The following is a 57,671-nucleotide window of genomic DNA, read 5'->3' as shown; positions in this document are numbered from 1 at the left end:
ATGGTAGGGATAAAGCCACTCACACTTGAAGAGTCCGTGAGTATGTTTCTCAAAAAAGGTTCCTGCATGGCGTCCAGGTGATATATCGATCCCAGCTTTCGTTTTAATCTCATATAGCCAGGGAAAGGCTACTACTAAAATAGCTATGATAGCGAAGAGGTAGAGAATCGTAGTTCTAATATTGAGAAATCTTAGGGAATTGCTATTGTGATTTGGAGGCATAGATAATCAGAAACTAATAGCTCATCCGATCCTAACCTAAAGCTGAAAATATCGCCGGAAGCGGGGATCAATGTTGTCTGTTTTCTGCTGGTTGCATTTAAGACACAGGGTTTGTAAATTGCTGATATCATTTTGACCCCCACGGGCAAGAGGAATGATATGGTCGATACTGAGGTTAGTTTCTACAGTAGTTTTACCGCAGCTTTGACATTGGTATTTGTCACGTTGAAAAATATAATTCTTTACTTCCGGCGGGATAGGAATGCGGGAAGTTTTGCTCATTTCTTCTTTAGTTTTGTAGGGTGTGTTATTTCTGAAGTTTAACGCATACAAGATTTAAGCCTTTTCTATCTTTATAACCGTGCTAAAGTCAATATCTGCTTCTAGATACCTATCTAAAGTGGTACTCGGTTATTACTGATACCCTACTGGAAAAAATAAATAAAAGCGAGCGATTGACCGTATTATCCTGTAAGTAAATACTGATGAATAATTTTATATATTACACCACACTCTTAACTCCCTTTTCTACTAGCTTTCAAGATAAGCTTCCAAGCTGGGTACGTCTACCCAACTTGCTTTTTGATGCGATTCATGAGATAAATCCATCAACAACTGAGAATAAATTCCTTCTGACAGCGATGGTATAATTTCCTGATTGTGGTCAATTCCTTGCACCCATTGGTCTACTACACGGATAAATGCCGAAATGCGTCCATCAGCATAATTTTTCGGAAAAATTAACCGATTCGGTATTTCTATTTCTGTTAGAGATTTACCTGGTTGGGAACCCCAAACACGAAAACCATGTATGTAATCTTTTTGATTTTCACTACCCACAATTAATGTACCATGATCGCCATATACTTCTACCCAATGAGTTCTTGGTGCATGAACTACCGCACTGATAGAAAGTTGGCAAGGTGTACCATTTGCTAATTCTAACGTTAATATACAGTTGTCATCTGTATTCACTGGTTTTGATTCCCCACTAACAGGGTCAACTCGTGTAGGAATAGCAGTAGTTAAATGGGCGTTTAATCTACGCACTGGCCCGAATAACCAGTGAATGTAATCGAAGGCGTGGGAACCCAAAGATCCCAATGCACCGCCTCCTTTCTCCTTGTCAGAATACCAATTCCAAGGGCGTGAAGTATCAGCGCGAGAAGAACCTAACCAATCAATTTTAATTAGGCGCAACTTACCCACATAATCTTCTGACAATAATTCAGCAAACAATTGCCATCCTGGTACAAAGCGAAATTCAAAATCTACAGTCGCAATAACACCTTTTGTTTTAGCTAACTGATAAAGTTCTTTAGCCTCAACTGCATTTAAAGTTATCGGTTTTTCTAGTAATAAATGTTTCCTAGCTTGCAATACAATTTTTGCCATTTCATAGTGCAAAAATGGCGGCGTAGAGATGCTAACTGCTTGCACTTCTGGTAATGCCACAATATCTGTAAGTGAGTCGGAAGCGTGGGGGATATTATGGGATTCTGCTATAGCTTTAGCTTTATTTATATCTCGGTGATAAACAGCAACTACCTCAGTCTGAGGATGTGCTTGGAATCCAGGAATGTGAACTTTTTGACCAAATCCAGTGCCTGCGATCGCAATCCCAATCATATTATTATATACTCCTCTAACTATCAAATTTAATTAATAATATCATTTCATTTATCATCTCTAAAATATTTAATTTTTTTTGAAAAATTTAAATATTAAATAACAGAGGTTTAATCATTGTTTTATCGTAAAACTCTCATTGTCAAAGGGTAACGGTAATGCTCACCATTGTAAGCTTTAATAGCGGCAAAACTTACGAGAAACGATTGTAATACCAATTTAACTGAAATTAATGATAAAATTACAATTAATAAGTTATCTAAAGTATTTTTTATTTCATTACTTGAGGCATTACTAGTTATTGCAAAACTCAAGCTAGTGAGGACTATAACTAAAGAGATAGCAATAACAAATAAGGTAGATAATGTTAAAGAAATTTGAAAATTTATAGATTCCTTACCTTGGAAATCAATCCAGGGATATTGTGATTTTTTACATTTCCAGATTATCAATGGAGCTAAAAGATTTAAAGGTAAATATAAGGGAATACCAATAAATACTAAAAACACCAATAATATCCACCCTAATAAAGCCGATAAATGACAAAAGGTCGCCCAGATACGCACTTTTTGTTTAGGTTTTTCTCTCATGGCTTTTTATTTATCAGTGGATTTAGCAGATAATTATCCATTGTAATTCTCTATAAAAAAGCTGAATAAGAGCTTAAAACCTGAATATTCCTCTGTCATAGTATTCAAGAAGAGGTTCTATTTTATAGACTATACCTTTTTCTGACAGTAGCGCAACCTCTAAACCTTTAAGGACTTTATCAAGAGCGATCGCAGAAAACAGCCTGACAGTTTATACTGAGTACTGGCGCAAGCAACCGGATTTTGGGATACCCAATAGCGAGGTTGATATAGAACTTACGCACAAGAGATCCGCTATACGTAGTAAACTTAATAACATTAACGGATTTTCAATATGCGAGTTCAAATAACTGTAGTTGCGATCGCAGTAATGTTAGTGAGTGGGAAAAATCCAGAGGCCCTTGCAGATTCGCAATCTTCTACTCAGGATGGATCTAGTGCTATTGTTACCCCAGAAGCTCCGATCCATATAGAAGAATATGCTAAATATGGTGATTATATAGGAGCGACTTCAGAAGATAACCAGACCCTTGAATTTTCTCAAAAAGTTGTCAAAGACATCCAAATTCGCTTTATTAATAGCAAAGGTGAGTTGCTTGATGATAAAGGTCAGCCAATCCAAGGACGGACTCAGACAGACTTTATCATTAGTTTGCTGAGACTCAAACCTGGTCAGATATTCCGTGAAGATTTACTTCAAGCAGACTTGCAACGATTAAGGAGATTAGAGTCATTTAATCAAGTCAATGTTGATCGAGAAGAAGATGCTTCTAGCATTAATATCATCTATAAAATCAAAGAGCGTCACTTCCCTTCTATAATCTTAGGAGGCGGAAATAACGATGATGTTGGGCTATACGGTCGAGTAGGTTACAAAGATGCAAATATTAGCGGTCTTAACGATAAATTAGATACAACTGTGCAGTTGAGCAGTGAAGATGTCCAGTTTAATGGTCAATTTACCAGTCCTTATCGTCCTGGAGAACCAAACCGCTTAGGCTATAGCATTAGAGGTTTTCGTAGTCGAAATACATCGGGAACGTTCAACGAAGATATCAGATTATCCAACGGCAACAAAGTGCGAGAGGGAAGGTTTGGCGCTTCTGTGGCACTTTTACGAGCTTTTGATGAGTGGGATACATCAGTTGCTCTTAACTATACCAGGATTAGCCTACGCGATCAAGAATATAACGTTGTACAGGTCGATAGATTAGGGAGTCCCCTATCTGTGAGTGGTACTGGCATTGATGATCTATTTACAGTATCATTTGCTGTATCCAGAGATCAACGCGATCGCAAAGACAATCCGACTCAAGGATCAATCCTTACCCTCAGCACAGAACAAGCTATTCCCATTGGATTGGGCAATATTTTCAGCAACCGCCTAAAGGGTAATTATATTCAGTATTTACCAGTCAGTTGGATAGGGAATGGTAAACGAACCGACAATCCAGAAATGTTGGCGATTAATTTACAAATTGGCACAACTATTGGAGACTTTCCACCTGCTGATGCTTTTAATATTGGTGGGCTAAATTCTGTCAGAGGTTACGGTTATGGTAAAGTTGCCAGTGGTCGCAGTTATGGTTTAGCTTCCGTGGAATATCGTTTTCCAATTTTACAGTCAATCGGAGGAGTTCTGTTTACTGACCTCGCCTCAGATTTCGGGTCTAGCGAAACCGTGCTAGGAGAACCAGGAGTGCTGCGAGACAAACCTGGAAGTGGCTTTGGTTACGGCTTAGGATTGCGATTCAAGTCATCCTTTGGTCTGATTCGAGGCGACTTAGGAATTAGCAACCAAGGAGAAGTTAGATTTGAAGTTACCACAGGTCAGCGCTTTTAATCTCCCCATTAGTTTATTGCCTTGCGTTCCTTTGCATTTAAATCTTCTCTTTCCAATCCTTTCTGAACATAAAAAACTCTACGCCACTTGCAGGATGGAGTTTTTGGGCATGGGGAATAAGGCATCTTAGCTGATAATGCCTAAGTTTTTTAATTGCGAACTTGTACTGAGCTTGTCCTGAGTTCAGCCCGAGCAAAGCCGAGTGGCGTAGTCGTAAAGCCTACGGCATAGCTACGCTTAGGGCGCAGCCTAAGAAGAGAAGGGCGTAGCCGAAGTATTGCCAATTGGTATAAGTCCTAGTAAGGTAAAAGCGATGTTTAAGACGATCTATGCCTACGCTACATTTTTATAAATAAATAAAAAAGGTAGGATTTCCTACCTTTTACCCAAAAAAAGCATTTTGTAACCAAATACCAAATTCAATATCACATACGTTTTTGACGTATCTATTGCAAACCTATGACGAGTGTATGACGTTTAATTTGTAATTGATTTCGCAATTACTCCCAGTTGCAATCCAGGCGGATAGCTACCTTCTTCCTTGATGCGCTTAATTTCAACATCCGTTATTCGCAAATTTAACTTTTCTGCCAACGCCCTGACAATATCACCCCGGTCAATTACACCAGCTACAGCACCAGCCGGAGAGAGTACGGTAATTCGAGGTAACTGCTCATTTTCCAGCTTGTTAATTACCTCAGCTATCGTTGTTGCCTCAGCAACGGTAGGTATTTCTGTCAAAGGATGCACAATGCTATGTAAGGTTTGGGTTTCCCATTCACTCCTTTGGGTTAAACGAAAATCCTCAATGGAAACTAGACCCCGATAACGTCCATCAGAAGCAGCAAAATAGACCGGTGAGGGAGTGGTTTCCAACAGGTATAAATCGGCAAAGGATCGCAAAGTCTGGTCAGCATCAATTACCCGAAAGTCACGAGTCATCGCATCAGCTGCTACGACTTTGAGTAGGCTTTCTTGCAATGTAGTCATGTTGTCATAGGTGTTAGCATTGCGGACAGCAAACCAACCTAACAGTGCAATCCACAAACCAACTACTAATTCTTTAGTCAAGAAATCTACAACAAATCCTAAAGCGATCGCACTGTAACCCAAAATTTGCCCAGCCTTTGCAGCCCAGTGTACGGCTTGAAAACGATTACCTGTTATTTGCCATAGTGCTGCTTTTAACACTTGTCCTCCATCTAGAGGTAAGCCTGGAATTAGGTTGAATAGAGCAACCACCAAGTTAATTCTTGCTAAATCTCCAACCATGACACTGAGTGGACTAGTATCAGGTATCACAATAGCTCCCAGCCGGAGCAGTAAAAATAGTCCAATACTCACTACAGGCCCAGCGATCGCTACTTGAAAAGCTTTGAAAGGAGTTTTAGATTCTTCTTCGATAGCAGCAATCCCGCCAAACAGAAATAAAGTAATTGAATTAACTTTGATACCTTGCGATCGGGCTACCAAGCTGTGACCCAACTCATGTAGCAACACTGAACCAAATAGTAACAGTGCCATAACTATTCCAGCACTCCAAGCTATAACAGGCCCCCATTCCTGATAAGCTACTCCAAAGTTGAGAGTTGCCAACCCTAAAATCACAAACCATAACGGGTCTAAAAACAGGGGAATTCCAAATAAAGACCCAATTTTCCAATTTGTTTGCATTACATTGTCCTAAAACTAGATATCGCCAGTAGTTCCTATACTGGAATATTTTCGTATATACTTATACATATATTTCTGAGCATCAATTCAATAGTGCCGAGTTAAGAAATGCTCTTATTTCTAGAATAGACAATTAATGCCTGTGAGCAAAGCTCTGAAGAGGGGAATGAGGCATTGGGAAGAGGCAGAAGGGCAGGGAGCAGGGAGCAGACGGAAAATAAGTAATTTTTATTCTTCCCCTACCTGCCCTGCCCCTGCTCATGAGTTATTTTACTGGAAAAGAACCAAAATCGTTTTTAGGAGTTTTGTATTGATCGCGGCGTTACAAGCAACGCCACGATCATCGCAAAACTACAAACGACCGATGTTAGTCAGTCCTAAAACGATGCCAATGCCGATAATATGACCAAAAGCCATCGCTGCAACGAATGTTGGAATACTGACGGGCAGGATAGGTAACTTGGGGCCAACTAAGGGTTGTTCAATCCTAGTACTTAGCAAAAGAACTACTAAGCTACTGATGCTGATGATGATAGCTACTGTAGGATTCCACGCAGGTGTTGCGGGAACAGTTGCAGCTGCTGCTAGTAAAATAGATGAAATCAAGCTTTTGCCTCCTAAAATGTAGACCTACAAAATTATAAAATTACCAAGGTACAAAAGTTTTTCGGATAGTTTAGACTTTCTTGATGATTATTTTAAATTTGTTAAATTTTCATGCGCGTTAAAATTTGCGGCATCACTCAACCACAGCAGTCTATAGCGATCGCCTCTCTAGGCGCAACGGCATTAGGATTTATTTGTGTGCCAACCTCACCTCGTTACGTGACCACATCCCAAATTCGAGCAGCAGTAGTAGAACTCCCGGCTAATATTGATACAATTGGTGTTTTTGCCAACGCTAGTATCCCCGAAATTAGTCAGATAGTTGTTGATTCTGGTTTGACTGGTGTCCAGTTACACGGGGATGAATTACCAGATTTTTGCTACCAATTACGTCAAGCTTTACCTAATGTCGAAATTATTAAAGCAGTAAGAGTTCGGAGTCTTGAGCATCTTGACACAGTGGCTAATTACACAAATTACGTAGATACTTTACTACTTGATGCCTACCATCCCGAACAACTTGGTGGTACAGGCAAAACCCTAGATTGGACAATGCTAGAGCAATTCAGCCCCAATTGCCCTTGGTTTTTAGCTGGGGGACTAACAGCAGATAATATTGTGGAAGCCCTAAGCCAGGTTAATCCTAGCGGCGTTGATTTATCTAGTGGTGTAGAACGCGCACCTGGAGATAAAGATTTAGATAAAGTAGCCAAGTTGTTTGGGAAATTGGGGAATAGGAAGTAGGGAGTAGGGTAAAATGAGCAAAGGCAAACCAAACAAAGAATTATTATTCTCTTCATCTCCTTGATCTCCCTCATCTTGCCAACTCCCCACTCCCTATTCCTTAAAAGAATGCTGGTTGATGGCGAATCAAATTAAAAAATTCTTCACGGGTTTTGTGCTCATCTTGGAACGCACCAACCATTGCGCTAGTGACAGTCCAAGAGCCTGGTTTTTGAACGCCCCGCATCACCATACACATGTGACTAGCTTCCATCACAACAGCTACCCCTTGAGGTTCCAGAATGGTTTGGATTGCTTCGGCAATTTGGCGGGTTAACCTCTCTTGTACTTGTAAGCGACGGGAATACATCTCAACAATGCGGGCCAGCTTACTCAGTCCCACAACTTTTTGGTTAGGGATATAAGCAACGTGTGCTCTACCCATAAATGGCAGCATATGGTGTTCACACAGACTAAAGAAATTAATATCTCTAACTAGTACCATCTCGCTATGCCCTTCATCAAAGATGGCATCGTTAACCAGTTCTTCAAGGGATTGGGTGTAGCCACTAGTAAGAAATCGCATTGCCTCGGCCACTCGCTTGGGTGTTTTGAGGAGTCCTTCGCGTTCGGGGTCTTCGCCAACTCCCAATATTAGTGTCCGCACGGCATCCTTCATTTCCTCAAGATGTTCCTCTTTTGGCGGGGACACATCCGCTTGTCGCCCGTTGTGGGTGTTGCGATCTGGTCTAGGAGTTATGGCTTCTGCTAAATCAGGAATCAGAGGCGATTGAGAGAAATTGGAACCGTTGGAACTAGCAGTAGTCATGATTCAGTTTTGGTTATGGTTTGAATTTAGTTATAAGTAGAGACGTGATTAATCGCGTCTGTACAGGAGTTATGAGTTTATGAGTTAAAAATTCTAATTCCTAACTCTTAACTTCTAACTCCTAACTTTGCAATTAGAGTGCGCCAGCACTGGGCATTAGGGTCAATTCATCAATAACTGCCTGTTGTGGTAACAGAACTGTATAAAGAATTGACTGAGCGACAATTTCTGGGGTTAACATTTTGGAACGGTCTAAATTGGCATTGACTGTTTCTGTATCCCAAAGTTCGGTATTGACTGCGCCAGGACAAATAGCTGTGACGCGAATGCCGTGGGTGCGTTCTTCTTGTGCCAGGGTTTGAGAAAGGGCTATCAAACCAGCTTTGCTAACGCTGTATGCTCCCCAACTGGCAAACGGCTGCTTGGCGGTAATTGAAGCGACGTTGATAATTGTGCCTGTACCCCGATCGCGCATCGAAGGCAAAATCCCCACAATGCACCCAAACACGCTGGTAAGATTTAAGTCAATTACATGCTGCCAGTCCTCTAGGGGGGTTTCGCTCAAAGTAGCTGTATAGGCTATGCCAGCATTATTTACCAAAATGTCTATATCACCAAAGTCAATGGCGATCGCTTGGATCTTTTCTTTTACTTCGGAGATCCGCGCTAAATCTACAGTGTAAACTTTCGCTTCCACCCCAGTACGCTCGACTGCTTCTCTTACCGCCTCCAATTTATCCGTAGAACGGCTGACTAAAGCGATATCTATTCCCGCTTTGGCAAAGGCTAAAGCCGTTGCTTTCCCAATTCCACTACTTGCCCCTGTAATCAGGGCGCGTCGCTTTTGCTCAACACTCATGGTGTCTCCCAATTTTTTGCCAGTTCCTAAAGCCTATTACCACCCAATTATCTACACTTCTCGGTTTGGATAGATTAAAGGAATCTAAAAATCTGATGAGTTTCATTAAACAACTGCTATGATGCAGTGCAATGATAGCTATACTGTGGGTTTTAGCGGTGAAGACAACAAATCATCGCTTGGAAAACCACGCCGTACACTCAAATTAGATTACTTGATAACACAAAAGCTACTCAATCAAATTGAGTAGATTTATTAAACATGGAAATGCCTATGGCTAGATTGTTAAAAATCTTTAAGCACATAGGCGATTATAGCATTGATGCTCTGCTAATCAATTATTATGCAGCGCTTTTAGTGGGCAACTTCTGTAAAAACGCCAATTTTGCGGAATTTTTCATAGCGCAGTTGACGACGTTCTGGAGCGGTTAAACGATTGAGTTCGTCCAAATTTTCCAACAGCACTTGCTTGAGAGTGGTAGCCGCTTTTAAAGGGTCGGAATGAGCACCACCAGTGGGTTCAGGCAATATTTGGTCGATAATTCCCAACTTTTTCAAGTCATGGGAAATAATTTTTAGAGCAACGGCGGCTTGGGGAGCTTTACCAGCATCTTTCCAGAGAATGGCGGCGCAGGCTTCAGGAGTGGCGACAGTATAAACTGAGTGTTCAAACATGAGTAGGCGATCGCCTACACCAATACCGAGTGCGCCACCAGAACCACCTTCACCAATGACTGTGCAGATAATTGGTACATCTAAGCAAAACATTTCTCGCAAGTTGTAGGCGATCGCTTCTCCTTGACCTTGGTGTTCTGCTTCTACTCCAGACCAAGCTCCTGGTGTGTCAATAAAAGTTAGTATTGGCATACTAAACTTGTTGGCGTGTTCCATTAACCGCATCGCTTTGCGATAGCCGCCAGGGTAAGGCATTCCAAAGTTACGAGCAATATTATCTTTGGTATCACGGCCTTTTTGATGACCCAACATCACCACAGGTTGTCCACACAGACGACCGATACCACCAACTAAAGCCGGATCGTCACCACCACAGCGATCGCCATGCAATTCCATCCATTCATCACTAATAGCCTGAATGTAATCGAGAGTACTAGGGCGACGCGGATGACGAGCGACTTGCAAGCGCTGGGACGGGGATAGACTACTGAAAATTTCCTCACGCAGTTGCATGGCGCGTGCTTCTAGTTGACGAATTTGACCAGAAACATCGACGCCATTTTCTTCTGCAAGTTGCCGAATTTGATCGATTCGGGTTGCTAGTTCTGCTAGGGGCTTTTCAAAATCTAACAGTAGCGGTTTACGCTCGGTAGTTGCCATCGTAGGGGTTATAAGTTACAAGTTATAGGTTTTTCAGAGTGAGGAGTTAGGAGTGATGATTGAGGAGTTAGGTATTAGAAGGAGTGTACTGATAAAAGTGCTTAACTCTTAAACTTTTAACTCCTAACTTTTAACTCCTAACTCTTACAGTTAAACCAACAGTGGTCTAAATCCATGTTTCACTGATACCCGACCAATCTGCTCCATTTTGTCTACGGTAATCTGATTCCGTCCCCATGAAAAGTTCGTGTATAACTTCTCAAATTCCAGCAGCATTGATTCGGCAAAACAAGCAAACAACTGGCGGGCTGGCACGTCCATATTGACTATTTTCATAATTTTCCAGTCAATATCTAGGGAATGCTCTACAATTCCACCATTTAACACATGTACACCAGGATGCTGAATTTTTGTTGCTAAGTTTTTAGGATAGCCACCATCAATCAACAAACAGGGTTGTTTCAAAGTGGTAGGCTCAATTTCCACGCCTTTGGGCATACTAGCAACCCAAACTACAACATCAGCTAAGGGCAGTGCTTCTGTCAAACCCATGATTTTTCCCCGCCCCAGTTCGCCTTGCAATTCTTTAAGACGTTCTTGATCGCGCGCGATCAACAGAAGTTCTTGAACATCTGTTTTCGCATCTAGCCAACGTGTAACTGCACTACCAATATCCCCAGTTGCTCCACATATAGCAATAGTCGCTTTTGATAGATCTATTCCCAATTGTTTTGAGGCTTCTTCCACCTGCTTACAAATAATGTAAGCAGTATGTGTATTTCCTGTAGTGAACCGTTCAAACTCTAGTTTAATATTGCGGACTTGGCTAAACTGGTCTAACTTAAAGTTTTCAAAAATAATTGAGGAAAATCCGCCTAAAGCTGTGATATTAATGCCATGTTTCTGTGCATGGGCCATGGCGTTAAGGATTTTGCGGGTTGCGGCTTTGATCCGACGGCTAGCTAGCATCTCCGGCAAAAAGCAAGATTCTACATACCGTCCTTCAATTTGTTGCCCAGTTACACTGGTAACAATAATGGTATCGACAATTTGCGGTGGGGCGCTGCACCAAAAGTCCAGCCCTTGATCGGCATATTCTGGGTATCCCAATTCTTGAGCTACCGCTTGAGCGTGTTCTAAACTAGTCAGATGTCCAATTAGACCAAACATGTAGTGATTATTAGGCTTATGCTGTCTTGAGGCGTGGAATAATAAGTTGTTTAGCAGTTCTGAGTTTTAAGTCCTGAGTTCTGAAGCTCTGATAAATTTGAAATACTCAGCACTCAGCACTCTTGTACAGACGCGATTAATCGCTCTTGTACAGACGCGATTAATCGCGTCTCTACTCAGCACTTTTTAAATGGCGGTGAGTCCGTAGGCTGACAAGCGCATAATATCGCGAGTCGTGAAACCTATGTTACTTAATGCTTCACCGTATTGAATCATAAAGTCTTCTACCAAAGCATCTTTTTCCATTGCCATTGTGTGGGCATCACCCTCTACTTGGTTAAGCATTTTCCAGACGATGGGTAGGTTATGGCGATTTGCTTGTTCTAGTTCAGCTTTGGATTCTGTGAAGTGTTCTTTCAACCAGACTTCTCCAAAATTGAGGTGGCTGTATTCATCTTTCACTACTCCCTCTGTAATTTTGCGTGCAAAAGCGTCGGCAACGGGGATGTAAATGTTATATGCTGCGATCGCAAAACATTCAATAATTAAAGACTGAATCAACAAGCAAGTAACAATCTTTCCTTCTGCGGCGGCTGTTTGAAAATTTTGGTGTAGTCCAGAGAAAAATTTCTTGGCAAATTCCAAATCTGGGGTTACTTGTAAATTGCGCCCACAAGCTTCAAATCCTTTTTTATGACGACTTTCCATCTTAGATAGGCGAATTAATTCATCATGAGATTCTGGGAGGAGTTGGGCTAATGTGATGTAATTTTCATGGGCTTCTTGTTCCCCTTCTATGACGATCGCATTAATCCGGCTATAAGCATCTTTGTATTTTTCGCTCTTGAAATCTAAATCTTTAAATTGGTCTGTAAACTGCTGCATGGTATGTTTACTCCTGTAAAGGAAAGATTATTTGACACCAGGATTCAATTTACCCCATGAACTCAGGGTAATAATCACTGTGGTTTAATTTAACTTAACAAGTAACTATGTTTATAGATTAACTGTTGCTGGGGGAGATGCTCTAGTACTAGCGAAACAAATGCTTTGCACCTGAAGTTATGTTCAAATCAAACCCAAATCTGAAATCTGGCGATTTTTTGAGCCTAGTAGTGTTACTGCTAGGGGCATTTATCGTTCTACTACCTCTGTTTGTGGTCTTTCTCACCTCCTTTGCACCAACGGCCACCACTTTGCAAAATTTGTCCAAAAATAGCTGGTCTTTAGTTAATTACCGAGTTGCATGGCAACAAGGAAAATTTTTACTGGCGTTTGCTAATTCTACCTTGGTAGCGATCGCTGTGACGGCGTTTCAGATTGTCACTTCCGCTTTAGCTGGTTACGCCCTAGCACGGCTGAAGTTTCGGGGACGCCAAGCACTGCTTTTGGTAGTTTTAGCAACTTTAGTGATTCCCTTTCAGTTATTGGTGATTCCCATCTTTTTGGTTTTAAAGTGGGGGTATCTGATAAATACATACTGGGCACTGATTTTACCCACTGCTGTCAACGGGTTTGGAATTTTCTTGTTACGTCAGTATTTTCAGACAATTCCGGTAGAGTTAGAGGAAGCCGCAGCCATAGATGGGGCGAACCGACTGCAAATTTTGTGGCGGGTGATGTTACCTTTAGCCCGTCCGGCCTTGATAACGCTGTTTTTGTTCACCTTTATCGGTGAATGGAATGATTTATTTAAGCCTTTGGTATTTACGACACGACCAGAGTTAAGGACGGTGCAATTGGCGTTAGCTGAGTTTCAGGAGCAATTTACAAATAATTGGCCGTTGATGATGGCGGCGGTGACAATAGCGACTGTTCCAGTGATGGTACTATTTCTCATCGGTCAGCGTCAGTTTATTCAAGGTATTGCTGCGACGGGGATTAAAAATTAGTATCGCTAACTTCGCAATCACCTTGATACAAGCGATCGCCCTTTTGAAATATTCTCAATCCTATCTACAGTTACTGCAATATCATTTGGTAGTCTGCTAACAGTGCATCTACTAATAACTTCAAAGGTGCATTTTGAGTGACAACTGTGTAATCTTGAATCTCGTTCACTTTAAATACACTTAATCCAGCGTACTTTTAGGATAACATTTTTTCTGATGCCAAGGCAAAGACATCTGCGTGGGTATTTTCCCCGTTGAAGCAAGTGGTGTCAAAATGTTTGTTGCAAGGGCACGAAGCAGAGCGCCAAAAAAGCAGTTTTGCCCGAAGTATAGCGATCGCTTCAAAATGATTGGGAAATTATTAAAACTTCAAGTTTAAAACGAGTAAAATGTAAGTATGTGATATACTACGTCTCTCTCTTACCCTGGTTTTATGGCACTGCCAATTGTTGCAATTATCGGACGCCCAAATGTGGGCAAATCCACCCTGGTTAATCGACTCGCCGGGGAACAAACGGCGATTGTCCATGATGAACCAGGAGTGACACGCGATCGCACTTACATGCCAGCTTTCTGGAATGGTCGGGAATTTTTGGTGGTAGACACTGGTGGTTTAGTTTTTAATGATGATACCGAATTTTTACCACTGATTCGCCAACAGGCAATGACAGCCCTAAGAGAAGCGTGTGGCGCTATTTTTGTCGTAGATGGTCAAATAGGTCCCACATCGGCAGACTTAGAAATCGCCGAATGGATGCGCCAACAACCTGTACCTGTACTACTAGCTGTAAATAAATGTGAATCTCCAGAACAAGGCTTAATGCAAGCTGCTGAGTTTTGGGAATTGGGATTGGGCGAACCTTACCCCATCTCCGCGATTCATGGAAGTGGCACAGGAGAACTACTCGACGAGTTAGTTAATCACATACCTGCTGTTGAAGACATCCCAGAAACTAATGAAATCAAAGTAGCAATTGTAGGACGCCCGAATGTGGGTAAATCGAGCTTACTCAATGCTTTTGTTGGGCAAGAGAGGGCAATTGTCAGCCCAATTTCCGGTACTACCCGTGATGCTATTGATACCGTCATTGAAAGAGAGGGACAAACCTATCGTTTGATTGACACCGCAGGCATTCGCAAAAAGAAACACATAGAATACGGCACAGAGTTCTTTAGTATTAACCGTGCTTTCAAAGCGATTCGCCGCGCTGACGTGGTTTTATTAATAATAGATGCCGTAGATGGAGTAACTGAGCAAGACCAAAAATTAGCTGGACGGATTATCGAAGAAGGTCGAGCTTGCATCATCGTTGTTAATAAGTGGGATGCTGTCGAAAAAGACTCTTATACAATCTACGACTATGAAAAAACTCTGCAATCACGGTTACATTTTACCGAATGGGCAGAAACAATTTTTGTAAGTGCCTTGTCAGGACAACGGGTAGAGAAAATTCTAGAGTTGGTGAAAACGGCGGCTGAATCGCACAAACGCCGTGTCAGCACATCAGTGATTAACGAAGTCTTAACAGATGCCGTAAGTTGGCATTCACCGCCAGCATCTCGTGGTGGGCGGCAGGGTAAGATTTATTATGGTACACAAGTAAGTAGCCAACCACCAACGATCGCTCTATTTGTCAATGATTCCAAACGCTTCAACGACAACTACCGCCGCTACATCGAACGCCAATTCCGGCAACAGCTAGGATTTAAAGGCACGCCCATTATTTTACTATGGCGGAGCAAAAAAGTCCGTGATGCCGAAAGTGGTAATGTTAATAGAGCAACTCGCGTCAAAATAAGTTAGGAGTAGAGACGCAATTAATCGCGTCTGTACAGGAGTTATGAGTTAAAGCCAAAATTGCTAATTATAGAACCCTATGGACTTGAGTTTGATAGCGGCATAAAGTCAGAGAGTTATAAGTTAAAGTCAAAACTCCTAAATAGCAATTGTTTGTGAAACTACACAAAATTAGATTTAGTGAGACAAGTGGCTTGAGCAACTGATTCTATGTAACCTCACAGTTAATCGGTATAACTCCTAACTCTTAACTCCTCATTCCTCACTTCTCACTCCTCACTCTAAAATGGATTTATTGCGATCGCTGCCACTTGGACTTTATTTAGAACAACCCCAAACTTGGTTGCATAAAATCGATCCGCGAGTCAAGTTTGCCTGGTTGATGAGCTTTTTAACAAGCTATATTTTAGCTAACAACTTTTGGCGTGTACTGCTGGTGGTACTATTAATTCTAGCCACCTTGATTGCTAGGATTCCCCGCCGAGTATGGCAGCAGCAAATGGGTTGGCTATTAATGCTATCATTTTTTGTCTTAGCGATCGGAGCCATCAGTCCTGATGGAATGGGTGTAGATTATCAGCCCCGCCTCCCAGCCAATGAACAAATATTAACCCAGCAAGTAAACTCCACTAATATTGTTCAAGAGCCAACAGGTAATCAAAAATATAGCTATGTGCTATTTCACAAAGGTCCAGTCAAAGTAACTCGCTATTCCTTAGATTTGGCTGTACGTCTGAGTACAATTATATTTACCGTAATTTATAGCACCAACCTGTATCTGCTAACAACCGCACCAGAAGAAATTACATCTGGCATAGAAAGCCTAATGCAACCCCTGCGACGCTTCAAGTGGCCTGTCACCGAAATTGCTTTAACTTTAACCTTGTCCTTGCGCTTTATTCCCTTGGTTTTAGAAGAAGTGCAAAACTTATTTCGCTCCGTGATGACAAGGGCAATTAATTGGAAAAAGCTGGGATTGAAAGGAGGATTCAAAGTTTGGATAACAGTCGCACAGAGACTGTTAGAAAATCTGCTCTTACGAGCCGATCAAATGGCGAATGCAATGATAGTGCGAGGTTTTACCAGTCCCAACGAGCATCGAGTGCAGTGGCACGACTTAAAATTTAAAAAGCTAGACTGGCTTGCTATTGCGACTTTAATTTTATTTTGGGGAATACGGTTAGCGATAGGAACTCAAGTCTGATTTTGCACCAAGAAAGTGGTAATAGGTAATAGGTAATTGCATTTTGTCAGTAGTCAGTAGTCATAGTTATTTCTACTCATTGCTAAAAACTGTTAACTAATTATTGACAACGCTTTTAAACAGTATGATCAAGGCTTGGTATTGGCGATCGCTACCCTTAGAAAAGCGCACAGGTTCGGAAGTTTTTGCTGCTCTTTTTCATTCCACCTTTGCACCACGAATTGCTACCCTACTGGAAAGTCCCTACCCAACGCCAATCGATCATCCCCAACTCAGCCGATATTCTATCTGTGCAGGCGCTCCTCGCCTAGTCGATGGCATCCCCCAGATGTGGACACCAGAAGTAGGAGAAATTTTTTCCTTCTTAGAAAAGTTGTTACAGCAAGGGGTAGAGATAGGTAAAAGGGACAAGGAGACAAGGGGACAAGCAGACAACAGAGATAACCAATGTCTTGCGCCCAATGCTCTCCCCTTCATCGGCGGTTGGTTAGGTTGGCTAGGCTACGATGTCGCATGGGGAATTGAACAGTTACCTCATGATAAAATTGATCCCCTGCCATTTCCTATAGCTTTTTGGTATGAGCCAGATTGCTTTGCTGTTTTGGATCACGCACAACAAATTCTTTGGTTAGCCGCCAGTGATGCAAGTGGACTCGATGAATTACAAAAAAAGTTAGTAAAGAAAGATGCAGGGAAAGAATTCTCTGTGTCTCTCCGTCCCCGCATCCCCATGTCTTCTTTGCCTCCTTTGTTTTTGACATCGCAAGCAGATTATGAAACAGCTGTAAACCAAGCAAAAAAATATATTCAAGCTGGAGACATCTTTCAAGCAAATCTTTCATTGCGATTTCAAGCATCTACATCAGCTTCTGGTTGGGAAATTTACCAAGCTTTGCAAAAAATTAATCCTTCTCCTTTTGGCAGCTATTGGCAAACGCCTTGGGGAGAAATGATCAGTTGTTCGCCGGAACGCTTAGTAATGTTGCAAAATCGGCAAGCCGAAACCAGACCGATCGCTGGGACGCGATCGCGTGGTGTCACTCCAGAACAAGATATGCAACTGGCACAAGATTTACTCAGCAACACCAAAGAACGTGCAGAACACATCATGCTGGTGGACTTGGAACGCAATGATTTAGGGCGAGTTTGTGAATGGGGAACGGTTACAGTTGACGAATTGCTGACAATTGAACGATATAGCCATGTGATGCATCTTGTCAGTAATATCAAAGGTACTTTAAAAAGCGAATACACTGCCATTGATTTGATTCGCGCCACGTTTCCAGGTGGTACAATCACAGGTTGTCCCAAAGTTCGTTGCATGGAAATTATCGAAGAACTAGAACCCGTGCGGCGCAGCTTGTTCTACGGTTCCTGCGGCTATTTAGATTGGCGTGGTCATTTAGATTTAAATATTTTAATCCGCACCCTGCTACTAGCCCCCGCGTCTCAAGAAGCAGGGGGAGTAAATTCTTCTTCATTTCCCCACTTAAGACTCATCCCCCAGCACTCAGCACTCAACATTGTCTGGGGACAAGTTGGTGCAGGAATTGTTGCAGACAGCGATCCTGAGAAAGAATGGTATGAATCTCTGCACAAAGCCCAGGCACAACTGGCAGCGCTGAAAATGCTAGATAATCAATAGGGAATAGGGAATAGGAGGCAGAAGTTCTCTAATTTTTAATTGATTTCTTCCCACTGCTAAATTTTGTGCCATTCAGCCACACTTGTGGCAGTATGGAAAGAAGTTGAAAAGTTAGCTGTTGCCGTTGGGAGTTTCAAAGGGTGTTTTCCCTCGCTACGCTAAACTTTCAATAAGAGGGTCAGGACTGTTTTGTGCCTTGTGCCGCCAGGTTGGTGTATTTGAGTCACTAAAGCATTGGGTGAAATCTATCGACAAGCCTCTACTCTTCGAGTCTACGCTTCGCGTTTCATGTTGTAGCATTGCGCTTCACTACCATTAGTAGAGGTCGGCAAAAATCAGCCTACCATTTCATTACAGCCAGAAAGCCCCAAATTAAAGCAAGCGTGAATGCGTGACTTTTGCCTTACGGTACTAGCTTCATCTGCCTATTAAAAACTAAATCAAGGTCTTCGCAACCGCAGTTTTGCATTTTAAGAAAATATTCTGACGAATGTTGGTATTATCGTCTGAATGTTTGGAATTTACTGCGAAAAGATATATATACTCCACCTTGACTACACCTTGACTCTCAAATGAATCCAGAAAACGCAGAAACTTACATAAACCATCCAACTTGGGGTTTACTCTATAAAATCTGTATGGTTGATGAGAACCAGGATTTGTTCACCACACTTTATGCCCAGCGCTTGTTTTTTTTGGTCGCAAATGACGTTAAAGGTGTTAAATTCCAGTCTCTAGGACGTACTGAGGCGAGAATGATGTTGGAAAATCGCTTACGTACCCTGCGGCGTAATGGACAATCTCAGGAGTACGATCAGCTTCAGAGTGTTTTCCAACGCACCTTCCAATGAATAGTTCGATTTCCGAACGTATTGTTTCCATTCGCTCCTCACTGCCAACTTCAGTCAAATTGATTGCTGTTAGCAAGCAAGTTTCTGCCCAGGCCATTCGGTCTGCCTACAATGCAGGAATTCGTGATTTCGCGGAGAGTCGTATCCAAGAAGCCGTCAGCAAACAAGCCGAGTTGCAAGACTTACCGGATATTACCTGGCACTTTATTGGACATTTGCAAAGCAATAAAGCCAAAAAAGCTATTGAACAATTCCCTTGGATTCACTCCGTCGATAACTTGAAGCTGGCACAGCGCTTAGATCAATTGGCGCAACAGCTAGAAGTGAGTCCCCAAGTTTGCCTGCAAGTGAAAATTTTCCCCGATCCCAACAAGTTTGGTTGGAGTGTGCCAGAACTTTTGGCTGATTTACCCACACTCGATCAATACAAAAGTTTACAAATTCAAGGTTTGATGACAATTCCGCCTTCAGGATTAAATGATCCAGAAATTTTGAATGTATTTAATCTCAATCGTGAGCTAGCAAAGAAAATCCAGCAACAGAACTGGTCGCACATCAAAATGGAGCACTTGTCTATGGGTATGTCAGGCGACTACGAACTGGCAGTGCAAGCAGGCGCAACGATGGTGCGATTGGGAACAATATTGTTTGGCGATCGCTCTTAGCCTTTGATTATCAGCCTTGCTCTTCAGTATTAATTAAGATCAGGATTTGATGACAAGAATTTTGTAGCAGACTGGTGCAATTAGAAACAAAGGATATAGTATTGACAAAAGCAATCGCTAAGGGAAAATGGGGTAAAAAGAACTTTCCTTTGAACAAACCTTAGGATATAATCTTGACTCATTATTATGTTTAGGCGATGCACAGACCTTTACAAGAAGTGTCAGTTTATCGCCCTAATCCGTAATATAGGTTACAAATAGCAGTATACTTGCTGTAGTATCCACCGATGTAGCGTAGTTCACGTAGTAGGCATAGCTCCTACTCAATCAATCCTAAGCCAAGTCAATACTGGCTATTCGCACCAGGAGAGTACACAGACCATGAACAATATATTTTCCAAACTCAGAGACTTTGTGGGTCTAAATGAGCAAGTTGAATACGAGTATTACGAAGAAGAACCAGAAACAGATAATAATTACCAAAATCTGTATCAGCAAGAAAATCCCCAACCAGCAGCACCACAGGAAAGCCCAGCCGCTCAGAATCGACGCTGGCGGGAACCAGTGCCTACAATGGGAGATGATATAACAGCAGGTTCAAAGCCAATGGGGAATGTGATTGGTATGCCAGGAGCAATTAATGGAATTTCGGAAGTTTTAGTACTCGAACCACGCACCTTTGAAGAAATGCCCCAGGCAATTCAAGCGTTGCGAGAACGCAAGTCAGTGGTATTAAATCTGACAATAATGGACCCAGATCAAGCTCAACGGGCAGTAGATTTTGTTGCAGGTGGTACTTACGCATTAGATGGACATCAAGAGCGCATCGGTGAAAGCATCTTTTTGTTTACGCCAAGCTGTGTCCAAGTTAGCACTCAAGGTGGCGTTCTTCATGAAGTACCACAACCGCCAGCACGTCCCTCTCGTCCTACAGGTTCTCCCAATCAAACCTGGGGCAATGAAACTAACCGGATGGCACAATAAAGTTAAATTAGTTGTTAGTCCTTTGTCCTTTGTGATTAGTCATGGGTTTTAATAGTAGTGACAAATGACAAAGGACAACCGACTAATGACAAATGACAAATGACTATAAAATTTGGTTTAATTGGTGGTGGGGTAATGGGAGAAGCGCTCTTATCCCGCCTTATTGCGCGTGGAATTTATCAATCATCAGAAGTCATAGTTAGCGAACCGCTATCTTCACGGCTAGATTTTTTAAAACAGCAATACAATGTTGCTGTGACGACAGATAATAGCGAGGTTTTCACCCAAGTACAAGAAGTTGTTTTTTTGGCAGTGAAACCGCAGGTATTTAGCGCGATCGCTCAAGAATTAACAGATATTGATATTCTTAATAAAGAACGCTTACCCCTAATCATTTCCATATTAGCGGGTGTGCCTTTAAGTCAGCTAGAAGCTGCATTTGTGCAATTGCCAGTTATCAGAGCAATGCCCAACACCCCAGCAACAGTGGGAGCGGGAATTACCGCTATCTGTTCGGGTGCATACACCAATGCCAAGCACCACCAAATAGCACAGCAAGTTTTCTCTGCTGTTGGGGAAGTCGTAGAAGTATCAGAAGGGCTGATGGATGCAGTCACAGGGCTATCTGGTAGCGGCCCGGCTTACGTGGCGCTCTTGGTAGAAGCACTTGCTGATGGCGGAGTATCCGCAGGTTTACCTAGAGCAATTGCTAATCAACTAGCCTTGCAAACCGTACTAGGAACAGCAAAACTGTTACATGAAACCAAAATGCACCCAGCAGAACTCAAAGATCGCGTTACTAGTCCCGGTGGTACAACCATTGCGGGGATTGCCAAACTAGAACAGGCAGGATTTCGTTCAGCTTTAATAGAAGCAGTCAAAGCTGCCACAGAGCGATCGCAAGAGCTGGGAAAATAAGGGACTGGGGACTGAGGACTGAAATTATTCTCAATACCCAATCCTCAATCCCTAACGAAGTTGACAAAAGACTCGTTAGTATAGTAAACAATCTGGTTGCAAATGTGATTGAGTGAATTATCCTGCACCGTCTCCAGAACTTGATTTAGGGTCTATATTTCCCTTTGATCTAGATCAGTTTCAAAAAGAAGCGATCGCGTCCCTGAACGCTGGGCGCTCCGTAGTCGTATGCGCCCCCACGGGTTCGGGCAAAACATTAGTCGGGGAATACGCCATTTATCGCGCCCTAGCGCGAGGGAAACGTGTGTTTTATACTACTCCCCTAAAGGCGCTGTCGAATCAAAAATTACGTGACTTTCGAGAAAAATTCGGGTTTGATCGAGTCGGACTGTTAACTGGAGATGCTTCCATTAACAGAGATGCACCGATTTTAGTGATGACTACAGAAATTTTCCGAAATATGCTTTATGGCACACCCATTGGGCAAGTCGGCATCTCATTAGTAGACGTTGAAGCGGTGATACTTGATGAATGCCACTACATGAACGATCGCCAGCGCGGTACTGTTTGGGAAGAATCAATCATCTATTGTCCCCGAGAAGTGCAACTAGCAGCCCTCTCAGCAACGGTTGCCAATAGCGATCAACTCACCGACTGGCTCAATCGTGTTCACGGCCCAACTGACCTAATTTACTCCGATTTTCGCCCAGTCCCCTTGGAATTTCACTTTTGTAATCCCAAAGGTTTATTTCCCCTGCTGAATGATAGCAAAACCAAAATTAACCCCCGCCTTATTCAGAAGAAGAAGGGGAGAGGGGGAGAAAGGGAGAGGGGGAGAAGTGGTAGACCTGAGGCTCCTAGCATAATTTTTATCTTGAGCCAGTTAGAGCAACGGGATATGCTACCAGCGATTTACTTTATCTTCAGCCGCCGGGGATGTGATAAAGCGGTGGCGGAAGTGGGTGATTTATGGCTGGTAAATAATCAAGAGTCCCAGATTTTGCGGCAACAGATTGATGACTTTTTAGCCCGCAATCCTGAAGCAGGACGTTCTGGACAAATTGCACCTCTATATCGGGGAATTGCTGCCCACCACGCTGGGATTTTGCCTGCTTGGAAAGCACTGGTAGAAGAACTTTTTCAGCAAGGGCTGATTAAAGTAGTATTTGCCACTGAGACACTAGCAGCGGGAATTAATATGCCCGCTCGGACAACGGTAATTTCTACCCTTTCCAAGCGCACCGATACTGGACACCGCCTGTTGAACGCTTCCGAATTTTTGCAAATGGCTGGACGAGCAGGCCGGCGAGGGATGGATAAACAAGGTCATGTGGTGACAGTCCAAACCCCCTTTGAAGGAGCTAAAGAAGCTGCATATTTGGGAACATCCAAGCCAGACCCTCTAGTAAGCCAATTTACGCCTAGTTATGGCATGGTACTCAACTTGCTGCAAACACACACCCTAGAGCAAACCAGGGAACTGATAGAGCGCAGTTTTGGGCAGTACATGGCTACCTTGCATTTAAGACCAGAATACGATGAGATTGCCGAATTGCAAACCCAATTAGCTCAACTTCATGAGCAAATCGTCGCAGTTGATGAAAATGAACTAGCTATTTATGAGAAATTGCGGCAACGCCTGAAGGTGGAACGCCAGATATTGAAAACTTTGCAAGAGCAAGCACAGTCAGACCGCCAAGAGGAATTGGTGATGATGTTAGGCTTTGCAGTGTCAGGAACTCTGTTAAGTCTCAAGGGCAAAAATATCACAGTATCTTCACCTGTAACCGCAGTGTTAGTAGGAAAATCACCTGGTTCTGGTCAAGCTCCTTACTTGGTATGCTTGGGGTATGATAACCGCTGGTATGTAGCAACCACAGGGGATGTAGTTGATTTGTATGCCGAACTGCCGCGAATTGAAGTGCCACCTGATGTACTACCACCGCCAGAGATGCCTTTGAAGCCAGGACAATCGCGCCGTGGTAATGAAGAAAGCTTTGCGATCGCCGGGCGTATTCCCAATCCAGTAGAATCTTTGCATCTGGCACCAGAAGTAGCAGAACAACTCAGTCGTGTTACCGCCATCCAAGAGCAATTAGATGCTCATCCCCTACATCAATCAGGCAATGCTGCAACGCTTTTCAAGCGCCGCGCCCGCTATGTTGAACTAGAAGCCGAACTCGAACAGTTACAAGGGCAAGTAGAGCAACACTCACAACGTCATTGGGAAGAGTTTCTTAATTTAATTGCAATTCTGCAACACTTTGGTGGTTTGGATAACTTAGTCCCCACAGTATTAGGGCGAATCGCTGCCGCCATTCGGGGTGAGAATGAATTGTGGCTAGGCTTAGTATTCGCTAGTGGTGAATTGGACAACTTAGATCCGCACCATTTAGCAGCAGCAGCAGCAGCTTTAGTGATGGAAACGCCTCGTCCAGATAGCAAGGTTAACTTTGACCTTAGTAATGAAGTGGCAGAAGCCTTAGCAAAATTGCGCGGAATTCGCCGCCAAATGTTCCAACTACAACGGCGGTATAACGTAGCGCTGCCGATATGGTTGGAATTTGAGTTAATTGCCCTAGTAGAGCAATGGGCGCTAGGAATGGAGTGGATAGAACTGTGCGAAAACACCACCTTGGATGAAGGCGATGTGGTGAGAATTTTACGGCGGACGTTGGATTTATTATCGCAAATACCCCACGTTCCCCATTTGCCAGACTCTTTCCAACGTAATGCCTATCGGGCGATGCAGTTGATTGATAGATTCCCTGTAAATGAGGTGGTTGAATAACCCTATTTTGTCAGTCTCAAAAAACAATAATCTCAGCAAGATTCTAAAACTTTGATTGAGCCAAGCTTTGAGCTTTTATTTTCTAACAGTAACTGAAATTTCTAGTTAAAATCGGGAGAATCCAATTGTTGAAAGCCTTTCAACGATTGGATTCTCCCAAAGGGTTATGCCCAACAAGGACACTTTGCGATCGCCTTCAAACGCAAGTTCGGAATTACACCGAGTGAATGTTTGTCAGGTAAAAAGAATATTTCTCACCTTTAATGCAGCTACGGTTATACTTTAGGTCTTGAAAGAGGTACGCCCTTGACAATCATCAGCTCTATTGGTTGGAAGCTTTAACTTACTGTTGTGTTGATCATCGGCTGAACAACGTGTTGCAATGTTTGAAAGGACTAGTACCGCTACATTACCTTTATTTTTAATAGAATAAGGGGTTTGAAGTATTACTACAAACCCCTCCAACAATCAATTTACATTTGACCAAATAATAGTAGTGGTACGTAGTTAAAAATGCTTTTTTGGTTTCGTATATATTCTGTACGTAATTAATCACGTATATCTAACAAAAGTTATAGTCGCTATCAGCGCTATTCAATCTTAGTAGACCAAGTTTCCAGTACCCTGCAACTGACGCAAAGAATTTATACATAATGGACAGTCGCAGCCAAATACCCTAATTGCAGCGTCGCTTTCCTCTTCAGTAAAGTTCAACATGGCAACATTCCGATCTGATACTGATGTTACAATAGTTGAGGAACTTGTAGAGGTATACGGGCGTTTTCTCTCTGAATCTCGAATGCACACAAAATCTTTTCCACCATGTGGGTTAGTGATACAGGTACGACCGTCTTGTGTGTGCAGTAATCTCTGTGTAATACTACCACTAGCATGGGCAGGATGAAATGTCACCAGCGTAGACATCATTGATACAAAAATTGAGGAACTGGAAAGCAAATTCAGAAGAATTTTTTTGTTCATAGATTTCCTTGAGAAAATTGTCTATCTACTAGATTAGGGTATTCGATTAGCTTTCAAACTTCAAGTAAATTTTCCCTGAGAATAGCTAGATAGACACTTGTTCTCCAAGAAAGTTCCATTTCAACACCAGTTCAATCGGAAATTATTTACTACATCATAATTCAGCAATCAAACAGGCTTGATGCCTAGCTATTTTGACACAACATTATGTAATACAGCAAATTTAAATCCTCTGTATATTACCAAGACAATTATTATTTGCTTGATGTTAAGTATAAGAGCTTAATTAAATTAAAGCTCGTACTTAGCGGCTCTAGCCCTTTAAATTATTATACAGAGCAATAAATCGCTGACTACAAACAAAAGTTATATATTAGATAATTTTATACATTTTAAAGTCAGTATAGCTATCCTGACAAAATTATAAATATTAATTTTAATAAAAAAATAGTGTATGTACTTAGTAATAAATTTGAGATAGATTCTCATTCTTAAAATATAAACTTGTAAAAAATTCTTTTTTTCATTACATTTAAAAAAGGCTCATATCTCAATTAATTTATTGGTATACATAGAAAAAATGAAGCAGAAAATACATTCAAAATCTTCAGATTGTTGCAGTTGTAAACATGAGCATCACGAGAATTATAACCATGTTCATAATCACAATCATGATGAGAATCATAACCATGACCACAATCATGAACACGGGGGAGAGTTCAACCTGAAAAATGAGATATTGCCTTTGGTAGCAATTTTAAGTTTATATGCGCCTGGTGTGATTTTTGAAAATCAATTACACAATACATTTTACTCAATAGGTGAATATTTGCTTTTTATTCCTGCTTACTTATTAAGTGGATGGAGTGTTTTAAAAACTGCTGGGCACAATATAGTCAAAGGTAGAGTATTTGATGAAACTTTTTTAATGACAGTAGCAACATTAGGGGCGATCGCAATTCATAAATTACCTGAAGCGGTCGGAGTCATGCTATTTTACAAAATTGGAGAATTGCTCCAAGATATTGCCATCAGTCGCTCCCGTAATTCCATCAAAGCATTATTAGAAGTTCGCCCAGACTATGCCAATATCCAACGAGAGGGAGAACTGAAAAAAGTATCACCAGAAACAGTAAAGATTGGGGATATTATCGTTGTAAAACCTGGAGAAAAGATTCCCTTAGATGGCGAAGTTATAGATGGTAATTCGCAAGTTGATACATCTGCATTAACTGGAGAATCAGTACCACGAACGGTAAGAATTGGAGAAACAGTTTTTGCTGGGACGATTAATAAAATAGGTGCGCTCGTCATTAGAGTCACAAAAATATTTGATGAATCTTCCATTGCTAAGATTTTAGACTTGGTGCAAAATGCCAAAAGTAAAAAAGCAGCAACAGAAAAGTTTATTACTAAATTTGCCCGATATTATACCCCAATAGTAGTTTTTACATCTTTAGCAGTTGCAATATTACCTCCTTTATTCATTTCGGATACAACTTATTCTGAATGGGTTTATCGTGCCCTAATTTTACTAGTTATCTCCTGTCCGTGTGGACTCGTTATCAGTATTCCATTAGGTTACTTTGGAGGTGTAGGAGGTGCAGCTAAAAGTGGTATTTTAGTCAAAGGCTCTACTTTTTTAGATAGTTTAAATGCAGTTAATACAGTTGTTTTCGATAAAACTGGGACGTTAACCAAAGGGGTATTCAAAGTAATAGAAATAGTTCCATTAAATGGCTGGACTGAACAAGAACTGCTGCAATTAGCTGCCAAAGTAGAATCGCACTCAAATCATCCCATTGCTCAATCTATCTGTAAGGCTTATGATGGAGAAATTAATGAATTTGAGATCAAAGATTATGAAGAAATAGCAGGTTATGGAATTAGAGCCAAGGTTGAAAATAGGGTAGTGATAGTAGGAAGCGATCGCTTATTGCATAAAGAGAATATTGCTCATGATAATTGCCAGTTAGAGGGAACAGTGATTCATTTAGCAGTAGATAATATTTACGCTGGCTATATTGTCATAGCTGATGAACTCAAAGAAGATGCAAGACTTGCTATTCAAGCACTCAAGCGAATGGGTGTAGAGAAAACAGTAATGTTGACAGGAGATAATCAAGCGATCGCTTGCAGAATTGCTCAACAGCTTGGTATAGATACTTACGAAGCAGAGTTATTACCTGAAGAAAAAGTTAATGCCATTGAAAAATTACTCAGCATCGCTGGCAAGCATGGTAAAGTTGCCTTTGTTGGAGATGGAATTAATGATGCACCAGTGATTGCTAGAGCAGATGTTGGTATGGCAATGGGTGGATTAGGCTCAGATGCAGCAATTGAAACTGCGGATATTGTAATCGTGACAGATGCACCATCCAAAGTGGCAAAAGCAATCGAAATCGCCAGAAAAACTCGTAAAATTGTTTGGCAAAATATTGGGTTTGCGCTAGCAATTAAAGGTGTATTTATTGGATTAGGTATTTTAGGGATAGCGACAATGTGGGAAGCTGTATTTGCTGATGTTGGAGTAGCAATGCTGGCAATCTTAAACGCAACTAGAGCGATGAAATAAAATTTTTGAAAATTGGGAATCTGTAATTGAAAAATTGTAGTAGTTAAATTATGAGTACTTATCACTCATATTCTGCTACTTAATAGTAAAACCTATGAATCCATCAATGAAAGGCATTGCTACAGCTACTTTAGCTTTAGTGTTAAACTATTCAGCTAATCCAGCCTTTGCACTACCCCAGAAAATCAATCATCCAGTTACTATTGCTAAATTGCAACCCTTAAAAGATACCTTAATTGTTCCTGGGGAACGAGTTGGCCCGATAATACGCACAACCACTAAGCAGGATTTAGTCAAACTGTTTGGTGTATCCCGCCTCGTTGATAAAACTATTTCTGGTGCTGAAGGAATAGGTAGTTTTGCAGCTACTCAGTTAAATCTAAATCAAGGGCGCTCTCTGCTAGTAGTCTGGAGTGATAATACTCGTACTAAACCTCTAGATGTACGTAACTTGGGTTCAGCTTGGAAAACCCGCGAAGGTATTGGAATGGGAACCCCTTTGAGCGAATTACGTAAAAAATTAGGTGATTTTAAACTTTATGGATTGGCGTGGGACTACGGCGGTACTATTTTGTTGGATAGTAGCCGATTATCTAGCTATCAGGGCAAACTCATCCTACGAGTAGATGCTGCTGCCAATGCTGCACAGAAATATCCTAATGATTACCAAGCAGTGTCTGGGGATAGTACTTTTTCTTCTAGCAATCCCCATTGGAAACCTCTGAGAATCAGGTTAGCAGAAATCATCGTCGTACTCAACCCAAGTCAGTAGTGCAACGCTAAATATTCAGTTTTCATTATTAGGCGATCGCATTGCTCATGTACCGCATGACAAACCAAACTTTTACTAACGGTTATGCATTACTCATTGGGCGTAGGTGCAGATTTACCTGTCAGAGTCAAAGATCAACGGCTATACGAGATATACTGATTGATGGCGATCGCGCCGCCTATCCATCAGAACAAGTTACACTGCTAACCGAAACCTCTGCAACTCGGCAAAATATTCTTGCAGCTTTTGACCAAATCATCACCCAAGTCAATCAAAATCCTGATGCAATTGTGATCATTTAGGGAGCAGTGCTCCAAAGTTAGGTGCTAAAAATTAGGGGTATAAATCACTAATTGGAGAAGAATTTCTCGCTTTAGCACCCAAAGTTCCAATCCAGACACAAGTAAGTCTTTTCCCTTTAGCTGAAGCTAATGAAGCTTTGAATACACTTCGCAATGGCTTATTTGAAGGTTCGGTAGTATTAATCATTGATGGCAAAGGCTCTAGTTGAAAAATCGGCAGCAGCAAGTAGAGAAAAGATATTTTTCTTTACAAGTACCTAAACATAGAGCTTGATAGTTGATAAATTTCTGCCTGTTAACTCTGTCATTTGTTAGAGTAAACAATCGTTCGTGTTGACTAGCATGTGAGTGCTGTCCTTAGTTCCTATACATGGAAGAGAGCGATCATGGCTACCCTTGAACAATTGCAAGCATGGCATGAATTGGCACAACAACTGCGGATTGATAGTATTCGTGCCACCACCGCAGCCGGATCTGGTCATCCCACCTCCTCAATGTCAGCTGCTGACCTGATGGCAGTGCTACTTGCCAAACATCTGCGTTACGACTTCAGTAATCCGCACTCCCCTAACAACGATCGCCTGATCTTCTCAAAAGGACACGCATCACCGCTGTTGTATTCAATTTATCGAGTGGCGGGAGTAATTGATGATAGCGAATTGATGTCCCTGCGTAAGTTTGGTAGTCGCCTAGAAGGGCATCCAACCCCAGCATTACCTTGGGTAGATGTGGCAACAGGTTCATTGGGACAAGGACTGCCGATCGCTGTTGGTATTGCTTTAGCTGGAGAGTATTTAGACAAGCTGCCTTACCACACCTGGGTTTTGTTAGGGGATAGTGAAATGGCGGAAGGTTCTATTTGGGAAGCCTTTGAACACGCCAGTCACTACAAACTGGCAAATCTGATTGCCATCCTCGATGTCAACCGTTTGGGACAGCGAGGTGAAACGATGCTAGGCTGGAACACCCAAACATACTGCGATCGCGCTCTTGCTTTCGGCTGGAAGGCAATTGAAATCGACGGTCACAACTTAGAAGAAATTGACGAAGCATACACAGCAGCGATCGATAACCCCAACTGTCCGACACTGATTGTGGCTCGAACAAAGAAGGGCAAGGGTGTTGCAGATTTAGAAGATGTTGGCGGTTGGCATGGAAAAGCCTTGAAACCTGACCAAGCAAAGGCAGCGATCGAAGAACTAGGTGGTGAACGTCAAATCACTATTGCCGTTTCCAAACCTAATTTACAAATCCAAAGAACTTCAATTGGGCAATTTCAAGCTCTCGAACTTCCTAACTATCAAAAGGGAGATTCAGTAGCAACCCGTAAAGCTTATGGGGATACCTTAAAAGCTCTCGGTGCGTCTCGACCAGATGTAGTTGCCTTAGATGGTGAAGTAAGCAACTCCACCTACGCCGAGGAATTTGCCAAAGCTTATCCTGAGCGCTATTTTGAGATGTACATTGCCGAGCAGCAAATGGTTGCCGCAGCAGTGGGGTTACAAGTGCGCCAGTATAAGCCCTTTGCTTCCAGTTTTGCGGCATTCTTAAGTCGTGCTTATGATTTTGTGCGGATGGCTGCCATTTCTCGCGCCAATATTAAACTTGTTGGTTCTCATGCAGGAATTTCAATCGGTCAGGATGGTCCTTCACAAATGGCACTGGAAGACTTAGCTTCTTTGAGAGCGGTATACAGTAGCACTGTGCTTTACCCTAGTGATGCCAATCAAACTGCTAAACTTGTCGCCCAAATGGTCGATTGTGATGGGATTGTCTACCTACGCACAACCCGTGAAAGCACACCTATTCTCTATGAAGCTGAGGAAGATTTTTCAATTGGTGGCAGTAAGGTCATCTGTAGTTCCGAGCAGGATCAAGCAGCAGTGATTGCAGCAGGTATTACGGTACATGAAGCACTTAAAGCATATCAGCATCTCAAGCGGGAAGGGATTACGGTACGCGTTATCGATGCTTACTCAGTCAAACCAATTGATGCTACAACTTTGCATCAGGCTGCGCGTGATACCCAGGGCAAACTCGTTGTAGTTGAAGACCATTGGGGCGAGGGTGGACTAGGAGCTGCTGTCCTTGATGCTTTTGTGGATACAGATGCTGCTTCTCCTTCTAGTGGATTGCCACTAAACCTAATCAAACTGGCAGTACGGCATCTGCCTGGATCTGGTACTCCAGAAGAGCTACTTCATGCAGCAAAAATTGACGCTTCTGCTATTGTCGAGGCTGTGCGATCGCTTGTTAAACAACCTGCTTGGGTATCAACGAAGTAACACCCACGATCTCCTTTTTAATCAAAGGTAGGCCAATGAATGTATTGCTGCTTAATGTGAGTAGTAACTAACTTCTAATTTGAAGTGATAAGTTCCCAACAGATATCGCTGTGCTCCCTTGAGCAAGGTCACAAATTGGTCAGGGGCAGCATTAAAAATATTGTACAATGACAAATTAAATAGCCTCGAGAAAATTTAGTCTGCATTGCAATCATGAAACTATGTAAATATACAGTTATTTGGCTGATGAAAATCAGGATTTCCTAACCTAGAAAATAAGAAAAACATAGATATTAACTTAATTGGTGTTTGTTTATACTATTTCAAATTTTTGTAATGGTTATACTCATAACTTAGGTTCTACCTGGGAATTAGGAAGTGGCTTTGCCACTTCTTTTTATTTATGTGGTATAAAACTTACGCAAACTCTACGATTCTTAGCATTCTTCTCTAACAAGACGCTACGCGTTGGCGGAGCCTCTCTTTAGGAGGCGTTCTTCTCTAACGAGACGCTGCGCGTTGGCGGAAGGCTCTCGTAGAGAAGGCGGTTCGATAAATTAAAATTTTTAGCACTTTTTGCGTAAGTCCTATGGTGGCTCAATAAAAATAAATTAAAAGTTAAAAGTAATTTCATTGAACTTTTATTAATTGTTCTACCATTTGACAAAATACCTGCTATATATACATTTTTAAGGGCATACAGTTGTACGCCCCTAGAACTGATTTATTTGTTGCAAAGATTGTTAACAATGCTATGATTTCGTGTGCACTTAATTGATGAAGCAGCCTGACGGAATTCTGTGCATATAGACATGATATTAGTCATTACTCATTTCATCTTGCCACCTCTCACGCTTGGGCTTGCTCTCCACATCACGCGATCGCATTTCTTGCCAAGTCCCCCACATTAAAGATTGCTGTTTTTCAACATAGTTAATAAACTGCATAATTGAGTAATCTTCTTTAATGGGAGTTTTCAAATCAAACTGAATTGTTTGAAGAATCTTGATGTCACCCATAAGAAAGTACTTAGCTGCAATCTTAGTCAGCCATAGGACAACTCGATTGCATAACCAATCGAAAATTCCTTTACGTTTTTTAGTCATCAACAGAACTTGACCTTCAGTTTTCCCCCCTTCGTAGAGACGAACTGCAACCATCATGTGGATATGTAAGAAATCAGGGCCAATTGTGACAATGCCAATGCTACCGTACCAATAGCAAATACTGTAAGTTATGACATTTTTGTAGAAAAGACGGATGAGCTTAATTAAAAAGAAATTGTCTTTGATGGGTGTAGTATTACTGAAAATAATCGCATTTTCGTTTAGTTCGTGTCTTTCAAAAATAATTTCTAGTGGTAATTTGTGAACTGTATTGAGGTGTTGAGCATCAATTGCATTAATCATTACCACATTAGGGTGACAATTCAGCAAGAAGCGGGAATGAATGGCGACATGACACTCTTTTTGCTCTAACTCTGGAACAAAAGGTAGAGGTTGTTGCGGTATTTCTCCAGTCCAAACCCAAATCATCCCATATTTTTCAGCAGTGGGCCAAGTTTGTAACTTTAGGGAAGGCGGTACATCCAAACATGGGATATCAATACACATCCCCTCAGCATCAAACTTCCAGTGGTGGAAAAAACAACGTAGTGCATTACCTTCAACTTTGCCTTCAGCAAGATGAGCACCCATGTGTGGACAGTAGGCATCTAAGGTAACTACTCTTTTATCTTTACCACGGTAAATTACCAATTCTCTACCCAAAATCGTGACAGGTTTTACTTCACCTACCCGCAGATTTTGAGAGGGTATTACCCAATACCATCCCTCAATAAAACACTTTGGATTATTGAAAATTTTAGGTTTACGGATTGAGCTAAAAGTCTGCGAGTTAAGATTCATTTTTATGGTTTCACTTGAAGTGAAGCAGTTAACCTAGAAGTAACATGAAAACTTCAAAAAAACAGTTACTTTCAGTACCATGAGAAACAGCTACTCAAAAAATGAATAAAAATCATCAGGTAAACTATTGAAAAAATATTATTAAGAATGTCAAAATTATGTCAATTTAACATCAGTTCAATCCCAAATATCCATTTAAAATAGATATTTGAAAATTTACAACTTAGTAAAATTTATAATTAGATAAAAAGTTACAACACTGATGCTAATTTGATTTGACTCCCAAATGACTTGAGATTTGGGAAAATATGTAATAATAATTACAATAGTTGGGAAAATCTACCATGTTAACTCAAGATAACAAACTACTTTTAATTGGTCAGGTAACAGATTTAACTGGAATACCCATCAGGACAATTCGTTATTACGAGAGTTTAGGTTTAATCAATTCATTAAGACGAACCGAGGGAGGCTTTCGCCAGTTTTCATTGGATGTGTTAACTCGTCTAGCATTCATTAAAAGGGCACAAAATCTTGGTCTTAGCCTAGAAGAGATTAATAATATTCTTCAGGTTTATGACCAAGGGCAAACTCCCTGTGGTGAAATAAAAGAAAAACTTGAAGAGAAGGTCTTACAGATAGATCGCCAAATCGATCAACTCTTAACTTTGCGCTCTGAAATAAAAGGATTACTTTCAGGCTGGAAGAATATCAGCAAGCATCATGAGAAAACAATTTGTCCGATTATTCAAAACACCTCTCAGGACTGACACTAATCAGGAATCAGAACTTTTATAGAGAAGAAACCACCACAACTCTATTCCAATTAAAGCTAAACCTGCGATCGCAACACCAACTTTCAAGTCCAAAGGTTGCTCAATGCTTTGAAATTGGCTGGTTTGCTCTGATGAATGGGCTGGCATTTCTGCTAATGTTACACCTGATGTCCCAGCGATTAGCACTGAAGCTATCAAACTTCCCCAAAGCGTTTTTTGACTGAACATTTCCTAAATTACCCTGCAATTATGAGCTAATTTTTGGTTGAAAGTTACGCAATCTGAGGGCATTACTAACAACAGACAGCGAAGAAAGAGCCATCGCAGCGCCGGCGATAATTGGATTGAGTAACCAACCAAAGATAGGGAACAAAATTCCCGCCGCAATAGGAATACCTATGACATTGTAAATAAAGGCAAAGAAGAGATTTTGTTTGATATTGTTGATAGTGGCGCGACTAAGTTGAATTGCTGTCACAATTAACAGCAAATCGCCAGAAATTAGGGTGATATCGCTAGCTGCGATCGCTACATCTGTTCCCGTCCCAATGGCAATTCCCACATCGGCTTGTGCTAAGGCTGGTGCATCATTTATCCCATCACCAACCATTGCGACAAGGGAGTGGGTATTGGGTACTGGGGATTGGGGATTGGGAAGAATTTTCCTTAGTCCCCAGCGATGCACTGAGCTTGTCGTTGGCGCAGCCTCTCGTAGAGAAGTGTCCCTAGTCCCCAGTCCCCCTTTCTGAAGAGATTGAATAATCGCCGCCTTTTGATCTGGACGCACTTCGGCAAAGATTTGCTGGATGCCAACTTGTAGAGCGATCGCATCAGCTGTTTGACGATTATCTCCAGTGAGCATTACTACTTGTAAACCTAACTTTTGTAAGGCTTTCACCACTGCTGCTGACGAAGGTTTTAGGGCATCAGCAATACCCATTATTCCTTGTAGTTCGCCATCTACAGCAATCAAAATAACTGTTTTACCAGCCGCTTCCCAAGCATCTTTATATTGCTGGAGACTCATGGTGTTAATTCCAAGTTCTGTTAACCAGCGTTGTGTCCCAATTTGCACAAGCTGATTTGCAACAACTGCTTGCACACCACTACCTGCATTAACCACAAAGTTCTTTGCATCTATTAAAGTCACTTCTTGAGACTGGGCATATTTTACCACTGCTTCTGCTAAAGGATGTTCAGAATTGCGTTCTACCGTTGCTGCTAATTGTAAAAGCTGGATTTCATTACCATTAGCCGTGCCGTTGACAGTTACAAAGTCTGTAACTGTCGGTTTCCCCTGAGTCAAAGTGCCAGTTTTATCTAGAACGATGGTTTGAATTTTGTGTGCTAGTTCTAAACTGTCAGCACCTTTAATCAAAATGCCATTTTCTGCACCTTTACCCGTCCCCACCATTACAGATGTGGGAGTAGCTAAACCCAAAGCACAGGGACAAGCAATAATTAATACACCTACCGTTGTCATTGTGGCTAGGGTGAGATTGCCAGTGAAATTAAACCAAATGACGAAAGTGGCGATCGCAACGGCAATCACAGCAGGTACAAACCATCCTGTCACTTGATCTGCCAAACGCTGAATTGGTGCTTTAGAACCTTGTGCTTGTTGCACCAGTTTAACAATTTGAGCCAAAAACGTATCATTTCCGACTCGTGTCACCCGAAATTGAAATGCACCCGCACCGTTAATCGTCGCCCCAATCACTTCATCTCCTGGCTGCTTTTTGACTGGCAAACTTTCACCCGTCACCATCGCTTCATCTACTGTTGAAGCGCCTGCAATCACTTCCCCATCTACCGGAATCTTTTCACCAGGACGTACCAAAATCACATCGTTGATTCTGACTTCGGCGATGGGAACATCAATTTCTCTACCATCACGGATAACTCTGGCATCTCTAGCTTGCAGTCCGATAAGTTTGCGGATAGCTTCAGAAGTTTGTCCCCTAGCGCGATTTTCTAACAACCGCCCCAGCAAAATTAAGGTAATGACAATCGCGGCAACTTCATAATAAAGATGAGGTATCAAGCCCTGAGCAATAAAAAATTTTGGGAAAACAGTGACAAACAAAGAATATAGATAGGCTGCACTTGTACCCAAAGCAATTAACGTGTCCATCGTCGCCGTATGGCGCTTGAGGGATTTCCAGCCATTGCGGTAAAAAGATCCACCACACCAAAAGATTACGGATGTTGTCAGCACTAATTGCACCCAAGGATTTTGCAGGAAGCTTGGAATTAAGGGTAAATTTAGCCCAGTCATCATGGGCAACGATCCTAAAAGTAGGAAAGTGCTGATTACACCTCCCACCGCTACTTTGAGGGAGAGTTGGCGTTGTAATGCTTGCCTACTCGCTTTTTCAGCATCATCTTCAAAAAGCAATTCTTCCTGGAGTGAGTCAGAAGAGTATCCCGCAGCTGCGATCGCACTTTGGATTTTCTCTAAATTAGTTAGAGAGCGATCGTATTTGATCGTAGCTTGCTCTGCTCCAAAGTTAACGTTGCAGTCAATCACTCCAGAAACAGAGCGAATTGCCTTTTCGATATTGTTGGCGCAAGCAGCGCAACTCATGCCTCGAAGTTTGAGTGTGAGAGTATCCATGTTGGGGATTGGAAATTAAGGATTAGGGATTGGGAATTAGGGATTAGGGATTGGGGATTAGGGACTTGTTCATTCACTTCAAAACCTCAAATCTCCCAGTAAAGAGCGATGCACTGAGTTTCGGCTACGCGGTAATCGAGTTTCGGCTACGCGGTAATCGAGTTTCGGCTACGCGGTAATCGAGCCAAATCGAGATTCAACTGCCGCTAGTCGTTGTGTCCCTAGCCCCCAATCCCCTTTGTTTAAGCAACTGGATAGCCAGCAGCAGCTAACGCTTCCTTAATTGCTGTTTCTGATGCTTGAGTTTCTACACTGACAAGCTTGGTTGTTGGATCAGCCTGAACGCTAGCATTGGAATCAACTGCCTGAAGTGTTTTGGTGATGGTGCTTGCACAAGCAGAACAAGCCATGTTGGGAACTGTGAGTTGGAGAGTCATAGATTTACGGGATAGAGTGGAAAAACTAGCCAAACCAAAGTGGATGACTGGGGGAAACCCTTCAACACTCAGAAATTTCTGGTTGAGAGTCGCCTTAAATTTATCCTAGACTCTCTAGCCGGCTGGAGAGTCTAGAGAATTTTAAAAGTTTTTCGCTAAACTTCAAATTTATTTACAGACGTAGTACATAAATTGCTAAAAATACAAAATACTACAAAAGACTTGTTTTCAAATGCAAGTGTGTGTTATCAAGGCTATATAGGATTAATATTTGATTTCTGAAAAAGCTCGATATAACTCGAAAAGCCTAATTCCCTATTCCCTATTGTTGGCATAAGGCATGGGGCAGGAAGCTCTTAGCAGGGGGAAAAAGAGTTTAAGCCTTATTTACTTTTCTTCACACAGTTTGGTTTTATTGCACCAACTTACTTAATCAGTCATAATAAAAGGCTTGGTTAAACCAAGCCTCTAAATATACCAAGCATTTACTACACCAAGATTAATTTAGACTCACCCTTGCTTTTGTTCATCTTGCTATAGGCAGGGCTATTTCATTCTCATCTAGTCCGCTTCTGAATGAATTCACCAGTCTAATAGCAAAAGTCATCTAAAGACGACTAAGAAAAGGTTATAGTCCGTTAAAACGGACTTTAGCTATTAGCCTGGAACTTCAGTTCTGGGCGGTTTCTGTCTAGAACGAAATAGCCCTGTTGCTATAGGCTGTATTCAAATATTCTAAAAGCTGATATGTTATTAGCTCCCTTTGGGAGATGACTGGAAGAGTCAAAAGAGGCAAGGGAGCAGGGGGCGCTTTGCTCTTGGAAAAACTGAGACGGAGCTTGTACTTTGCCGGAGCGAGGAAGCATCCTTTATGACCGGGCTTGATACCCATGTTCCGCCTAGCTCCACAGACGAGTAAGAAGGACTTGGCTTTTGAACAGTTAGAAAGCCCCCTTCCCCCTACTTCTTCAGTCAATTTACCTCTATTCCGATGAGAGTCTATCTTTGACTTATCTGAGTTTTAATAAAAAAAGACCCTGGGTATTATTCCAGGGCGCATACACGTTTTTCAGGCATTAACAGGCTGAATCATAACTTTGTAAAATAGTTATTTCTAGTATCCATAGAATGATACGAATATTGTTTCACATATGGTATTAGTAGCTTTTTGTCACTAGGTCTATTTATAGATGTTATTTTATAAAAAATGATAACTGATAACTTATAATTGTTGAATTCGCTTGCTCTAAAACTCCTTTAAATTTTAAATCTTCAATCTTTAATCCAAAATTTAAAATCTAAAATCTAAAACTCGCTGGAAGAGTTAAATGTTTTTAGGTAGTTGCAGAGTAAACAAACTACCTTTACCTAGTTCAGATGTGACCTTGATAGTTCCAGCGTGCCCTTCTATAATTCGGTGGGATAGATGTAGCCCCAAACCACTACCTGAGCGTTTATTTTTGCCTTGGCGAAATCGCTCAAAAATTGTTGCCTGATCTTCAGGCGCAATCCCATATCCTGTATCTTGAATCTCGATTGTTACCAAATCTGGATTTCCTGGATGAGGTGGTTTTTCAAAAATGCGGATTGTGATGCCTCCTGTATCTGTAAATTTGATGGCATTTGCAATCAAGTTGTTTATCACTCGCCGTAGTTCCAAGCGATCGCCCATAACAATCCCAGCGTTTTTACCCAATGGATCTAATTCACGGGTGTCTATTGTCAGAGTCAAACCTTTTTCACTAGTTAGAGGACTTAGTTCACTCACTACTTCTTGAGATATCTCACGTAAATCGCATTCTTCCCAGTTCAACGTTTTTTTACCTGCCTCGAAGCGATAGACTTCAAGGAGGGTGTTTACCATGTCCATCAAATTTTGATTACTGCGAATCATAACAGCGATCGCCTGTTTCATTTCCGGCGAAATTTTGCAGAATGTTTCCATCTCAAACAAATTCAACATGCGATCGGACGCTACTAAGGGAGTTCGCAAATCATGAGTCAGACGGGAAACAAAGTCTTCCCGTTGGCGGGCCATTTTTTGCTGTTCGTCCAGACTGTGCTTGAGACGTAACAGTGATCGCACCCTTGCCAATAGTTCATCAGTATCAAATGGTTTACGAATAAAATCGTCAGCACCAGCATCCAAACCTTCGACAACGCTGGATTCATGAAAGGCTGTAATCAGCAGAATTGGAATATAACTAATTGCTGGGTTATTCCGAATCCGACGTGTGACTTCATAACCATCTATGCCTGGCATCATCACATCTAACAGAATCAGATCGGGTGGAGATTGTTCAACTTGCTGCAAAGCTTTTATTCCATCTGAAACTAAATGAATTTCATACCCCTCACTTTCTAAAATTGCTTGAACCAAAAAGAGATTATCTGGAGTATCGTCAACTGCGAGGATGCGATAAATTTTATTATTTTCAACTATAGACATAATTTATCAACTTTTATCAGTTTTTTTGAAAGTAATTTATAATTTAAATTAAGGATATCCTATTGATGCTTGCCTAGCTTGAGAATATGAATTATGTGGATTTTTAGCATAGCAAAAAACTCGTTCATTATCTAACTGTAAATGTATATCATCTCCTACAGATGATAATGTGATTTGGCGCGGTAATTCAATTTTAAACATTGAACCGATGCCTAATTTGCTCTCAAGAAATATTTTGCCGCCCATCATTCGCACCAGTGAATCTATAATTGCCAAACCCAAACCTGTACCTGGATATTTCCGAGTAAGAGTTTGATCGACTTGTCGAAATGCTTCAAAAATGTGTTTAAAATCTTTAGGTGCTATGCCAATACCTGTATCCCGAACAATGATTGCTACTCGATTTGCAGGTAGTTCTTTAACTTCAACCCAAATTTCACCAAACTCTGTGAACTTAATGGCGTTGGAGAGCAAGTTAATTAAAATCTGTTTGACACGAATTGGATCATTATATACTAAAGGATTTTGCAAATCGATTTGCACTAACAATGATAAATTTTTGGCGTCAGCTAGGGAACGCATTTCACTTACAGCGAGATTTGTTACCTTTGAGACATCAAATCTTTCTGCTTTTAAGTCTAATCGTCCTGCTTGCAGCTTGGAAAAATCAAGAACTTCATTGACTAGCATCAGCAAATGTTTCCCATTATTCAAGATGCGTTCAACCATATCTGCTTGTTGGTGTGTTAGTTGACCGAACTTAGGACGCAGAAGTATTTGTGAAAAACCAATAATTGCATTCATCGGCGTTCTGAGTTCGTGGGACATAGTTGCCAAAAAATGTGATTTTAGCACTGATGCCTCTGAGAGCTTGAAGTTTTGCATTTGAAGCTGTTGCTGTTGTCTCTCCAATTCTTGATTCTTACAAAGAAGTTGTTCATAACTTTCTCTAAGCTGGTCTTTTGCCAAAGCTACCTGTATTTCAGCCCGATAAACTCGAATCGCACTCCGCAAAACTTGTGCCAAATTTTCTGGAGATATCCTAGACTTGGAGAGATAGTCTGTAGCACCAGCTTTCAATAATTGGACAGCAGTTTGTTGATCTTCTTGACTAGTTAAGACTACTAAAGGAACTTTAATTTCTGAAGAACGTAGCTGTTGAATTAAGGTTAATCCAGCCTGATCTGGTAAGCGAACGCTGAGGAAAACACAATCATAGTCAGTAGTGTTTAAAATAGAAAACATATCATTGCCATCGACTACTTCAGATAGTTCCATTTGAATACCTGTTTTAGTCAGGGCATAACGGACTGCCATCCGGTCTACTTCATCATCATCTACAACCAAAATTTTCAGCGTATCTTCCATCGGTTTTTATTTTTGCCGCTAAACATAGGTTGATGTATGATTCCTTTTTTGAGATTATCTAATTAGAATATAAGATTTTCCGATATCTAAAATCTGTAACTTGATTGACTAAGGCATTTCTTACAATCTTCAATACTTGTTGAGCTTTGCCATCATGTCTAAAAAGTTAGGGAAGGTCACGTCGCTTCTTTACGAAACGCTGTGCGAATGCTCCGAATTCAAAATTAAAAATTACCATAAATAAATATAGAGGCTTGTATTATGAGTCGATTTCGGTAATTAACAAACCGAAAACTATTTGCCTGAAAACAGCAAACATAGCTAATATAAAGTAAAATAAAATACTTTACTAAGCTTAAAACAATTGTAATTGAGTCAGCAAGCGACCGTCGTCAGCCATTGGTGAGAGTTGCATACCATTGTTATGCACCATAAGCTTGAGTAGTTGTACTCATCAAATTGGTTAGACTAGGTAAATAATAAAGTAACTCCTTATACCAATTTGTGAATCTGAAGTAATTTTACCTCCTGAAATTTCGATAATTTTCTTAACGATCACTAGACCAGTGTTAGTATTTTGTTGGCGATCGCGGTCTTCCACATCCCGTGAAAATTCAGAATAACAAGCTTCCCATAAAGTACAATAAATTACTTTGCTGCTAGTAATTCCACCAACTTTTAACGCCGTCTGATTCTCTTCAATCAGGATGCTCATCAGCTGGCTCAATCCCTTGAATCCAAAGGTTTGATTAAAAATCGTTCGAAACCATCGCTCACTTTTTTGCAAGAGAATTTTTACCTGTTGTAATTTTTCCATTTTTGCAAGCTTTATACAAGATAATAGTAATTAACTAATAGAACATGGCAACTGAAAGCTGGATTTTTAGCATAAAAGGAGCAATTTTGCATTAGCTTCAATTTTTCATACTTATTGTGCAACTATCTATATATCTCTAGCTAGATTTATTCTCTATCTAAATGTTAAAGAATAGGAGGTTTATTATTTCTATCGGTGGATGCAGAGTGGTAGAAATATCATCTATCTTTGGTTTGGGAAAATAAAAGATAGCGCCTACAAAAAGTAATACTTTCAAAGATAGCAAACAGCGTAAGAGTGAGTGTAGCAATGAATGAAATTAGCATTATTTTAATTGAGGATCATGACTTAACGCGAATGGGTCTACGAGCGGCATTACAGGCTCACAGCGCATTGAAAGTAGTTGGCGAAGCAGCAAATGCTACCCAAGGATTAAAACTTTTAGAAACGGCAAAGCCAGATGTAGCTGTTGTAGATATCGGCTTGCCTGACATGGATGGCATTGAACTGACGCGGAAATTCAAACGTCATCAAGCTGAAGCTGGGCAAACGACAACAAAGATTCTCATCCTGACAATGGATCACACAGAGGATGCTGTACTTGCAGCCTTTGCGGCGGGTGCTGATTCTTATTACATGAAAGAAACAAGCATCAGTAAATTAACTGAGGCGATTCAAGCGACTCACGGCGGTAATTCTTGGATTGATCCGGCAATTGCCAATGTAGTATTGCGGAAAATGCGGCAAGGTATTCCTGGAGAGAGCCTAGGTTCTGATAAAATGCCAAAGACTGTAAAAATTGAGGCATTGGCGTCAGAATACGAACAAGTTTTGGAAACATATCCCCTAACTCAACGGGAACTAGAAATCCTAGAATTGATTGTAGCTGGGTGTAGCAATGGGCAAATTGCCGAGAAACTCTACATTACAGTTGGTACTGTAAAGACCCATGTTCGTAATATTCTAAATAAACTATGTGCTGATGACCGTACCCAAGCTGCTGTAAGAGCTTTACGTTCTGGGTTAGTAGCGTAAGGGCTGAAGATGAAAAGCAGGGGAAAAAGAACTATTGATTGTTGATCAATGCCCAATGCCCAATACTTCTCTTCTTAGGCTGCGCCCTAAGCGTAGCTATGCCGCAGGCTTTACGGCTTACCTCGGCTTACTTCGACTACGCCCTTCCCCTACACTCAGGACAAGCTCAGTACAAGTAGGCACAAGTCGCAGTTCCTGAGCGTAGTCGAAGGGCAGTACAAGTGCCCAATTCCTAATCAAAATCTTTCTTGTAAACACTCTGCAATACGTAGTGATGCTCCGGGTTTCCCCATGCGTCGTAGACCATTTTCGGCAATAATTTGTAAAATATCAGGATCTTTGAATAGAGACTGTACAACCCTCGCTACTTCTGTTGGTTGCTCGACTAAAATCAAAGATGAGCCTAGAAGACGACTTTGAGCTTCAGCAAAGCCACGGTTATATTGAGGCCCATTACCGGGAATTGCGATCGCAGGTTTTCCTAAACCGATAAACTGTTCTGTGGCTGTACCTGCCATAGCGATCGCTATATCTCCCAAATGTAAGCAATCATTATAAGCTTTTTGTGTCAGTAATAAATATGCATTTTTTTGCTTAAATGTCAAGATATTTGGATCAGCAATTTGGATAGGACATACTGATTCAGTTCGCCAGCCCTGGGATTGGACACTTTGGGATAAAATATGAGAGTCTAAACCCACAGCGATCGCACTTAAAAACATCACTCTGTTAGAAGCATAGAAAATCGAATCTCGCTCCTGGAAACTTGCCATCAAAGCAGATACAGCAATCATCATTGTTTCCCAGTTGGCGTATGCTTCTGGCGGACGGGAACCAGGAAGAAGAGTCACTACAAAAGGCCGAACAATCTCTTGTTGTTGGTTATCCTGATTATAAAATTGCTGGCGTGAAAAGGTCGGTTGTAGACCATCCATCATGGGGTTACCCAAATAAAAAGCTGGAATTGGCCATTGTTTTAATATTTCCGTCGTTAGTGCATCTCTAGGGAACACTGCTTTACAACGGCGACGACTCATTAACCAACGTTCCCAAGGATGGTAAACTGAACCGAAAAAGTTTTCCCAACGCGTACCTTTGGATTTCCGTGATAATAATCCAGCTTCATCCTGCACATGATACTCAGATTTTGCCGTACCTACAAAAGCGTAATTAGAGCCACTGAAAGTTGCAAACAATAGTGGGACAATATCTCCCACCGCTAAAATCCCTCTTTTATTACCTAATTTTTTTTGAGAACTCACCCAACGGCGAATAGCTTTTATCTGGGTAAAGGTAAGTTGTAATAAGCCACCGCTTACATCCCGTGCTAATTGGCGGCCATCCATATAAATAAAGCCGCCAGAAGGCATAATGCGGACTGAACCGATGAGAGGAATATTTAACTGTTGGTAAGCACGCCCTTCACCCACCAGAGGTAAAGCAAAGATTTCTGGTGCATTTGATTGTCGTTGGAGTTCTTGTATAATCCGAACTGCAATGATATCTTCTCCATGACCATTACTTAATACAAGTAACCGTAAAGGAGAAGTTGCAGCTTGAGAGTTAGAGGTTAAGGATAATCGGGATACATTACTCATAGAATCTCGCATTAAGTATTGTGAGTATCAAGCGATGCTGATATCATGCCATGAAGAGTGCCGAATTTCGTTAGCCTTAGCGAGGCGTTTAGCCGATGCTTCGGCAAGCGAGTTGAAAGACCGCCTACAAGGAGGAGCCACTGCGGTCTTGGCTCGTAGCCAAAATGAGCAAGTGGCGTCGGGGCTTTTACTAAGTACAAAACTACTGAGTATTTCTTATTCACTCAAGACTCAGCACTCAGTACTGAGTTATATGAAAAGCACCCAGATTTTGACAACCCGCAACTTTAGTTAGTATAAAGATGTAGGAATCCAACTTGATTTTTGCTGAATATACTGAGAACTAAACCTTATATACGGTAAGCTCTTAGCTTTCATGGTTTTTCAAAAATCACATAGGAGTCTTATATCAGGTAAACACAAACTCTTTGAGGGTTTATCTGATGCCAATCTTTGATTTAATAATGGAAAATAACTTTATGTCTCAGAAAGTTCTAGTTGTTTTAACGAGCCATGACACCTTGGGGAACACAGGCAAAGAAACTGGATACTATTTGCCAGAAGTAAGCCACCCAGTCGAGGTCTTCGAGCGAGCTGGCTTAAGTGTTGATTACGTCAGTCCCAAAGGTGGGAAAGCACCTATGATTGGGATTGATCTCAATGATCCAGCGAACGCTGCGTTTCTTAACAACCCTGAGAAGATGGCACAGGTGGAGAAAACTTTACAGCCAACAGAGGTTGACCCATCAGCATATAATGCAATTTTCTATGCGGGTGGACATGGCACGATGTGGGATTTTTCAGACAATTCTCAGTTGGCTAGCATTGCAGCAAGCATCTACGAAAGAGGTGGTATAGTTTCTGCGGTGTGTCATGGCCCTGCTGGGTTGGTCAACATCCGACTTTCAAACAATGAGTATTTAGTAGCCGGAAAGAAAGTGTCTGTCTTCACTAACGAAGAAGAAGCAGCAGCAGGATTAACCGATATTGTACCCTTTCTATTAGAAGCAAAGTTGATTGAGCGGGGTGCAACAGTAGAGAAAGCACCGAACTTTCAGGCAAAAAGTGTGGTGAGCGATCGCTTGGTTACTGGACAAAACCCAGCCTCAGCAAAGGGTGTTGCTGAAAAGGTCGTGGAACTTCTGAAACAGCAAAGCCCTAACCTTACCTCAACCGCAGTTTCAGCCGGATAAAAGAAACAACAGATAATATTTTTTTAACAAGAAGAATCATTATGGTGAGAAAGGGGTTGCCGATAGTAACCCATTTCTCACTAACAGACCATTTATAAAGTAAATCTTTAGGTAGCTAGACGACGTAACATAATCCGTGTCATAACAGCATAGATAGCAGCCTCGCTCATTTGATGTCAGTTGTTCATAATCCTTGCTGAGACGACGATATTGGTTGAACTTGCAGCTAAGTACATATACTGTCTACATGTATCCTATCCTTTGTCTTCAACCCAACATTAAACCAATTCGCACTCTTGCTACGCCCCGCTTCGCTAACGCAATACTTCTCTTCTTAGGCTACGCCCTAAGCGTAGCTATGCCGCAGGCTTTACGGCTACTAAGAGGACAAGCTCAGTACAAGTTCGCAATGACGCTCCTACCTCGCTAACGCTGCGCTCTAAGCGCAGCTATGCCGCAGGCTTTACGCAATTACATTTTGTCACGGGGATTTAAACCCCGATTAACATACGCGCTGCCTGTAGAGACAGGGGACTTAAACCCTTAAAATTCGTTAAAAGTTCTATAGCCACTGCCGTGGAAAGCTACCATAATCGTCATCACCTGCGATCGCCATCAAACTCACGTTAAATCTAAGTCCCCGTCACAAAACGTAATTACAAATTATCTTAATCCCCCTGTGGATGCTCATCCCACAAGGTTGTCAGTTCGCGTAAACTCTGATGATTGCCATTACCTAAAATCAGATGATCTAGTACCGGAATGCCCAAAAGCTGCGCTCCTGCTAACAAGTGACGCGTCAATTCTATATCTTCTTGGCTGGGTTCAAGGTTGCCAGAAGGATGGTTGTGGGCAACTATTACCCGCGTTGCTCCTTGACGAATAACTTCTCGAAAAATATCACGGGGAGAGGCTAGGGTTTCGGTTGCTGTGCCAATGGTAATTACTTGCGTACCCAATAAGCGATTCTTAACATCTAATAGCACCACTGCAAAACGTTCTTGTATTTGCCACATTAAATCTTGACTGAGGGTAGCAGCAGCAGCAAGTGGGCTATCAATTAATGTGCCGTCATTAGGCCGAGATTGAAAGGCGCGTTTACCCAATTCAATTGCTGCTAAAATACTTGTCGCCTTGGCCGGGCCAACACCAGAAATTTGCATCAACTCAGCAGGGCTAACTTCTCGCAGAACTACCAAAGGATCGCGTTGGTGTTTGCCTAATTCGCTCAAAATATATTGTCCCAAACCCACAGCAGAAAGTTTTCCTGGGCCTTGACCTGTGCCTAGAAGAATTGCGATTAACTCTGCTGTGGCTAAAATTTTGGCACCATGCGTCATTAATCGTTCACGCGGACGCTCATTTGTAGGTAGGTCGGCAATTCTGAGGCAATAGGTCATAGAAAACTCAGAGAATAGTCATCAAAGATGGAACTATCTTTATTTATCCCTTGTTTGCTCTCAAAATCATCTTTCTTTGAGAAAATCTTTAACCTTGGGAAATTTTCTCTATTTATGTATATTCTCTATCTATAATGTATATAAAAATACGCATGATAATTCCGAACAGATAGCAAAAGGTCAACCGATGCCAGGTGTAAGAGAGCTACTCCCCACTCCCCACTGCCTATCCCAGTTATTGATGAATTTGCGTTGCTTTGAGCATGTGGTAGGTAATTATTAATTGAGTTAGAGCCAGAGGATAACTTTGCAGTGTTTCTCCAGTTGTACCAGCAATTTTACCCAGTTCGGGATTACTTTCGCGATCGCAAATACTTCGTAAATGGGGCATATCAGAACAAATAATATGCTCTAGCTTATTCACCTGTTCTAAGGTTGCATGGCCATCAACTTCTAAGACATCCACCGGCTTACTCATATCCCTGTCTAGCCCCAGGCGGATCGCTGAGTCAGAATTACCATAGGTAGAGCTGATAATCGGCGTAAAATCTGGGTGGGGAATTGTCGGACGTAGTACCAAACGCACATTTAAATGTCCATTAGTTTCATCATCTTCGCCGATGGGTGGGTAGAAACTGATTACTATATCAGACCATTGTCGCTGCGGACGGATAAAATCTGCTGAATCTGGTTCGCGTTTTTCTAATTCTGCTAGTACCTGTTCAGCTGTGTAGCCGCGCTTTTGGGTATCCCGTTTGACTTTCCACTTACTACGTAGTTCTTCAGGTGGTGCAAGGTAAACTTTCACGTCGTAAGAATCACGGGCAGCACGGGTAGAATAACCGAGTAATCCCTCAATAATCACGAATTTATTCGGCTTGATATACTGCGGTGGCTCGAATGTGCCGGTTTTATGGCTGTAAACTGGTTTAAGAATTGGTTGTCCTGTGCGTAGCAACGACAAGTGTTGCTGCATTATATCTAAGTGGTTGCAGTCTGGGTGGAGAGCGGTGATGCCAATTTCTGCACGTTGTCGGCGATCGTAACGGTGATAATCATCTGTGCATATCAACGTAACATTTTCTGGGCCGAGTACCTGGGCGATTCCTCGCGTTAGTGTTGTTTTCCCAGCAGCGCTGTCGCCTACAATACCAAGAATTATTGGACGGCTCATTATACCTCCCAGAATAAAAACAAGTTTAGTAATAAAATTTCCCTACAATAGTTTTTATTCTAGAAGGGTTTAGGCAAGTAACTCAAGCAAAGGCTTGGTATGCAATATCTCTACATATATAGAATGTCTGTGTGCTGGTTTCTTGCATAATAAGACTAGCCCTTTCAATGTGGGTAAAATTTTTGCTCAATAAACTCTCTTTAACCTCTTAAGTCAGTGTTATTTCTGCCTAATAAAATTAAATAAAATACTTTTTAACCGCACAGATGTGGGCGGGTTTCCTGACTTGAGCAAAGTGTCCATGGCACAGAGAAAAAAAGAGATTTTACCAGTCACCTTGAAAGGGCTAGTCCTAAACTAAAGCGTACACTTTAGCTTCCCAAGGGAAGATCCCCTCTGTGCCGACCCATTCGGATGGAACTATCCGCTCTTGAGTAATTTCCTGCCACTGCTTGCCAACTGGGGTTGCAGGCCAATTCGGGACTCTGTACTCAGATCCAACAGGAGTGCCGTAGTCAGAGAAGTTCGCCACTACAACTACTAATTGATCGGCTTTATTACCACGCTGCCAGACTAAAACTCGTTTACCATCATTAAAGTCAACATGAATAAATTGAGTATCATTTACAGCTAAGGCAGCATAAGTTTTACGCAAGCGAACCAACCTGGCAACGTATTGGAAAATGCGTTGCCGCCAATCATCTTTCACACGGCTGTAGTTAACTGGGTCAATCTGCTTATGATCATCTGTTGTAGGCAAATCCTGCTGATCGGCAAATTCCTCTCCAGCAAGAATCATGGGAATTCCTACAGAGGTAAGCAAGCAGACAAATGCCAACTTAATGCGCGGTTCTGTATGAGCAATTCTATTACTAACAAGGTAGCTGAAGAAACGCTCGTTACCATAACCGCCAACATCATGAGAAGTTATATAATTTACCGCCTGAGAACCATCTGTAAAGCCTAAGTTTCGGCAATCAATTAGTTTGCGGATACTCCACTCAAAGCTGGATTCATCCCAAGCATTCTTACCTAAAATCACCTGTCGGATGATTTGCTTGAACTTTTCATTCCAAAGTCCATCCAGACGATTTTGTTGGATCAGAGATAGGGGTACACTCAACTCTTCGCCAACTACGAGGAAGCGATTGTCGGTTCCGCCTCTTTTGTCCCAAAGGGTACGGGCAAAATCTTTAAATTCCTGCAAAAAGTCATAGTTGGCAATATTGTTGACGCTATCCAACCGCAGACCATCAACTCGATAGTATTCCAACCAGTGGGCAATATGGGCTTTTAAGTATTCACGGGCTGGGACAAGCCATGACTTTTGCCCAGTAATCGGGTTATAGCCCTCTACCCAATAGTTGTACTTAAATAAATCCCCACCAAAGCCATCTCTTGACCCTTGTTCTGGATCACCACTGGCCCATTTGATGTATAATTCCAAAAAATTAACGTTATGGTAAGGATTATTCCGCGAGAATGCCATCACCACATCCACAAAAAAGCGCAACCCTTGCTGATGGCAAACTTTGATCAGATTAGCTAAATCAGTCGAAGCAGTAGGTGCTGACAGTCTATCTGGGCGTCCTAAGTCAAAATCTGCTGCAAAATAATTTGCTGTACCATAGCCCCAATTGAGATCATCATCACTGTCTTCTGGTGGCAGAAGTTCTAGGGCGTTGATTCCCAGTTCCACAAGATGGGCGCGGTTATTAAAGGCGCTGACTATGGGAAAAGTAGGAGCGATCGCTTCTGGTATCAACAGTGCCAGTACATCACGAAATGTGCCGATTCCTTCTTCAATCAATCCATTTAAGTTAATCTTTGTCCAACGAGTTGGTAATTCATAAATCACCAGTTGATTATTGGTTGGCAGCGTTTCTAAAGGAGCATCATCTTCCCAATTTACAGTTTGCCCTTGGGGATCACAGGGAATCAGCGTCCCATTTTGATAAAGTACGACGCTTGCTGGATCAAAGCTAGCAACACCTCTCGATTCTGACGGCATTGGTGCACGTAAGCGTCGATCCACAGTTGTTGCTGTTGGATCTGTACAGTAGAGAATTTGGTTAGCATTGGCAGAGTCGTAAGGGTCTGAGTTGCGGACTTTAAACCAGTAAAAGTAGACCTGTCCTTCAGTCAAACCAGATTCTTGAGCCGAAACTTCCCACAATTCTGGAAATTCTGTTGATTGACGAAGGGGAATTTCTCTAAATTGAGCTAATCTGTCTGGGTTTTCGGGAGCAGTGGTGCCAATGTAAAGAGTGGGAGCTAGTTCTGAAGCACCGGGACGCCACAAGACAAAATGAGTTTTTTTGCGGTTCAATAAATCAATAGGCATTACAAAAACCTCTGGGCCATCAAAGTTCAGCTATAAAGTTCTTACACAACAGTCGAGTGTTATTCCAAACGATAGGTTGAATATATTTAATCAATATTAAGCAGTGGATTGAGTTATATCTTGCACCTGCCTATCTCGCCTGAGAATAAATTTTTAGACCAATAGCCCAAGTCCACTAAGCGTGAACTACAATCTTTGCTTAGTCTTCTTTAGAAAACTTTAGCTATAAGCCTCAAAATTCATTCTGAGACAGTCGTGGGGCATCAGTGAGAGGTTAAGACTAGAGAGCTTTTGTCAATAAGTAATAGTACTTAAAATTATTGGAAAAATGGGGCTAATCAACAGAATTTTTGGGCTAGCGATCGCTTGGTATTTACTTGGCATTTAAAAGCATCATTCATTCTTGCCTTCTAATGCAGTACAAAGATTAATTGAATACTTACTATTTCAGTAAACTTTCAGCATGATTACTAATTGACAAAAATGATTTTATCTTAACCTCTCACGAATGGTCGTGGGGACTGGTGCAAGTTCTGAGTTGAGTATTTTGCTGGTAAATTTATGCAAAAAAGGAATGCAGGTTATGACAACTAAAACACTCGGACTCGAACAAAACCTCTATGACTATTTACTATCAGTCTCTTTGCGAGAACCAGAGATTTTAACCCAACTAAGACAGGAAACAGCCCAGTATCCAATAGGGAGAATGCAGATTGCTCCCGAACAGGGGCAATTTTTGGCGTTATTGGTGCAGTTGTTGGGAGCTAAGAAAACTTTGGAAATTGGAGTATTTACAGGTTATAGTTCTCTGGTGGTGGCATTGGCACTACCGAGGGACGGTAAGGTGGTAGCCTGTGATGTGAGTGATGAATTTACAACGATCGCTCGGCGCTATTGGCAGCAAGCAGGTGTGGCAGATAAAATTCAACTGCACATTGCCCCAGCTTTGGAGACTTTGAATCGGCTACTGGTAACCAAAGAAGCGGAAACCTTTGATTTTGCTTTCATCGATGCAGATAAGAGCAACTATAATGGTTATTATGAGCGATCGCTACAATTAGTGCGCCCGGGAGGACTGATTGCGATCGATAATGTCCTCTGGTCAGGTAAAGTTGCCGACCCCCAAGTGCAAGATAATAGAACTAAAAAGATTCGTGCCTTTAATCAAAAGCTGCATCAAGACCAAAGAGTTAGTCTTAGTTTAGTAGCGATCGCAGATGGCTTGACTCTGGCACTGAAGAAGTAATGTCTGTGAATCCTCATTTGTCTATTTGTTAGGAACGTAGAAGTAGCTGTAGTGTCGCTTTTACAAAAAATCATGTTCCATGAGTTACTTTCATCTGTAATCCTTGGGAAAAAGACTATTTGTAGCGGTTAACTCTTCCCACTAAAATCCACTTTTGCGACTCTGAAGTATCACACCAAGAATTTTCTTTATTTGCAAATTAATTATGGAGTAAAAAAATGTATCCGTACTGCTAATTTTTCTTTTTTTAAATATTTATTCAGTTGTATATTATTACTAGACTAAAGTAAATAAATACATTTAGTAACTGTTTAACCTTTAATATCCGTGGAAGATATTCTGCAAGCAGTAGAAAGAATTTTGCAAGACAAGCCTCTTGCTTCCATTCAATGGTTTGTGCTTTCTCAATCGTGGTTGGGTAAAACTTATGAGGAAATGGCAGAGGTATCAGGCTACCGCAACAATTACATCAAAGAAGTTGGCTCTGAGTTGTGGCAAGACCTTTCTGTTGCACTTGGAAAAAAAATAACGAAAAAAAATCTACATTTGGCCTTGGAGAAATACCTGCAAGAGAAAATAGGCAATCAGGAGAATCACAGCCAAGAAAAGTTGGACGAAGAATCTAGCTTAGAAATGGTTTCTCCAAACTTGTTTTTAGCAAGTAAGATCGAATTTCCTAGCGGGCCTGTACCACTCGGTTCTCCTCTTTATATCAATCGTCCTCCCTTGGAAGAACTTGTTTATAACGAGATTTTACACCCTGGTTGCTTAATCCGAATCAAAGCACCTAGAAAAACAGGAAAAAGTTCTTTGCTGAACCGGATGATTGCTTATGCTAAAGAACAAGGTTATCAAATTGTCTATTTGGATTTTCAAGAAGCTGACGAAGATATTTTTGCTTCTCTGGATAAATTTTTGCGTTGGTTTTGTATCAATGTCAGCAGGCAATTAAATCTCTTTCCCTCTCTAGATGATTTTTGGGATACAGAAATGGGCAGCAAGGTAAGCTGCAAAATCTATTTTGAAGCATATCTGCTGCAATACATTGAGCAAAGTCCTGTAGTTTTGGCTTTGAATGAAGTCCATCGAGTTTTTGAACATCCCAATATTGCCCAAGACTTTCTGCCAATGCTGCGATTTTGGCACGAACAAGCAAAGCAGGATCAAATCTGGCAAAAACTCCGAATGGTGGTAGTTCACACCACAGAAATTTATATTCCACTCAAGCTAAACCAATCACCTTTCAATGTCGGAATAACAATTACGTTGCCGCCGTTTACCCTCAATCAGGTACAGAATTTAGCATTAGCTTACGGGCTACATTGGGCAGCAGACTCCGAAGGGGCAAAACGCCTTGTACCCTTACAATCAATGGTAGGAGGACATCCCTATTTGGTAAGCCTTGCGCTTTATCATTTATGTCACGAAGAAATAACATTAGAGGTGTTACTAGAAAGCGCATCTACACAAGTGGGAATTTACAGTCAGCATTTACGAGAACTGTTGAGCTTACTCCAAAAAGAACCAGAATTAATGTCAGCTATGGAAAAGGTAATTGCCACAGATGAAAAAGTGGAGCTAGATGCGATCGCTGCTTATAAACTAGAAAGTATGGGTTTGGTTCAATTAAACGGCAATCAAGCTCACACAATGTGTGAGTTATACCGCTTTTATTTTAGCCAACAACTAAAACGCTCAGGGTCATATGAGTTATGGTAAACTGTTGAAACACAAATAATTAAAATACTTCTTCTCGTTCTTAATATGAATTAAATCACTTATATCTATGCAAATTCAGTTATTAAAAATGAGAATTAGTTTAAAATTTTAAATCAAATGAACAATTATCGATACCAAGTTGGTGGAACCCTGACAACTGACGCTCCTAGCTATGTTGAGCGCAGAGCGGATGTGGAACTTTACGAAGCTTTAAAGCAGGGAGAATTTTGCTACATCCTCAGCAGTAGGCAAATGGGCAAATCCTCACTTATGGTAAAAACAAAGCATCGCTTCCAACAAGAGGGTTTTAAATGTGCCACCGTTGATATGACTAATATCGGTTGTGACAATATAACTCCAGAACAGTGGTATAAGGGAGTAGTAGGTGATTTATGGTTAGGCTTTAAACTGTTAGGTAAAGTCAATTTAAAAACCTGGTGGCAAGAACAAAATGATATTTCTTTAGTTCAGAAAGTCAGTCGATTTATTTCAGAAATTCTGTTAAATCAGTTTCCTAACGAAAGACTATTTATTTTTATTGATGAAATTGACAGTATTCTCAGCCTAGATTTCTCTGTTGATGACTTTTTTAGCTTGATTCGCTTCTGTTATAACCAACGAGCAATTGATCCAGAGTATCATCGGATTACATTTGCAATTTTTGGTGTTGCGACACCTTCAGACTTAATTCGATATCGACATAATACTACCCCGTTTAATATTGGTAAAGCCATCCAAGTCAATGGTTTTACATTTCAAGAAGCTCAACCCTTATCTTTGGGATTGAATATTAAAGATAATCAGCCCCAAAAAGTTTTGAAAGAAGTATTAGCTTGGACAGAAGGACAACCATTTCTTACTCAAAAGCTGTGTCGGCTACTTGTCAGTTTATCTCCAAATGATGTGAGTAGAAAGCTAAAAATTCCCCCTGGTGCAGAAGAATTTTGGATAGAAAATGTGGTGCGATCGCAGATAATCGAAAAATGGGAATCACAAGATGAACCGGAACATTTACGGACAATTCGCGATCGCATCCTGGGAAACGAACAAATTGCCGCCAGATTGCTGGGAATTTATCAACAAATTCTCCAAGGAGTGAAAGTCCCAGCCGACGATAGTCAAGAACAGGTAGAACTGTTGCTGTCTGGTTTAGTAATCAAAAAGCAAGGTTTTCTCCAAATCAAAAACCGAATTTATCAAGAAGTTTTCAATTTAGAATGGGTTGGAAAAAAATTAGCTTACTTGCGCCCCTACTACGAAACCTTCAATGCATGGATAGCCTCAAAGGAAGAAGATGAATCTCGCCTATTGCGGGGACAAGCCTTGATTGATGCTCAAACTTGGGCAAATGGCAAAAGCTTGAGTAACTTAGATTATCGATTTTTAGCTGCTAGTGAAGAATTAGATCGACAAGAAATGCAGCACGCATTAGAAGCCGAACGTACCAAAGAAATTGATGCACGACTTGCAGAACAACAAAAAAGGCTGATTCAACAAAAAAAAACTGCTACAATAGTGACACTTTTGCTTGTGGGTATGACAATCAAGTTGGTGATTTCTATAGTGTGGGGAGTGTCACTTTTACGAAAAATTGATGCTTTAGAATTACAGTTAAAATGTACCCAGCTAGGGCATCAAGGCAAAGGAATAACTACAAATCCTCGGTTAGGTAGATGCTGACGGGAACATCCAAAATATGTAAAAACATAATCTTCAATTTTGTCACTGTCTAAAGTTAAGAGCCGTTAGAGAAAGCCCAGTCTCATATACGATGATTGCTTAGTGCGATGCCTGCGGTGGTCACTGAGCTTCTTGTACTGAGCGCAGTCGAAGTATGTCATACCACTTGCCTACAGCACGCTACGCGAACGTGGAAGCAAGCTAGCAAGAGCGTCTCGTAGAGAAGTGCGGTCTGCGCTTACACATTCCAGAAACGCAGTCCTGACCAAAGCTGCTGGTGATGTGAGTTAAAATCCTGATATCTTCAATAACTACTCACGCAGACAGCCCCCGAAAAAGCGATCGCTATGCTTCAGTACCCCAATCTCGAACAAGCGCTAAAATATCACTTCGGTTACGACAGATTCCGCCCCGGACAACGGCAAATTATCGAAGATGCGCTGCAAAATCGAGATTTATTGATTGTGATGCCTACGGGTGGAGGAAAATCTCTGTGTTTTCAGTTACCTGCATTAATTAAAAAAGGTTTAACGGTGGTGGTGTCGCCATTAATCGCTTTGATGCAAGACCAAGTGGAAGGACTGCAAAATAATAATATTGCTGCCACATTTTTGAATAGTAGTCTGAATCCGTACAAAGTGCGATCGCGGGAAGAAGCTATCCTTAGTGGTAAAGTTAGACTACTTTACGTCGCCCCAGAACGCCTGTTGAGTGAAAGATTTCTCCCATTTCTCGATTTAGTCAAAGAAAAAATTGGCATTGCGGCTTTTGCCATTGACGAAGCCCACTGCGTCTCTGAGTGGGGACACGACTTCCGTCCAGAATACCGCCAAATGAAATCTCTGCGGAAACGCTATCCTGATGTCCCTACCCTCGCCCTCACCGCCACAGCAACCGATCGCGTCCGTGCTGATATCATTCAACAACTAGGGCTAAAACAACCAAGTATCCACATTGCAAGCTTTAACCGCCAAAACCTTTATTACGAAGTCCGTTCTAAAACCAAGTCTGCGTATACTGAATTATTAGAACTTATTCGAGAAAATGAAGGTTCAGCAATTATTTATTGCCTAACGCGCAAAAAAGTTGATGAACTCACCTTTAAATTGCAAAATGATAAAATTTCTGCCTTATCTTATCATGCTGGATTAACTGATGAAGAACGTAGCAGCAATCAAACTCGATTTATTCGGGATGATGTGCGCGTCATTGTGGCAACAATTGCCTTTGGAATGGGAATTAATAAGCCAGATGTGCGATTAGTAATTCACTTTGATTTACCGCGTAATTTAGAAAGTTATTATCAAGAATCAGGTAGGGCAGGAAGGGATAATGAACCTTCACGTTGTACGCTTTTTTTCAGTTTCAGTGATATTAAAACCATTGAATGGAGTATTAATCAAAAAACTGACACCCAAGAACAGTTGATTGCTAAACAACAACTGCGTCAAGTAATTGACTATGCTGAAGGTACTGTTTGTCGGCGAACAATTCAACTAGGTTATTTTGGGGAACGTTTTCTTGGTAATTGCGGTAACTGCGATAATTGCCGTCATCCCAAACCAATGGAAGACTGGACAATTGAAGCCATGAAGTTTTTATCCTGTGTGGCGCGTTGTAAAGAAAGATTTGGGATGCTGCACATTATTGATGTGTTGCGGGGGGCAAAAAAAGACAAAATTATCCAGTACGAACACGATAAACTTTCCACTTACGGTATTGGCAAAGATAAGAGTGTAGATGAATGGCGAATGTTGGGGCGATCGCTTTTACATCAAGGGTTGCTAGAACAGACTAGCGATGGTTACTCAGTTTTGAAACTTAACCCCCTTAGTTGGGAAGTGATGCGGCGACAGCGTACAGTTTCCCTTGTTGTTCCCGTAGCACAGAAGGTTACTTGGGAAGAAGGGAGTGAGAAGGCTGCTGAAGCAGAAATATTAATGCAGAGGTTGCGATCGCTCCGTAAACAACTTGCTGATGAACAGTCTGTTCCACCTTACGTTGTCTTTCAGGATTCTACCTTGAAATTAATGGCACAGGTACAACCTAAAACTATAACCGAATTTGGTAAACTTTCGGGCGTAGGTAGTCACAAACTTTCCCAATATGGCGATAAATTCCTCACAGAAATTCGCGCCTACCGCCAAGAAAAAGGTTTGGTAGATCCACCACAGGTTAATTTTACACCCTCTGTTGGCTTACCTTCCGACACAGAAATATTCACATTACAATTACATAAACAAGGTTTGAGTGTTAATGAAATTGCCAAAAAACGCAACATTCGCCCCACAACAATTATTCGTCATTTGGCAGATTTGATTGAAAAAAATCAGCCTGTAGACATAAATCAGTTAGTACCTCTTGAACATCAACAAAAAATTTGGCAAGTTTTAGAAGTCCTTGGTGATATTTCTTTAACGCCAATTCGAGAACAACTTGGCGAAAGCTATACTTTTGATGAAATTCGCTTAGTTCGGGGGAAGTGGCGGCGCGAAAATCGTAAGTAATAATTTAAAGTTTTAAAAGATGTTTTAAAAGTATTGGGCGAATAGAATTCGCGGCTACACAAAGCAAAGTCCACCTCCGTGGACTAAGAGAAAATCAAGGGCTTCAAACCCACGGAGGTCAATAGGGTTCGGATAAGATCCCCCCGCCTGTGGCGACCCCCTTAAAAAGGCAGGGCTAATTCATTGTGATGAGAGAAAATTAGGGTAACCAGAAGTTAGCATACACAAAATTTTTTAGCGACTGATTTGATTTGTCCACTT

General features: G+C 41.4%; 46 protein-coding genes and 1 pseudogene (1 of these 47 running past the window's edge). 23 read left to right on the top strand and 24 right to left on the bottom strand.

Translation table 11 applies throughout. From position 1 onward, the window contains the following. The 4 genes from V7L20_RS13820 to V7L20_RS13805 form a co-directional block, all read right to left on the bottom strand. Positions 1-222, bottom strand: partial view of a hypothetical protein gene (locus tag V7L20_RS13820; RefSeq protein WP_334744635.1) — the 5' portion only. 24 nt of this gene lie to the left of the window's left edge; the window shows 222 of its 246 coding nt (coding positions 1-222); it begins with the start codon at positions 220-222; its stop codon lies off the left edge, out of view. 36 nt (positions 223-258) lie between these two features. Next, positions 259-504 (bottom strand): HNH endonuclease, encoded by a 246-nt coding sequence (locus tag V7L20_RS13815; protein ID WP_334744634.1) that lies wholly within the window; start codon positions 502-504, stop codon positions 259-261. A 249-nt stretch (positions 505-753) separates the two neighbouring features. Continuing rightward, a complete protein-coding gene (locus V7L20_RS13810) occupies positions 754-1,851 on the bottom strand; it encodes a Gfo/Idh/MocA family protein (protein WP_334744633.1) in 1,098 nt (365 codons plus the stop codon). Between the two features lie 122 nt (positions 1,852-1,973). After that, positions 1,974-2,441, bottom strand: coding sequence for a DUF4870 domain-containing protein (locus tag V7L20_RS13805; RefSeq protein ID WP_334744632.1), 468 nt, complete (start codon positions 2,439-2,441; stop codon positions 1,974-1,976). A 334-nt stretch (positions 2,442-2,775) separates the two neighbouring features. On the opposite strand from V7L20_RS13805, the gene V7L20_RS13800 reads away from it, so the two are divergent. Then, positions 2,776-4,284 (top strand): BamA/TamA family outer membrane protein, encoded by a 1,509-nt coding sequence (locus V7L20_RS13800; RefSeq protein WP_334744631.1) that lies wholly within the window; start codon positions 2,776-2,778, stop codon positions 4,282-4,284. Positions 4,285-4,761: 477 nt separating this feature from the next. Here V7L20_RS13800 and V7L20_RS13795 read toward each other — a convergent pair whose 3' ends face one another. Both V7L20_RS13795 and psaK read right to left on the bottom strand, forming a co-directional pair. Further along, positions 4,762-5,958 (bottom strand): site-2 protease family protein, encoded by a 1,197-nt coding sequence (locus tag V7L20_RS13795; protein WP_334744630.1) that lies wholly within the window; start codon positions 5,956-5,958, stop codon positions 4,762-4,764. Positions 5,959-6,309: 351 nt separating this feature from the next. Continuing rightward, positions 6,310-6,564 (bottom strand): photosystem I reaction center subunit PsaK, encoded by a 255-nt coding sequence (gene psaK, locus V7L20_RS13790; protein WP_334744629.1) that lies wholly within the window; start codon positions 6,562-6,564, stop codon positions 6,310-6,312. Positions 6,565-6,675: 111 nt separating this feature from the next. On the opposite strand from psaK, the gene V7L20_RS13785 reads away from it, so the two are divergent. Further along, positions 6,676-7,308 carry a phosphoribosylanthranilate isomerase gene (locus V7L20_RS13785; protein WP_334744628.1) on the top strand — a complete coding sequence of 211 codons (633 nt, stop codon included), beginning with the start codon at positions 6,676-6,678 and terminating at the stop codon, positions 7,306-7,308. 100 nt (positions 7,309-7,408) lie between these two features. Here V7L20_RS13785 and folE read toward each other — a convergent pair whose 3' ends face one another. From folE to V7L20_RS13760, 5 genes are all read right to left on the bottom strand, one after another. Next, complete coding sequence (folE, locus tag V7L20_RS13780; protein WP_334744627.1) at positions 7,409-8,116, bottom strand: GTP cyclohydrolase I FolE; 708 nt, start codon at positions 8,114-8,116, stop codon at positions 7,409-7,411. Between the two features lie 133 nt (positions 8,117-8,249). Next, positions 8,250-8,975: an SDR family oxidoreductase gene (locus V7L20_RS13775; protein WP_334744626.1), complete on the bottom strand. Its 726-nt coding sequence runs from the start codon at positions 8,973-8,975 to the stop codon at positions 8,250-8,252. Between the two features lie 354 nt (positions 8,976-9,329). Further along, positions 9,330-10,310: an acetyl-CoA carboxylase carboxyltransferase subunit alpha gene (locus tag V7L20_RS13770; RefSeq protein WP_334744625.1), complete on the bottom strand. Its 981-nt coding sequence runs from the start codon at positions 10,308-10,310 to the stop codon at positions 9,330-9,332. 150 nt (positions 10,311-10,460) lie between these two features. Then, positions 10,461-11,480: a long-chain acyl-[acyl-carrier-protein] reductase gene (locus V7L20_RS13765; RefSeq protein ID WP_334744624.1), complete on the bottom strand. Its 1,020-nt coding sequence runs from the start codon at positions 11,478-11,480 to the stop codon at positions 10,461-10,463. Between the two features lie 186 nt (positions 11,481-11,666). Then, positions 11,667-12,365, bottom strand: a complete 699-nt coding sequence (locus V7L20_RS13760) for an aldehyde oxygenase (deformylating) (RefSeq protein ID WP_334744623.1) — start codon at positions 12,363-12,365, stop codon at positions 11,667-11,669. 179 nt (positions 12,366-12,544) lie between these two features. Between V7L20_RS13760 and V7L20_RS13755 the strand changes: the two genes are divergently transcribed. From V7L20_RS13755 to V7L20_RS13715, 9 genes are all read left to right on the top strand, one after another. Continuing rightward, the gene (locus V7L20_RS13755; RefSeq protein WP_334744622.1) at positions 12,545-13,372 is read left to right on the top strand and encodes a carbohydrate ABC transporter permease; all 828 of its coding nucleotides are present in this window, start codon (positions 12,545-12,547) and stop codon (positions 13,370-13,372) included. Positions 13,373-13,805: 433 nt separating this feature from the next. Next, a complete protein-coding gene (gene der / locus V7L20_RS13750; RefSeq protein ID WP_334744621.1) occupies positions 13,806-15,176 on the top strand; it encodes a ribosome biogenesis GTPase Der in 1,371 nt (456 codons plus the stop codon). Between the two features lie 280 nt (positions 15,177-15,456). Next, complete coding sequence (locus V7L20_RS13745; protein ID WP_334744620.1) at positions 15,457-16,374, top strand: energy-coupling factor transporter transmembrane component T family protein; 918 nt, start codon at positions 15,457-15,459, stop codon at positions 16,372-16,374. Between the two features lie 124 nt (positions 16,375-16,498). Continuing rightward, positions 16,499-18,019 (top strand): anthranilate synthase component I, encoded by a 1,521-nt coding sequence (locus V7L20_RS13740; protein WP_334744619.1) that lies wholly within the window; start codon positions 16,499-16,501, stop codon positions 18,017-18,019. A gap of 572 nt (positions 18,020-18,591) precedes the next feature. Beyond that, complete coding sequence (gene pipX, locus V7L20_RS13735) at positions 18,592-18,870, top strand: transcriptional coactivator PipX (RefSeq protein ID WP_334744618.1); 279 nt, start codon at positions 18,592-18,594, stop codon at positions 18,868-18,870. Further along, complete coding sequence (locus tag V7L20_RS13730; protein ID WP_334744617.1) at positions 18,867-19,535, top strand: YggS family pyridoxal phosphate-dependent enzyme; 669 nt, start codon at positions 18,867-18,869, stop codon at positions 19,533-19,535. The genes pipX and V7L20_RS13730 overlap by 4 nt, the downstream gene beginning before the upstream one ends. 381 nt (positions 19,536-19,916) lie before the next feature. Further along, positions 19,917-20,519, top strand: coding sequence for a cell division protein SepF (locus tag V7L20_RS13725; protein ID WP_334744616.1), 603 nt, complete (start codon positions 19,917-19,919; stop codon positions 20,517-20,519). Between the two features lie 99 nt (positions 20,520-20,618). Beyond that, positions 20,619-21,437 carry a pyrroline-5-carboxylate reductase gene (gene proC / locus V7L20_RS13720; RefSeq protein ID WP_334744615.1) on the top strand — a complete coding sequence of 273 codons (819 nt, stop codon included), beginning with the start codon at positions 20,619-20,621 and terminating at the stop codon, positions 21,435-21,437. Positions 21,438-21,549: 112 nt separating this feature from the next. Next, positions 21,550-24,228, top strand: a complete 2,679-nt coding sequence (locus tag V7L20_RS13715) for a DEAD/DEAH box helicase (protein ID WP_334744614.1) — start codon at positions 21,550-21,552, stop codon at positions 24,226-24,228. Positions 24,229-24,828: 600 nt separating this feature from the next. Here V7L20_RS13715 and V7L20_RS13710 read toward each other — a convergent pair. Next, entirely contained in the window at positions 24,829-25,209 is a 381-nt protein-coding gene (locus V7L20_RS13710) for a hypothetical protein (RefSeq protein ID WP_334744613.1), read from the bottom strand. 580 nt (positions 25,210-25,789) lie between these two features. Between V7L20_RS13710 and V7L20_RS13705 the strand changes: the two genes are divergently transcribed. The 4 genes from V7L20_RS13705 (at position 25,790) to V7L20_RS13685 (ending at position 31,143) form a co-directional block, all read left to right on the top strand. Further along, on the top strand, positions 25,790-27,784 hold the full coding sequence (locus V7L20_RS13705) for a heavy metal translocating P-type ATPase (RefSeq protein WP_334744612.1): 1,995 nt from the start codon (positions 25,790-25,792) through the stop codon (positions 27,782-27,784). Between the two features lie 94 nt (positions 27,785-27,878). Continuing rightward, complete coding sequence (locus V7L20_RS13700) at positions 27,879-28,556, top strand: hypothetical protein (RefSeq protein WP_334744611.1); 678 nt, start codon at positions 27,879-27,881, stop codon at positions 28,554-28,556. A 56-nt stretch (positions 28,557-28,612) separates the two neighbouring features. After that, a complete protein-coding gene (locus V7L20_RS13695; RefSeq protein ID WP_334744610.1) occupies positions 28,613-28,858 on the top strand; it encodes a hypothetical protein in 246 nt (81 codons plus the stop codon). A 386-nt stretch (positions 28,859-29,244) separates the two neighbouring features. Next, positions 29,245-31,143: a transketolase gene (locus tag V7L20_RS13685; protein WP_334744609.1), complete on the top strand. Its 1,899-nt coding sequence runs from the start codon at positions 29,245-29,247 to the stop codon at positions 31,141-31,143. Between the two features lie 818 nt (positions 31,144-31,961). On the opposite strand, the gene V7L20_RS13680 is transcribed toward V7L20_RS13685, so the two are convergent. Beyond that, positions 31,962-33,050, bottom strand: a complete 1,089-nt coding sequence (locus V7L20_RS13680; RefSeq protein ID WP_334744608.1) for an aromatic ring-hydroxylating dioxygenase subunit alpha — start codon at positions 33,048-33,050, stop codon at positions 31,962-31,964. Between the two features lie 344 nt (positions 33,051-33,394). On the opposite strand from V7L20_RS13680, the gene V7L20_RS13675 reads away from it, so the two are divergent. Further along, complete coding sequence (locus V7L20_RS13675; protein WP_334744607.1) at positions 33,395-33,820, top strand: heavy metal-responsive transcriptional regulator; 426 nt, start codon at positions 33,395-33,397, stop codon at positions 33,818-33,820. 6 nt (positions 33,821-33,826) lie between these two features. Here V7L20_RS13675 and V7L20_RS13670 read toward each other — a convergent pair whose 3' ends face one another. From V7L20_RS13670 to V7L20_RS13645, 6 genes are all read right to left on the bottom strand, one after another. Continuing rightward, entirely contained in the window at positions 33,827-34,054 is a 228-nt protein-coding gene (locus V7L20_RS13670) for a hypothetical protein (protein WP_334744606.1), read from the bottom strand. 19 nt (positions 34,055-34,073) lie between these two features. Continuing rightward, a complete protein-coding gene (locus tag V7L20_RS13665) occupies positions 34,074-36,443 on the bottom strand; it encodes a heavy metal translocating P-type ATPase (RefSeq protein WP_334744605.1) in 2,370 nt (789 codons plus the stop codon). Positions 36,444-36,685: 242 nt separating this feature from the next. Next, positions 36,686-36,880, bottom strand: a complete 195-nt coding sequence (locus V7L20_RS13660) for a heavy-metal-associated domain-containing protein (protein WP_334744604.1) — start codon at positions 36,878-36,880, stop codon at positions 36,686-36,688. Positions 36,881-38,204: 1,324 nt separating this feature from the next. Further along, positions 38,205-39,329, bottom strand: a complete 1,125-nt coding sequence (locus tag V7L20_RS13655) for a hybrid sensor histidine kinase/response regulator (RefSeq protein ID WP_334744603.1) — start codon at positions 39,327-39,329, stop codon at positions 38,205-38,207. Positions 39,330-39,377: 48 nt separating this feature from the next. Further along, positions 39,378-40,697 (bottom strand): ATP-binding response regulator, encoded by a 1,320-nt coding sequence (locus tag V7L20_RS13650; RefSeq protein ID WP_334744602.1) that lies wholly within the window; start codon positions 40,695-40,697, stop codon positions 39,378-39,380. Positions 40,698-41,160: 463 nt separating this feature from the next. Continuing rightward, on the bottom strand, positions 41,161-41,514 hold the full coding sequence (locus V7L20_RS13645) for a hypothetical protein (protein WP_334744601.1): 354 nt from the start codon (positions 41,512-41,514) through the stop codon (positions 41,161-41,163). 309 nt (positions 41,515-41,823) lie between these two features. Between V7L20_RS13645 and V7L20_RS13640 the strand changes: the two genes are divergently transcribed. Further along, positions 41,824-42,549: a response regulator transcription factor gene (locus V7L20_RS13640; RefSeq protein WP_334744600.1), complete on the top strand. Its 726-nt coding sequence runs from the start codon at positions 41,824-41,826 to the stop codon at positions 42,547-42,549. Between the two features lie 236 nt (positions 42,550-42,785). On the opposite strand, the gene V7L20_RS13635 is transcribed toward V7L20_RS13640, so the two are convergent. Further along, positions 42,786-44,147 carry a lipid-A-disaccharide synthase-related protein gene (locus tag V7L20_RS13635; protein ID WP_334744599.1) on the bottom strand — a complete coding sequence of 454 codons (1,362 nt, stop codon included), beginning with the start codon at positions 44,145-44,147 and terminating at the stop codon, positions 42,786-42,788. A gap of 34 nt (positions 44,148-44,181) precedes the next feature. Here V7L20_RS13635 and V7L20_RS13630 point away from each other — a divergent pair, with 34 nt between their 5' ends. Both V7L20_RS13630 and V7L20_RS13625 read left to right on the top strand, forming a co-directional pair. Next, positions 44,182-44,442: a hypothetical protein gene (locus V7L20_RS13630; protein ID WP_334744598.1), complete on the top strand. Its 261-nt coding sequence runs from the start codon at positions 44,182-44,184 to the stop codon at positions 44,440-44,442. Positions 44,443-44,626: 184 nt separating this feature from the next. Next, complete coding sequence (locus tag V7L20_RS13625; RefSeq protein ID WP_334744597.1) at positions 44,627-45,340, top strand: type 1 glutamine amidotransferase domain-containing protein; 714 nt, start codon at positions 44,627-44,629, stop codon at positions 45,338-45,340. 107 nt (positions 45,341-45,447) lie between these two features. On the opposite strand, the pseudogene V7L20_RS13620 reads toward V7L20_RS13625, so the two are convergent. The 4 genes and pseudogenes from V7L20_RS13620 to V7L20_RS13605 form a co-directional block, all read right to left on the bottom strand. Next, positions 45,448-45,556: pseudogene (locus V7L20_RS13620) on the bottom strand (transposase); the annotation flags it as partial. 452 nt (positions 45,557-46,008) lie between these two features. After that, entirely contained in the window at positions 46,009-46,740 is a 732-nt protein-coding gene (gene radC, locus V7L20_RS13615; protein ID WP_334744596.1) for a RadC family protein, read from the bottom strand. A gap of 235 nt (positions 46,741-46,975) precedes the next feature. Continuing rightward, entirely contained in the window at positions 46,976-47,914 is a 939-nt protein-coding gene (locus tag V7L20_RS13610; RefSeq protein ID WP_334744595.1) for a phosphoribulokinase, read from the bottom strand. Between the two features lie 352 nt (positions 47,915-48,266). Beyond that, positions 48,267-50,258, bottom strand: a complete 1,992-nt coding sequence (locus V7L20_RS13605) for an alpha-amylase family glycosyl hydrolase (RefSeq protein WP_334744594.1) — start codon at positions 50,256-50,258, stop codon at positions 48,267-48,269. Between the two features lie 583 nt (positions 50,259-50,841). Between V7L20_RS13605 and V7L20_RS13600 the strand changes: the two genes are divergently transcribed. From V7L20_RS13600 to recQ, 4 genes are all read left to right on the top strand, one after another. Then, on the top strand, positions 50,842-51,504 hold the full coding sequence (locus V7L20_RS13600; RefSeq protein ID WP_334744593.1) for a class I SAM-dependent methyltransferase: 663 nt from the start codon (positions 50,842-50,844) through the stop codon (positions 51,502-51,504). 321 nt (positions 51,505-51,825) lie between these two features. Continuing rightward, positions 51,826-53,223: an AAA-like domain-containing protein gene (locus V7L20_RS13595; RefSeq protein WP_442943543.1), complete on the top strand. Its 1,398-nt coding sequence runs from the start codon at positions 51,826-51,828 to the stop codon at positions 53,221-53,223. Positions 53,224-53,340: 117 nt separating this feature from the next. After that, positions 53,341-54,903 (top strand): AAA-like domain-containing protein, encoded by a 1,563-nt coding sequence (locus V7L20_RS13590; RefSeq protein WP_334744591.1) that lies wholly within the window; start codon positions 53,341-53,343, stop codon positions 54,901-54,903. 347 nt (positions 54,904-55,250) lie between these two features. Next, on the top strand, positions 55,251-57,410 hold the full coding sequence (gene recQ / locus V7L20_RS13585) for a DNA helicase RecQ (RefSeq protein WP_334744590.1): 2,160 nt from the start codon (positions 55,251-55,253) through the stop codon (positions 57,408-57,410). Positions 57,411-57,671: the final 261 nt, after the last annotated feature.

Source organism: Nostoc sp., assembly GCF_036916735.1.
Taxonomy (GTDB): Bacteria; Cyanobacteriota; Cyanobacteriia; order Cyanobacteriales; family Nostocaceae; genus Nostoc.
The sequence above is the reverse complement of the archived record's forward strand: the minus strand, read 5'-3'. Positions and strand labels throughout refer to the sequence as shown.

Bases quoted from the DNA above. Each gene is read 5' to 3' on its own strand.
- V7L20_RS13815 (WP_334744634.1), bottom strand. From the start codon at position 504: ATGAGCAAAACTTCCCGCATTCCTATCCCGCCGGAAGTAAAGAATTAT.
- V7L20_RS13810 (WP_334744633.1), bottom strand. From the start codon at position 1,851: ATGATTGGGATTGCGATCGCAGGCACTGGATTTGGTCAAAAAGTTCAC.
- V7L20_RS13805 (WP_334744632.1), bottom strand. From the start codon at position 2,441: ATGAGAGAAAAACCTAAACAAAAAGTGCGTATCTGGGCGACCTTTTGT.
- V7L20_RS13800 (WP_334744631.1), top strand. From the start codon at position 2,776: ATGCGAGTTCAAATAACTGTAGTTGCGATCGCAGTAATGTTAGTGAGT.
- V7L20_RS13795 (WP_334744630.1), bottom strand. From the start codon at position 5,958: ATGCAAACAAATTGGAAAATTGGGTCTTTATTTGGAATTCCCCTGTTT.
- V7L20_RS13785 (WP_334744628.1), top strand. From the start codon at position 6,676: ATGCGCGTTAAAATTTGCGGCATCACTCAACCACAGCAGTCTATAGCG.
- folE (WP_334744627.1), bottom strand. From the start codon at position 8,116: ATGACTACTGCTAGTTCCAACGGTTCCAATTTCTCTCAATCGCCTCTG.
- V7L20_RS13775 (WP_334744626.1), bottom strand. From the start codon at position 8,975: ATGAGTGTTGAGCAAAAGCGACGCGCCCTGATTACAGGGGCAAGTAGT.
- V7L20_RS13770 (WP_334744625.1), bottom strand. From the start codon at position 10,310: ATGGCAACTACCGAGCGTAAACCGCTACTGTTAGATTTTGAAAAGCCC.
- V7L20_RS13765 (WP_334744624.1), bottom strand. From the start codon at position 11,480: ATGTTTGGTCTAATTGGACATCTGACTAGTTTAGAACACGCTCAAGCG.
- V7L20_RS13760 (WP_334744623.1), bottom strand. From the start codon at position 12,365: ATGCAGCAGTTTACAGACCAATTTAAAGATTTAGATTTCAAGAGCGAA.
- V7L20_RS13755 (WP_334744622.1), top strand. From the start codon at position 12,545: ATGTTCAAATCAAACCCAAATCTGAAATCTGGCGATTTTTTGAGCCTA.
- der (WP_334744621.1), top strand. From the start codon at position 13,806: ATGGCACTGCCAATTGTTGCAATTATCGGACGCCCAAATGTGGGCAAA.
- V7L20_RS13745 (WP_334744620.1), top strand. From the start codon at position 15,457: ATGGATTTATTGCGATCGCTGCCACTTGGACTTTATTTAGAACAACCC.
- V7L20_RS13740 (WP_334744619.1), top strand. From the start codon at position 16,499: ATGATCAAGGCTTGGTATTGGCGATCGCTACCCTTAGAAAAGCGCACA.
- pipX (WP_334744618.1), top strand. From the start codon at position 18,592: ATGAATCCAGAAAACGCAGAAACTTACATAAACCATCCAACTTGGGGT.
- V7L20_RS13730 (WP_334744617.1), top strand. From the start codon at position 18,867: ATGAATAGTTCGATTTCCGAACGTATTGTTTCCATTCGCTCCTCACTG.
- V7L20_RS13725 (WP_334744616.1), top strand. From the start codon at position 19,917: ATGAACAATATATTTTCCAAACTCAGAGACTTTGTGGGTCTAAATGAG.
- proC (WP_334744615.1), top strand. From the start codon at position 20,619: ATGACTATAAAATTTGGTTTAATTGGTGGTGGGGTAATGGGAGAAGCG.
- V7L20_RS13710 (WP_334744613.1), bottom strand. From the start codon at position 25,209: ATGAACAAAAAAATTCTTCTGAATTTGCTTTCCAGTTCCTCAATTTTT.
- V7L20_RS13705 (WP_334744612.1), top strand. From the start codon at position 25,790: ATGAAGCAGAAAATACATTCAAAATCTTCAGATTGTTGCAGTTGTAAA.
- V7L20_RS13700 (WP_334744611.1), top strand. From the start codon at position 27,879: ATGAATCCATCAATGAAAGGCATTGCTACAGCTACTTTAGCTTTAGTG.
- V7L20_RS13695 (WP_334744610.1), top strand. From the start codon at position 28,613: ATGACAAACCAAACTTTTACTAACGGTTATGCATTACTCATTGGGCGT.
- V7L20_RS13685 (WP_334744609.1), top strand. From the start codon at position 29,245: ATGGCTACCCTTGAACAATTGCAAGCATGGCATGAATTGGCACAACAA.
- V7L20_RS13680 (WP_334744608.1), bottom strand. From the start codon at position 33,050: ATGAATCTTAACTCGCAGACTTTTAGCTCAATCCGTAAACCTAAAATT.
- V7L20_RS13675 (WP_334744607.1), top strand. From the start codon at position 33,395: ATGTTAACTCAAGATAACAAACTACTTTTAATTGGTCAGGTAACAGAT.
- V7L20_RS13670 (WP_334744606.1), bottom strand. From the start codon at position 34,054: ATGTTCAGTCAAAAAACGCTTTGGGGAAGTTTGATAGCTTCAGTGCTA.
- V7L20_RS13665 (WP_334744605.1), bottom strand. From the start codon at position 36,443: ATGGATACTCTCACACTCAAACTTCGAGGCATGAGTTGCGCTGCTTGC.
- V7L20_RS13660 (WP_334744604.1), bottom strand. From the start codon at position 36,880: ATGACTCTCCAACTCACAGTTCCCAACATGGCTTGTTCTGCTTGTGCA.
- V7L20_RS13655 (WP_334744603.1), bottom strand. From the start codon at position 39,329: ATGTCTATAGTTGAAAATAATAAAATTTATCGCATCCTCGCAGTTGAC.
- V7L20_RS13650 (WP_334744602.1), bottom strand. From the start codon at position 40,697: ATGGAAGATACGCTGAAAATTTTGGTTGTAGATGATGATGAAGTAGAC.
- V7L20_RS13645 (WP_334744601.1), bottom strand. From the start codon at position 41,514: ATGGAAAAATTACAACAGGTAAAAATTCTCTTGCAAAAAAGTGAGCGA.
- V7L20_RS13640 (WP_334744600.1), top strand. From the start codon at position 41,824: ATGAATGAAATTAGCATTATTTTAATTGAGGATCATGACTTAACGCGA.
- V7L20_RS13635 (WP_334744599.1), bottom strand. From the start codon at position 44,147: ATGAGTAATGTATCCCGATTATCCTTAACCTCTAACTCTCAAGCTGCA.
- V7L20_RS13630 (WP_334744598.1), top strand. From the start codon at position 44,182: ATGCTGATATCATGCCATGAAGAGTGCCGAATTTCGTTAGCCTTAGCG.
- V7L20_RS13625 (WP_334744597.1), top strand. From the start codon at position 44,627: ATGTCTCAGAAAGTTCTAGTTGTTTTAACGAGCCATGACACCTTGGGG.
- radC (WP_334744596.1), bottom strand. From the start codon at position 46,740: ATGACCTATTGCCTCAGAATTGCCGACCTACCTACAAATGAGCGTCCG.
- V7L20_RS13610 (WP_334744595.1), bottom strand. From the start codon at position 47,914: ATGAGCCGTCCAATAATTCTTGGTATTGTAGGCGACAGCGCTGCTGGG.
- V7L20_RS13605 (WP_334744594.1), bottom strand. From the start codon at position 50,258: ATGCCTATTGATTTATTGAACCGCAAAAAAACTCATTTTGTCTTGTGG.
- V7L20_RS13600 (WP_334744593.1), top strand. From the start codon at position 50,842: ATGACAACTAAAACACTCGGACTCGAACAAAACCTCTATGACTATTTA.
- V7L20_RS13590 (WP_334744591.1), top strand. From the start codon at position 53,341: ATGAACAATTATCGATACCAAGTTGGTGGAACCCTGACAACTGACGCT.
- recQ (WP_334744590.1), top strand. From the start codon at position 55,251: ATGCTTCAGTACCCCAATCTCGAACAAGCGCTAAAATATCACTTCGGT.